The sequence below is a fragment of the Bradyrhizobium sp. SRL28 genome, assembly GCF_018596315.1.
In the GTDB taxonomy this organism is placed as follows: Bacteria; Pseudomonadota; Alphaproteobacteria; order Rhizobiales; family Xanthobacteraceae; genus Bradyrhizobium.
In genome coordinates this window covers 1-57,055 of sequence record NZ_JAHEAG010000016.1, presented here as the reverse complement: position 1 = coordinate 57,055, position 57,055 = coordinate 1, and the positions used below count along the sequence as shown (strand labels likewise).

The 57,055-nt window shown below is 62.0% G+C and carries 52 protein-coding genes and 2 pseudogenes (1 of these 54 cut by a window edge); 34 read left to right on the top strand and 20 right to left on the bottom strand.

The window, feature by feature from the left end:
* From KIP88_RS26395 to dhaK, 12 genes are all read left to right on the top strand, one after another.
* Nucleotides 1-519, top strand: the 3' end of a protein-coding gene (locus tag KIP88_RS26395; protein WP_249791042.1) for an ABC transporter substrate-binding protein. Its footprint begins 756 nt before the window's first position; only the last 519 of its 1,275 coding nucleotides appear in the window; its start codon lies beyond the left edge, outside the window; it ends in the stop codon at nt 517-519.
* 89 nt (nt 520-608) lie between these two features.
* On the top strand, nt 609-1,568 hold the full coding sequence (locus tag KIP88_RS26390) for a carbohydrate ABC transporter permease (protein ID WP_214491003.1): 960 nt from the start codon (nt 609-611) through the stop codon (nt 1,566-1,568).
* Nucleotides 1,565-2,518 carry a carbohydrate ABC transporter permease gene (locus KIP88_RS26385; RefSeq protein ID WP_214491002.1) on the top strand — a complete coding sequence of 318 codons (954 nt, stop codon included), beginning with the start codon at nt 1,565-1,567 and terminating at the stop codon, nt 2,516-2,518. Before KIP88_RS26390 ends, KIP88_RS26385 begins: the two co-directional genes overlap by 4 nt.
* Nucleotides 2,515-2,727, top strand: a complete 213-nt coding sequence (locus tag KIP88_RS26380) for a hypothetical protein (RefSeq protein WP_214491001.1) — start codon at nt 2,515-2,517, stop codon at nt 2,725-2,727. Before KIP88_RS26385 ends, KIP88_RS26380 begins: the two co-directional genes overlap by 4 nt.
* A gap of 6 nt (nt 2,728-2,733) precedes the next feature.
* Entirely contained in the window at nt 2,734-3,831 is a 1,098-nt protein-coding gene (locus tag KIP88_RS26375; protein WP_214491000.1) for an ABC transporter ATP-binding protein, read from the top strand.
* Nucleotides 3,824-4,831 carry an ABC transporter ATP-binding protein gene (locus KIP88_RS26370; RefSeq protein ID WP_214490999.1) on the top strand — a complete coding sequence of 336 codons (1,008 nt, stop codon included), beginning with the start codon at nt 3,824-3,826 and terminating at the stop codon, nt 4,829-4,831. Before KIP88_RS26375 ends, KIP88_RS26370 begins: the two co-directional genes overlap by 8 nt.
* A complete protein-coding gene (dhaL, locus tag KIP88_RS26365) occupies nt 4,828-5,442 on the top strand; it encodes a dihydroxyacetone kinase subunit DhaL (protein ID WP_214490998.1) in 615 nt (204 codons plus the stop codon). Before KIP88_RS26370 ends, dhaL begins: the two co-directional genes overlap by 4 nt.
* Entirely contained in the window at nt 5,439-5,840 is a 402-nt protein-coding gene (gene dhaM, locus KIP88_RS26360; protein ID WP_214490997.1) for a dihydroxyacetone kinase phosphoryl donor subunit DhaM, read from the top strand. Before dhaL ends, dhaM begins: the two co-directional genes overlap by 4 nt.
* Entirely contained in the window at nt 5,833-6,147 is a 315-nt protein-coding gene (locus KIP88_RS26355) for an HPr family phosphocarrier protein (RefSeq protein WP_214490996.1), read from the top strand. Before dhaM ends, KIP88_RS26355 begins: the two co-directional genes overlap by 8 nt.
* Nucleotides 6,148-6,152: 5 nt before the next feature.
* Nucleotides 6,153-7,751: a phosphoenolpyruvate--protein phosphotransferase gene (gene ptsP, locus KIP88_RS26350; RefSeq protein WP_214490995.1), complete on the top strand. Its 1,599-nt coding sequence runs from the start codon at nt 6,153-6,155 to the stop codon at nt 7,749-7,751.
* Entirely contained in the window at nt 7,748-8,179 is a 432-nt protein-coding gene (locus KIP88_RS26345) for a hypothetical protein (protein WP_214490994.1), read from the top strand. The genes ptsP and KIP88_RS26345 overlap by 4 nt, the downstream gene beginning before the upstream one ends.
* 41 nt (nt 8,180-8,220) lie before the next feature.
* On the top strand, nt 8,221-9,210 hold the full coding sequence (dhaK, locus tag KIP88_RS26340) for a dihydroxyacetone kinase subunit DhaK (protein WP_214490993.1): 990 nt from the start codon (nt 8,221-8,223) through the stop codon (nt 9,208-9,210).
* Between the two features lie 365 nt (nt 9,211-9,575).
* Here dhaK and KIP88_RS26335 read toward each other — a convergent pair.
* Nucleotides 9,576-10,341 (bottom strand): annotated as a pseudogene (locus tag KIP88_RS26335) (SDR family NAD(P)-dependent oxidoreductase).
* 1,039 nt (nt 10,342-11,380) lie between these two features.
* Here KIP88_RS26335 and KIP88_RS26330 point away from each other — a divergent pair.
* Nucleotides 11,381-12,400 (top strand): transglycosylase SLT domain-containing protein, encoded by a 1,020-nt coding sequence (locus KIP88_RS26330; RefSeq protein WP_249791029.1) that lies wholly within the window; start codon nt 11,381-11,383, stop codon nt 12,398-12,400.
* A gap of 147 nt (nt 12,401-12,547) precedes the next feature.
* On the opposite strand, the gene KIP88_RS26325 is transcribed toward KIP88_RS26330, so the two are convergent.
* Nucleotides 12,548-12,886 carry a zincin-like metallopeptidase domain-containing protein gene (locus tag KIP88_RS26325; protein ID WP_214490990.1) on the bottom strand — a complete coding sequence of 113 codons (339 nt, stop codon included), beginning with the start codon at nt 12,884-12,886 and terminating at the stop codon, nt 12,548-12,550.
* Between the two features lie 375 nt (nt 12,887-13,261).
* On the opposite strand from KIP88_RS26325, the gene KIP88_RS26320 reads away from it, so the two are divergent.
* The gene (locus KIP88_RS26320) at nt 13,262-13,522 is read left to right on the top strand and encodes a hypothetical protein (protein ID WP_214490988.1); all 261 of its coding nucleotides are present in this window, start codon (nt 13,262-13,264) and stop codon (nt 13,520-13,522) included.
* Here the strand turns inward: KIP88_RS26320 and KIP88_RS26315 are convergent.
* Nucleotides 13,515-13,844 (bottom strand): septal ring lytic transglycosylase RlpA family protein, encoded by a 330-nt coding sequence (locus KIP88_RS26315; protein WP_214490986.1) that lies wholly within the window; start codon nt 13,842-13,844, stop codon nt 13,515-13,517. The two genes, KIP88_RS26320 and KIP88_RS26315, sit on opposite strands and share 8 nt — an antisense overlap.
* Nucleotides 13,845-14,266: 422 nt before the next feature.
* Here KIP88_RS26315 and KIP88_RS26310 point away from each other — a divergent pair, with 422 nt between their 5' ends.
* Nucleotides 14,267-17,371 carry a DEAD/DEAH box helicase gene (locus KIP88_RS26310; RefSeq protein WP_214491101.1) on the top strand — a complete coding sequence of 1,035 codons (3,105 nt, stop codon included), beginning with the start codon at nt 14,267-14,269 and terminating at the stop codon, nt 17,369-17,371.
* A gap of 156 nt (nt 17,372-17,527) precedes the next feature.
* On the opposite strand, the gene KIP88_RS26305 is transcribed toward KIP88_RS26310, so the two are convergent.
* A complete protein-coding gene (locus KIP88_RS26305) occupies nt 17,528-18,715 on the bottom strand; it encodes an enoyl-CoA hydratase-related protein (RefSeq protein WP_214490984.1) in 1,188 nt (395 codons plus the stop codon).
* Nucleotides 18,716-18,891: 176 nt separating this feature from the next.
* Between KIP88_RS26305 and KIP88_RS26300 the strand changes: the two genes are divergently transcribed.
* From KIP88_RS26300 to KIP88_RS26275, 6 genes are read left to right on the top strand one after another with little or no spacing between them, the layout of a single operon-like run.
* On the top strand, nt 18,892-20,151 hold the full coding sequence (locus KIP88_RS26300; RefSeq protein WP_214490982.1) for a Rieske 2Fe-2S domain-containing protein: 1,260 nt from the start codon (nt 18,892-18,894) through the stop codon (nt 20,149-20,151).
* Nucleotides 20,151-20,645 carry an aromatic-ring-hydroxylating dioxygenase subunit beta gene (locus KIP88_RS26295; protein ID WP_214490980.1) on the top strand — a complete coding sequence of 165 codons (495 nt, stop codon included), beginning with the start codon at nt 20,151-20,153 and terminating at the stop codon, nt 20,643-20,645. The genes KIP88_RS26300 and KIP88_RS26295 overlap by 1 nt, the downstream gene beginning before the upstream one ends.
* 19 nt (nt 20,646-20,664) lie before the next feature.
* Entirely contained in the window at nt 20,665-21,459 is a 795-nt protein-coding gene (locus tag KIP88_RS26290) for an enoyl-CoA hydratase/isomerase family protein (protein WP_214490979.1), read from the top strand.
* 3 nt (nt 21,460-21,462) lie between these two features.
* Nucleotides 21,463-22,221 carry an SDR family NAD(P)-dependent oxidoreductase gene (locus tag KIP88_RS26285; protein WP_214490977.1) on the top strand — a complete coding sequence of 253 codons (759 nt, stop codon included), beginning with the start codon at nt 21,463-21,465 and terminating at the stop codon, nt 22,219-22,221.
* Entirely contained in the window at nt 22,187-23,161 is a 975-nt protein-coding gene (locus tag KIP88_RS26280) for an alpha/beta hydrolase (protein ID WP_249791028.1), read from the top strand. The genes KIP88_RS26285 and KIP88_RS26280 overlap by 35 nt, the downstream gene beginning before the upstream one ends.
* A complete protein-coding gene (locus KIP88_RS26275) occupies nt 23,158-24,351 on the top strand; it encodes an acyl-CoA dehydrogenase family protein (RefSeq protein ID WP_214490975.1) in 1,194 nt (397 codons plus the stop codon). The genes KIP88_RS26280 and KIP88_RS26275 overlap by 4 nt, the downstream gene beginning before the upstream one ends.
* A 171-nt stretch (nt 24,352-24,522) precedes the next feature.
* Here KIP88_RS26275 and KIP88_RS26270 read toward each other — a convergent pair whose 3' ends face one another.
* Genes KIP88_RS26270 through KIP88_RS26240 form a run of 7 tightly spaced genes read right to left on the bottom strand, consistent with a single transcriptional unit; the run spans nt 24,523 to nt 32,533 of the window.
* The gene (locus tag KIP88_RS26270; protein ID WP_214490974.1) at nt 24,523-25,683 is read right to left on the bottom strand and encodes an ABC transporter substrate-binding protein; all 1,161 of its coding nucleotides are present in this window, start codon (nt 25,681-25,683) and stop codon (nt 24,523-24,525) included.
* A gap of 31 nt (nt 25,684-25,714) precedes the next feature.
* Nucleotides 25,715-26,761, bottom strand: coding sequence for a branched-chain amino acid ABC transporter permease (locus KIP88_RS26265; RefSeq protein ID WP_214490972.1), 1,047 nt, complete (start codon nt 26,759-26,761; stop codon nt 25,715-25,717).
* A 1-nt stretch (nt 26,762) separates the two neighbouring features.
* Nucleotides 26,763-27,635 (bottom strand): branched-chain amino acid ABC transporter permease, encoded by an 873-nt coding sequence (locus KIP88_RS26260; protein WP_214490970.1) that lies wholly within the window; start codon nt 27,633-27,635, stop codon nt 26,763-26,765.
* Nucleotides 27,635-29,572, bottom strand: a complete 1,938-nt coding sequence (locus KIP88_RS26255; RefSeq protein ID WP_249791027.1) for a long-chain fatty acid--CoA ligase — start codon at nt 29,570-29,572, stop codon at nt 27,635-27,637. The genes KIP88_RS26260 and KIP88_RS26255 overlap by 1 nt, the downstream gene beginning before the upstream one ends.
* Nucleotides 29,569-30,363: an ABC transporter ATP-binding protein gene (locus KIP88_RS26250; protein ID WP_214490969.1), complete on the bottom strand. Its 795-nt coding sequence runs from the start codon at nt 30,361-30,363 to the stop codon at nt 29,569-29,571. The genes KIP88_RS26255 and KIP88_RS26250 overlap by 4 nt, the downstream gene beginning before the upstream one ends.
* Entirely contained in the window at nt 30,360-31,214 is an 855-nt protein-coding gene (locus KIP88_RS26245) for an ABC transporter ATP-binding protein (RefSeq protein WP_374226517.1), read from the bottom strand. The genes KIP88_RS26250 and KIP88_RS26245 overlap by 4 nt, the downstream gene beginning before the upstream one ends.
* A gap of 5 nt (nt 31,215-31,219) precedes the next feature.
* Nucleotides 31,220-32,533 carry an NAD(P)/FAD-dependent oxidoreductase gene (locus KIP88_RS26240; protein ID WP_214490966.1) on the bottom strand — a complete coding sequence of 438 codons (1,314 nt, stop codon included), beginning with the start codon at nt 32,531-32,533 and terminating at the stop codon, nt 31,220-31,222.
* 242 nt (nt 32,534-32,775) lie between these two features.
* Here KIP88_RS26240 and KIP88_RS26235 point away from each other — a divergent pair, with 242 nt between their 5' ends.
* The gene (locus KIP88_RS26235; protein ID WP_214490958.1) at nt 32,776-33,411 is read left to right on the top strand and encodes a TetR/AcrR family transcriptional regulator; all 636 of its coding nucleotides are present in this window, start codon (nt 32,776-32,778) and stop codon (nt 33,409-33,411) included.
* 61 nt (nt 33,412-33,472) lie between these two features.
* Here KIP88_RS26235 and KIP88_RS26230 read toward each other — a convergent pair whose 3' ends face one another.
* A complete protein-coding gene (locus tag KIP88_RS26230) occupies nt 33,473-34,612 on the bottom strand; it encodes an acyl-CoA dehydrogenase family protein (protein WP_214490956.1) in 1,140 nt (379 codons plus the stop codon).
* Between the two features lie 83 nt (nt 34,613-34,695).
* On the opposite strand from KIP88_RS26230, the gene KIP88_RS26225 reads away from it, so the two are divergent.
* The 7 genes from KIP88_RS26225 (at nt 34,696) to KIP88_RS26195 (ending at nt 42,598) form a co-directional block, all read left to right on the top strand.
* Nucleotides 34,696-35,562, top strand: coding sequence for a FadR/GntR family transcriptional regulator (locus tag KIP88_RS26225; RefSeq protein WP_214490954.1), 867 nt, complete (start codon nt 34,696-34,698; stop codon nt 35,560-35,562).
* Between the two features lie 50 nt (nt 35,563-35,612).
* Entirely contained in the window at nt 35,613-36,422 is an 810-nt protein-coding gene (locus tag KIP88_RS26220; protein WP_308163642.1) for an enoyl-CoA hydratase-related protein, read from the top strand.
* Nucleotides 36,423-36,466: 44 nt separating this feature from the next.
* Nucleotides 36,467-38,668, top strand: coding sequence for an acyl-CoA dehydrogenase (locus tag KIP88_RS26215; RefSeq protein ID WP_249791026.1), 2,202 nt, complete (start codon nt 36,467-36,469; stop codon nt 38,666-38,668).
* A gap of 12 nt (nt 38,669-38,680) precedes the next feature.
* A complete protein-coding gene (locus KIP88_RS26210; RefSeq protein WP_214490951.1) occupies nt 38,681-39,886 on the top strand; it encodes a CaiB/BaiF CoA-transferase family protein in 1,206 nt (401 codons plus the stop codon).
* A 62-nt stretch (nt 39,887-39,948) separates the two neighbouring features.
* A complete protein-coding gene (locus KIP88_RS26205; protein WP_214490950.1) occupies nt 39,949-40,917 on the top strand; it encodes a tripartite tricarboxylate transporter substrate binding protein in 969 nt (322 codons plus the stop codon).
* An 871-nt stretch (nt 40,918-41,788) separates the two neighbouring features.
* On the top strand, nt 41,789-42,052 hold the full coding sequence (locus KIP88_RS26200) for an antibiotic biosynthesis monooxygenase (RefSeq protein WP_214490948.1): 264 nt from the start codon (nt 41,789-41,791) through the stop codon (nt 42,050-42,052).
* Nucleotides 42,053-42,289: 237 nt separating this feature from the next.
* Complete coding sequence (locus KIP88_RS26195; protein WP_214490942.1) at nt 42,290-42,598, top strand: hypothetical protein; 309 nt, start codon at nt 42,290-42,292, stop codon at nt 42,596-42,598.
* Here the strand turns inward: KIP88_RS26195 and KIP88_RS26190 are convergent.
* Nucleotides 42,595-43,220: pseudogene (locus KIP88_RS26190) on the bottom strand (tyrosine-type recombinase/integrase). The gene KIP88_RS26195 and the pseudogene KIP88_RS26190 sit on opposite strands and share 4 nt — an antisense overlap.
* Before the next feature lie 195 nt (nt 43,221-43,415).
* Here KIP88_RS26190 and KIP88_RS26185 point away from each other — a divergent pair.
* The 3 genes from KIP88_RS26185 to pdxA all read left to right on the top strand — a co-directional run bounded on the left by KIP88_RS26185 (nt 43,416) and on the right by pdxA (nt 47,205).
* Nucleotides 43,416-44,777 (top strand): IS1182 family transposase, encoded by a 1,362-nt coding sequence (locus tag KIP88_RS26185; protein WP_214490941.1) that lies wholly within the window; start codon nt 43,416-43,418, stop codon nt 44,775-44,777.
* A 167-nt stretch (nt 44,778-44,944) separates the two neighbouring features.
* Nucleotides 44,945-46,195: a four-carbon acid sugar kinase family protein gene (locus tag KIP88_RS26180; protein WP_214490939.1), complete on the top strand. Its 1,251-nt coding sequence runs from the start codon at nt 44,945-44,947 to the stop codon at nt 46,193-46,195.
* Nucleotides 46,192-47,205, top strand: a complete 1,014-nt coding sequence (gene pdxA / locus KIP88_RS26175; RefSeq protein ID WP_214490938.1) for a 4-hydroxythreonine-4-phosphate dehydrogenase PdxA — start codon at nt 46,192-46,194, stop codon at nt 47,203-47,205. The genes KIP88_RS26180 and pdxA overlap by 4 nt, the downstream gene beginning before the upstream one ends.
* 1,621 nt (nt 47,206-48,826) lie before the next feature.
* Here the strand turns inward: pdxA and KIP88_RS26170 are convergent.
* The 6 genes from KIP88_RS26170 to KIP88_RS26145 all read right to left on the bottom strand — a co-directional run bounded on the left by KIP88_RS26170 (nt 48,827) and on the right by KIP88_RS26145 (nt 53,577).
* Nucleotides 48,827-49,669, bottom strand: a complete 843-nt coding sequence (locus tag KIP88_RS26170; protein WP_214490936.1) for a hypothetical protein — start codon at nt 49,667-49,669, stop codon at nt 48,827-48,829.
* A gap of 26 nt (nt 49,670-49,695) precedes the next feature.
* Nucleotides 49,696-50,757: a hypothetical protein gene (locus KIP88_RS26165; RefSeq protein ID WP_214490934.1), complete on the bottom strand. Its 1,062-nt coding sequence runs from the start codon at nt 50,755-50,757 to the stop codon at nt 49,696-49,698.
* A 409-nt stretch (nt 50,758-51,166) separates the two neighbouring features.
* A complete protein-coding gene (locus tag KIP88_RS26160; RefSeq protein WP_214490932.1) occupies nt 51,167-51,988 on the bottom strand; it encodes a DUF2182 domain-containing protein in 822 nt (273 codons plus the stop codon).
* A gap of 52 nt (nt 51,989-52,040) precedes the next feature.
* Entirely contained in the window at nt 52,041-52,670 is a 630-nt protein-coding gene (locus KIP88_RS26155) for a DUF1326 domain-containing protein (RefSeq protein WP_214490926.1), read from the bottom strand.
* A 286-nt stretch (nt 52,671-52,956) separates the two neighbouring features.
* Nucleotides 52,957-53,181, bottom strand: coding sequence for a hypothetical protein (locus tag KIP88_RS26150; protein WP_214490924.1), 225 nt, complete (start codon nt 53,179-53,181; stop codon nt 52,957-52,959).
* A gap of 15 nt (nt 53,182-53,196) precedes the next feature.
* Entirely contained in the window at nt 53,197-53,577 is a 381-nt protein-coding gene (locus KIP88_RS26145; protein WP_308163641.1) for a hypothetical protein, read from the bottom strand.
* 772 nt (nt 53,578-54,349) lie between these two features.
* Here KIP88_RS26145 and KIP88_RS26140 point away from each other — a divergent pair.
* Together KIP88_RS26140 and KIP88_RS26135 are read left to right on the top strand one after the other, a co-directional pair.
* Nucleotides 54,350-54,775: a hypothetical protein gene (locus tag KIP88_RS26140; protein ID WP_214490922.1), complete on the top strand. Its 426-nt coding sequence runs from the start codon at nt 54,350-54,352 to the stop codon at nt 54,773-54,775.
* 488 nt (nt 54,776-55,263) lie between these two features.
* The gene (locus KIP88_RS26135; protein ID WP_214490919.1) at nt 55,264-55,638 is read left to right on the top strand and encodes a hypothetical protein; all 375 of its coding nucleotides are present in this window, start codon (nt 55,264-55,266) and stop codon (nt 55,636-55,638) included.
* An 84-nt stretch (nt 55,639-55,722) separates the two neighbouring features.
* Here the strand turns inward: KIP88_RS26135 and KIP88_RS26130 are convergent.
* The coding region (locus tag KIP88_RS26130; protein WP_214490918.1) for a polysaccharide deacetylase family protein at nt 55,723-57,055 on the bottom strand (1,333 nt) is incomplete at its 5' end.

The following is a 57,055-nucleotide window of genomic DNA, read 5'->3' as shown; positions in this document are numbered from 1 at the left end:
TCGGAAGGTCTTGATGCCTTCAAGTCCGGTCAGGTGGCGCTGCAGATGAACTTCTTCGCCTTCTTCCCCGGCCTCTACAAGGATCCGAACGTCGGCGGCGACAAGATCGGCTTCTTCTCCAATCCCGCCGCCACCACCCAGGCCACGCAGCTCGGCGGGCAGGGCATCTCCGTGGTTTCCTATTCCAAGAACCAGGGCGAAGCGCTGCAATACATCAAATGGTTCTCCGGCGCCGATGTGCAGAAGAAGTGGTGGGCGCTGGGCGGCTATTCCTGCGCCAAATCCGTGCTGAATGACCCGAGCTTCCCGGACAGCGCGCCGTTCGCCAAGGAGTTCCTGAAGTCGATGAGCATGGTGGTCGACTTCTGGGCCGAGCCATCCTACGCCCAGCTCCTGCAAGCCGAGCAGAAGCGCGTTCATGACTACGTGGTCGCCGACAAGGGGACCGCGCAGGAAGCGCTCGACGGGTTGGTGAAAGACTGGAAAGCCATCTTCAAGGAAGAGGGCAAGAAGTTCTAGGATAGCGGCCTGGAGCGCGGCTCGCTCGCGCTCCAGGCAATACCAGGACTCGCTTCCGAAGCCGCGGCGCATCAGGACCACCCGACGCCATGAATGATTTGAGTGCCTCATCGCGGATCACCTACGGCGCTGTGCCCGTGCAGCCCGCCGTGGTGCGCCGTATCCGGGGCTTGTCGGACAAGGCGCTCGCGTGGCTCTTCATCACCCCGACCATGGTGCTACTGCTGGCGATCAACATCTTCCCGCTGGTCTGGACGATCTATCTGTCCTTCACCAACTATCGGGCCAACCGGGCCAATGCCCCGGTGAAGTGGCTGGGGATCGATTGGTACCAGACGATCCTGACCGATCCGGACATCTGGGCGGCGATGCAGGTGACGGCGCATTTCGTGTTCTGGACCGTCGTCATCGAGACCGTGCTCGGATTTGGCCTCGCCTTCCTGATCGACAAGAAATTCCGCGGCCACGGCGTCTGGACGACGATCATCCTGCTGCCAATGATGCTTTCGCCGGCCGTCGTTGGCAATTTCTGGACGTTCCTCTATCAGCCGCAAATCGGCCTCTTCAACTATGTGGTCGCCTTCCTCACCGGCCGCCCCGCATCGTCGTTCCAGATGCTGGGTGATGTGACGTTGAGCCCCTGGGCGATCGTCATCGTCGACGCCTGGATGTGGACCCCTTATGTGATGCTGATCTGCCTTGCTGGCCTGCGATCGATTCCGGACTACATCTATGAGGCGGCGGAGGTCGACCGCGCATCAAAATGGCGGCAATTCTGGTCGATCACACTGCCGATGGCGTTGCCGTTCATCATGCTCGCCGTGCTGTTCCGCGGCATAGAGAACTTCAAGATGTTCGACATGGTCAACCTGCTTACCGGCGGCGGGCCGGGGTCGACGACGGAAGTTGCCTCGATCACGCTCAAGCGCGCGGCGTTCGAGAGCTGGCGGACGGGCTATTCCTCGGCCTTTGCGATCATTCTGTTCGTGACGGTGTTTGGCCTGGCCAACATCTATGTCAAGGCACTGAACCGGGTGAAGAGCCGATGAGCATCGCCAACACAGCTCATTCCGTCGTTGAACCATTGCCCGGCACCCGGCGACTCGCGGGTTCGCTCGTGGTTCTCTACGCCGTGATCACCATGATTCCGCTGGTCTGGATCGTTCTCACCTCATTCAAGTCGCCGGACGATGCGATCTCCTATCCACCCAAGGTCGTCTTCACGCCGTCGCTCGAAGGTTTCTGCAATCTCTTCACTACGCGCTCGCGCCAGACGCCGGAATTCATCCGCACGCTTGGACCGCCTCAGGGGCTTTGCGATGAAATTGCGCGCGGCCGCAACATGGTGGTCGCCGGTCCGTCGAATTATGTGCCGCGTTTTGTCAATTCGCTGATCATCGCCTTTGGCTCGACCGTGCTCGCGGTCGCCCTGGGCACATTGTCGGCCTACGGGTTCTCGCGGTTCCGCGTGCCCTTGAAGGACGATTTGCTGTTCTTCATCCTGTCGACACGAATGATGCCGCCGATCGCGGTCGCGATCCCGATCTATCTGATGTACCGCGCCATCGGACTGTCGGACACAAGGCTCGGCATGATCCTGCTCTACACCTCGGTGAACGTCTCGCTCGCGGTTTGGCTGCTGAAAGGTTTCATAGACGAGATCCCGCGCGAGTACGAGGAAGCGGCCATGATCGACGGCTATACCCGCTTTCAGGCCTTCGTGAAGGTGGTGCTGCCGCAGGCAACAACCGGAATCGCGGCAACCGCGATCTTCTGCCTGATCTTCGCCTGGAACGAATACGCCTTCGCGGTGCTTTTGACCTCCGGAAATGCGCAGACGGCGCCACCTTTCATTCCGATCATCATCGGGGAAGGCGGGCAGGACTGGCCTGCAGTCGCCGCCGGCACAACGTTGTTTCTGGTGCCGATTGTCGTTTTCACAGTGCTTCTGCGCAAGCATCTGCTGCGCGGCATCACCTTTGGAGCGGTTCGCAAATGAGCCTCGATGCACACACCCGTATGCCGGGTCGCAGCTTCGCGGACAGAATTCTGCGGCGCGGTCCGCTGGAGGCCATCGCGACGACGATCATCGCCGCGGGCGTCGTCATGCTTATGCAGCCGTTTTTCCTGACGCTGTATTCTTGGTCGTTCGCGACCACGCTTTTCGGCACAGTGATGTTCATCATTGTCTCGAAGGTCAGGGAGTAGGGCGCGATGGCACAAATCAGGGTCGAAGCGCTCGACAAATCCTTCGGGAATTTCCATGCCGTCAAGGAAGCCAGCTTCACGGTGGAGGACGGCGAGTTCCTCTGTCTGCTGGGTCCTTCTGGCTGCGGCAAGACGACGACGCTCCGCATGATTGCAGGACTGGAATTGCCGACGGCCGGCACCATTCGGCTTGACGGTGAGGACGTTACGATGAACCGCGCATCGGCCCGCGATATTGCTTTCGTGTTCCAGCTCTTCGCCCTCTATCCGCATATGAATGTCCGGCGCAATATCGGTTTCCCCCTGAAATGCGAGGGCATCGGCGCGGCGGAAGCCGACCAGCGAGTTGTGGAGGCCGCACGCATCCTGCGCATTTCACATCTTCTCGACAGGCCGGTGTCGGGTCTTGCCGGCGGCGATCGGCAGCGCGTCGCGCTTGGACGCGCGATCGTGCGCAAGCCGAAATGCTTCCTGATGGACGAGCCGCTGGGAGCGCTCGATACTGAGATGCGCGAGGCGATGATCCGTGAACTGCGTGCACTGCACGACCGGCTTGGAGCGACCACGGTCTATGTCACGCACGATCAGCTCGAGGCCATGGCGATGGCCGATATGATCGCCGTGATGAACAACGGTGTCGTCGAGCAGGTCGCGAGCCCGCGCGACATCTATGATCGGCCTGCCTCACTGTTCGTTGCAGATTTCATTGGCTCGCCGCCGATGAACTTCCTGCCGTTCCGCGGCAGCCTGGAAACCGGCGTGCAGGAGATCCGGCTTGGCGAGCGCGAGGTTGCCATTCCCACGGCGCGCGAGGGGCTGCCGGAAAGCGATCTCGTTCTCGGGGTCAGGCCCGAGCATGTGCGTTTCGCCGATCGCGGCGCGGTGCGGGGCGAGATCTATGGGACCGAGTATCTCGGCACGACGCAGATCGTCACCGTGACGACGCGCTATGGCGCACTCAAGGCCCGGTCGCCCGCCAGCGTGTCGTTTCGGACCGGAGAGAATGTCGGGCTCGACTTCCGGCCCGATACGCTGTCGATCTTCGACAAGGCGTCCGGCCGGGCGATTCGCACCGTATTGCATGAGGGAGGCGTGCATGGCTGAGGTTGAGATCAGGGCGGTCTCCAAGGCGTTCAAGAAGACGCAGGCCGTCAGCGATCTGTCGCTGACCGTCGGCGACGGCGAGTTCGTCGCTCTGCTCGGGCCGACAGGCGCCGGCAAGACGACGACATTGCGGCTGATCGCCGGACTGGAGATGCCCGACCGCGGTTCGATCCGGATCGGCGGACGCGACGTGACTGGTGACGCGCCGGCCGACCGCGACGTCGCTTTCGTGTTCCAGCAGTATTCGTTGTATCCGCATTTGACCGTGTTCGAGAACATGGCTTTTGCGCTACGCGCGCCGATCCGCCGCGTACCGGAGGCAGAGATCCGCGCGAAGGTGCGCGAAGTCGCGTGCCTTCTCCACATCGAAACCAAGCTGGACAACAAGGCAACGCAGTTGTCGGGCGGACAGATGCAGCGGGTTGCGATCGGCCGGGCCCTGGTGCGCTCGCCCGCGATCTATCTGATGGACGAGCCGCTCTCATCGCTGGATGCCAAGCTGCGCGGTGAAATGCGGCTTGAACTCAAGCGTATCCAGACCGATCTCGGCGCGACCATCCTCTATGTCACCCATGATCAGACAGAAGCGATGACCATGGCTTCGCGCATCGGTGTCATCGAGGGCGGGCGGCTGCTGCAGATCGGTACGCCGCGCGAGATCTACGAGAACCCGATCAACGCTCATGTCGCCGCGCGGCTTGGCCAGCCGGCGATCAACCTGCTGCCGGCGACTCTCTTTGCCGGTGCGCCGCGCGGGGCCATGACCATTGGCGCGCGCACCGAGCACCTGACAATCGCGCGCGGCGGCGGTGACGTACAAGCGACCGTCAAGCGGATCGAGCATCTCGGCGACCAGAGCCATCTCCATCTCGACCTTGGCGGCCAACCCGTCGTGACGTTGTCCGACCCTGAAGCCAGGCTCGGACCCGGGGATATCGTGTCGCTTCGTCTCAACAAGCCGCTGTTCTTCGATGCGGATGGCGGGAGGGTCGCGGCATGAGTCTCGACCGGGCAGCGAGGGAAAGACTGGTGCGGGCGCTCGCAGCGTCGATGATCGAACACGCCGAAGAACTGACCAGCCTGGACCAGGCAATCGGCGACGGCGATCACGGATTGAACATGAAGCGGGGTTTTGAGGCCGTGCTCGCGACGCTGCCCGGCCTCGCCGACAAATCGTTGCCGGAGATGCTGAAGGCGATTGGAATGACGCTGGTCATGAAGGTCGGTGGCGCTTCCGGGCCACTGGTCGGCACCTTCTTCATGGAGCTTGGCAAGGCGCTTCCGGAGCAGCCGACGCGCGCCGATCTCGTCGCGGCGGCGGATAAGGCGATCGGCGCGGTCAAGCTCCGCGGGCGTTCGGAAGCGGGGCAGAAGACATTGCTGGACGTTCTGGTGCCCGCGCAAGCCGTATTTGCGAGTGGGGGTGACGCCAGGGCGATTGCGGCCGAGGCGGCGCAAGCCGCCGATCGCACGACACCGATGCTTGCAACCCGCGGCCGGGCATCCTTCCTCGGCGAAAGATCCATCGGTCATATGGACCCGGGGTCTCGCTCGGCGTCCCTCCTGATTGGCGCAGCCGTTGCGGCGCTGGAATTCGAGGCAGTTTCATGAGCAATTCAAGTTCCGGCAATGTCGGCATCGTCATCGTTTCGCATTCCTCCAAAATTGCGGAGGGCGCAGCCGATATGGTGCGCCAGATGGTAGGCAACGCTGTGCCGCTTGCCTGGACCGGCGGCGATACCGATGGCGGGCTCGGCACGAATGTCGCCGGTATTCTGGAGGCAATCGAGGCGGCCTGGTCGCCAGCGGGCGTAGCTATCCTGGTCGATCTCGGCGGGGCAGAGACGAATTCGGAGATGGCGCTGGAGATGCTGGCTGAAGATCGACGTGCGCGCGTCGTTGTCTGCAATGCGCCGGTGGTTGAAGGTGCTGTGATCGCAGCGACCGAATCCTCGGGCGGTTCGTCACTTGCCGCCGTCAAACGTAGCGCGGAGGAATTCTATGCATGATGTCAACGCCAGTCGGGCGGCTAACGCCTTCGCGCCGCTGACGGCCTCGGCGGTTCTCGTCAACGCCGTCGGTCTTCATGCGCGGCCGTCGGTCAAGCTCACGCAGTGCGCGAAAAGCTTCGTAGCGAAGATCGAGTTTGCGCTTGCGCCGGACGGACCCTGGACCGATGCGAAGAGTCCGGTGAAGGTGATGCGCGTGAAGGCACCGCAGGGAGCGACGCTGCATTTCCGCGTCGCCGGCCCCGATGGCAAGGCAGCGCTTGCTGCCGTGCTCGCGCTGGTGCATGACGGTTTCGGCGAGGCCTGATCGCGGTGGCAGAGATTCATCTCATCGGCCGTGCTGCCTCGCCGGGTCTCGCGATCGGACCGGTTACCATGCTGACTGCGGTTGTGACCAGGCGAACGGCGAGCGACGATCCCGCGCAGGAGGCGGCGGCACTGCGGGCGGCGATTGAAGGCGCGAGGGCGGAGCTCGCCGAGCAGATCAAGACGATTCAGGGCGAGGTGGCCGACATTCTGGAATTCCAGGTCGCCATGCTTGAAGATGATGCGCTGGCGGTTGCGGCATATGAGGTCATCTCGGTGGGGATCACTGCCGACCATGCCTGGCGCTTGGCACTCGACGTGGAGATCGCCGGCTACCGCGCTGCTGAAGACGAATATTTCCGTGCCCGTGCCGCCGATATCGTCGACATCCGCGACCGCGTGCTCGCGCATCTGAGCGGCGTGGACACGGTCGCCAGGATTACCGGTGGTTCGATCGTTGCGGCTGACGACATCACGCCTTCCGCTTTTCTTGCCGCTGACTGGTCGCACGGGGGCGCCATCGCGCTGGCTGCGGGCTCACCTTCCTCACATGTCGCGATGTTGGCGCGGGCGCGCGGGGCGCCCATGGTGGTTGGGCTCGGCCCACTTTCGTGGAACGGGCAGCCACCGGCGTTGGCGCTGGTCGATGGCGACGCAGGAAGCGTGATCTTCGATCCTGAGCCGGAGACGCGTCGCCTGTTCGAGCAGCGCATGGTGGCTGCGAACACAGCGCTGGCCGCCGCAGAGGCCGCGAGCCTTGCGCCTGCCTATACGGCCGATGGCCGGCGGATCGCGGTTCTGCTCAACATCGCCGCCCCTGAAGACCTTGCGGGCCTCGATCCCGCGATTTGCGACGGCATCGGTCTCGTGCGCACGGAATTCCTGTTCGAGGCGTCTCACGGCCTGCCGGACGAGGACACGCAATATGCAGTCTACCGGCGCATTCTTGAGTGGGTCCAGGGAAGGCCGGTGACGATCCGCACCCTCGATGCCGGCGGCGACAAGCCGATCCCCGGCTTGACGGTTGACGGCGAGAGCAATCCGTTTCTCGGCCTTCGCGGCATCCGCCTCTCGCTGGCGCGGCCGGAGGTGTTCCGCGTGCAACTGCGGGCGCTGGCACGTGCGGCCGTGCACGGCGTGTTGAAAGTAATGCTGCCGATGATCGCGGTTCCCTCGGAACTCGATCGCGCCGGTGTCATGCTTGACGAGGAGGTCGCAGCACTCAGGGCGAAGGGGATCGCCTGCGCCCGGCCGCCGCTCGGCATCATGATCGAGGTTCCGGCAGCGGCGCTCTGCGCCGAGGATTTCGGCGCCGCGTTCTATTCGATCGGATCGAACGACCTGACCCAGTACACGATGGCCGCGGCGCGCGATATCGGCGCGGTCGCCGACCTCAACGATGCGGGTAATCCGGCGGTGCTGGCCCTGATCGCCCGCACCGTCGAGGCCGCCGGCAAGCGCGGTGTCGAGGTCTCGCTCTGCGGCGACGCTGCCGCCGACACCCGCCTGACGACGGCGCTGCTTGCGACCGGCTTGCGGACCCTCTCGGTGGCGCCGTTGACCGTAGCGCGGCTCAAGACCGCGATCGCAAAGGTAGGTTCATGACGGACGAAGCAGACGAAGACACGCGTGCGCCGGGCGACAGCAATGTTGCTGACTACAAGGTCATCCTGCGGCGGGTGCTCGACAACCGGCCGTCCGGGACCCGGCTCAAGCTTGCGGCGGCGCTGGGCAAGAACCGCTCCTTCGTCACCCAGATCACCAATCCGGCCTATCTGGTGCCGATTCCGGCGAAGCACGTCGCGATCATCTTCGAAGTCTGCCATCTGTCCGGCGCCGAGCGCGCGGCATTTCTGGAGGCCTATGGACGCGCGCATCCCGGCCGGCTGCGCCCATCCCATCGTGAAGCGCGCACGCGCACCATCGCGGTGACGGTGCCGGACCTCGGCGACGACAAGAAGAATCGTGCGCTCGAACAACTCGTCATCGATTTTGCGGCGCAGCTCGCACGCTACGCCGAGACCGTCGGCTGACGGATTGATCGAAACCGCAAGTGAACCATCGGGAGGCGTTTATGAAAAAGCTGATCAACGGCACCGATACGGTACTCGAAGAAAGTCTTGACGGCTTTGCGGCCGCGCACGCGGATATCCTGCTGCTTTGTGCCGACCGCAAATTTGTGCGCCGCCGAACATTGAAGTCCGGCAAGGTCGCCCTGATTTCGGGCGGCGGTTCGGGGCATGAGCCGTTGCACGCCGGCTATGTCGGCCGCGGCATGCTCGATGCCGCTTGTCCCGGCCAGGTCTTCACCTCGCCGACGCCGGACCAGATGGTCGAGGCGGCGGAAGCCGTCGACACCGGCGCAGGCGTCCTCCTCATCGTCAAGAACTACGAGGGCGATGTGATGAATTTCACCATGGCCGCCGAGATGGCCGGGCGGGAGGTTGCGAGCGTGGTGACGAACGACGACGTGGCGGTCGAGAAATCGACCTACACGACCGGTCGCCGCGGTGTCGCGGGTACGCTGATCGTGGAAAAGATGGTCGGCGCGGCGGCCGAGAACGGAATGCCGCTTGCTGCTCTCAAGGCTCTCGGCGACGACGTTAACCGACGCACCCGCTCGATGGGCGTGGCGCTGCTGCCGTGCACCGTGCCGGCGGCGGGACGGCCGAATTTCACGCTGGCCGACGACGAAATGGAAATGGGTGTTGGGATTCATGGCGAGCCTGGCCGGCGCCGAGTACGGCTGGCTCCCGCCGATGCGATTGCCGAGGAACTCGTTGGCGCGATCCTCAAGGACCTTGCGCCAAAACCCGGGAGCGAAGTGCTGCTTCTCGTCAACGGATTCGGCGCAACGCCGCTGATCGAGCTTTATTTGATGGTCAACAGCGCCAAGCGAATTCTGGAAGGTGCGGGGATCACGGCAGCGCGGTTCCTGACCGGATCCTACGTCACATCCCTCGACATGGCTGGCGTGTCGATCACCGTGTCCGTGCTCGATGGCCAGGCAAAGGAATTGTGGGATGCTCCGGTCCACACGGCGGCGCTGCGCTGGGGCACATGATCACCTCTCGCGGCTTAGTTTTTCTTTGCAGCCGAAGACTGTCGGCCCCGTTCTACCCTTGGCCAGTCTCGGCAAGAGGCCGCTCCACATTGGCCTTGAGCGCGATCGATCCAATAAGGGCAAACGTGCCGCCAAGGCGGCACGTTTGCCGAGAAAACCTTGATCGACGACAATGGGGAGCAAGGTTCGATAAGAATAGCCCGATCGGAAGGTCGGCTCATGGCGCTAAGCGGCCGTTCACGAGCATGTCCGCTCCCGGCGACGGAACGGAAGTGAAATTTCGGGACCTTCAGGTCTGTTGATGGACCCAAAGCGGACTTAAACCAGCCTAGGGTTGTCTCCGGCTGTGGGCGTGGCGCGTTAACCTAAATGCGTCGCGTGAAGGCACCGTCAACCACCAGATTTACGCCGGTGACGTAGCTCGCCGCCGGGCTCGCCGTGAACGCGACGACGTTTGCGATTTCTTCGGGCCGCGCCATCCGCCCCATTGGAATCATCTTAACTGCGTTTTGGAAGCGCTCGGGTTCGTGCTTCTTGATCCGATCCCAGGCACCGCCATCAAAAACGTCGAACCGGGGCTGACGACATTGGCGCGGATACCTTTGGGCGCGACGGTGCGGGCGAGTGACTTCATATAGAAATGCAGTGCGGCTTTGACGGAACCATAAGAGACTTTTGTATAAACATTTAGCTCTGAATCCTCGACTCCTCCGATCGAGCCGATAGCGATAATGCTCCCCGAGTTTGATCGCTCAAGGTGCGGCATGGCCGCCTCAACTGCCGTCACGGTGTGCATGAGATCGACGTCGAAGGCTGCCTGGAGGCTTCGATACTGAGGCCGAAAGATAGCGCACTGGCATTTGCCACTAAAATATCGATACCGCCAAACGTCGCCGCCGCGTCTTCAACCCAGCTCCGAAGTGCTGCTGGGTCTTTAACGTCTAGGGATCGGCCCCAAGCCTTCACTCCTTTGGATTCTAATGCCTTGACCGTTTCCTCAACGGCGTCTCCGCTGCGTGCACAAATTGCTACGTCGGCTCCTTCCAAAGCAAGACGCTCGGCGATGGCACGCCCAATGCCCCGAGCCGAGCCTGTTACCAATGCTCTTTTGCCAGCGAGCTGCAGGTCCATTTCATAGGCTCCTCTGATTCGACATCCGCTGGAAGCGCGAAGCGTGTGAAGTATGCTTGCTGTCGCGTAACGCGGCAAGACCGGGTTGACATGACGATCGTTTGAACCTGCCGAACCGCAAGTCCACTGAGAGACATGCCTGCTTGCAGGGACGAAGTCTGCGTTTGAGGAAAACCGGAGGTCACTCGCGGCGGGGCAAATCGACGCGATTGACCATTCGGCGACATTTGTGTCTTTCCAACCGCCCACCTTGAGCTGCTACGATGCGGTCTTTTGGCAAGGGATACACGAGAGGTCCATGAAGCGGCGGCAAGAGGCCTGACGAAATACGAACTCGTGATCAATGCAAAAGGTTGCCAAGCCGCTAGGCCTCACCGTGCCGCCGACATTGGCCGCCCGTGCCGATAAGGTTATCGAATGAAGGCGGTGAATGTCGCTCGATGGCAGATATTGTTGCAAAAGTCGAAAATCGAGCGACCCGGAAAATCTCGCGAAAGGTGATTTTCAGAGTGCTGTAACGTTGCGAAGCGCCATCACGCTCCTACGCAGCTCGTCGTTTTTCCGAAGAACGACGTGGTCCGTTCCCAGTTGCGCACTCAGACTTCTGAGTTTGACCTTGGCCGTGTAAAAACTCAAAAACCGAAACGCAGCGAAGAATGATATTTTTCCAGTCCAACCTCCAAGTTTAATCCGCTTGCGCCTTGAGCGACTAAAGCGGGCTTGGACGAATAACTTCTTCTATCGCGATTGAGCGTCTTCTCGTTTTCACACAGCCAAGATCCAAAGGCGAAGTGGCGGGTTACTCGATGACTTCATCCGCGAGTGCGAGCATCGTGGGCGGGATGTCGAGGCCAATAGCCTTGGCAGTTGCGAGCGGCGATAAGGATGTCGCATTTAGGCAACAGCTCCAGTAAATGTGACCCATCCCAATCTTGTCCGTCGCCTCGCTTGGGACATTCCACTAAAAACGGACTCGCCTTGGACTACGGGAACATGCGTGCAGCGTTCTTTCGGGGACCGTGCCGCGGAGTTGGGGGCAATGAAAGCCTTGCAGGCCACCTGCATCGTGAGTGCCATAACATTCACAGGAATGATCCATCAGGTCGGCGGAAACACGCCAAACGCGACTGTACCGGACGCAATTACGGAGGCGGCTGCGAGCACCCGGACGCCGGGTAGCCCTGAGCTCTCCGCCGTCGTGGCGGAAGCGTCAGGCGGAGGCGGAACAGCGCCCGGCGCGTTGCCCGGGGCGGTTTCCGGACCGCCGTTGGTGGCCCAAGCCGAAATCGGCGACGACTCTTTCGAGGCAAAATGGATTGCCTTGGGCCGCTATGATGCCGGCCAACCGGTGCCGACACCCGCGATGCCCGGCGATGCTCCCAAGCCGGCACCGGTGACGCAGGATTTCCGGTATCTCATCCATTACGTCTGGTCCGAACTGCCGCCTGCAGAGAAGCCGGCGGCGATCGTTTTAAGTTCATTCAAGGAGACCCCGGTCGGAACGCCGCTCGAGGAGATTAAGCGCGCCTCCGACGCTTTCGGTCTCGATTCCAATTTCATGAAAGCGGTTGCCAAGATCGAGTCCGGTTTCGACCCCAAGCAACGCACCGGGTCGTATATCGGCCTGTTCCAACTGAGCGAGTATGAGTTCAGCAAATTCGGCTCCGGGCAGATTCGTGATCCCCGCGACAATGCCGTTGCGGCGGCCTACAAGGTCATCACCGAAGGTATCCTGTTCGAGTGGGTGACGCACCGGAAGCCAACCTTGAGCGATCTTTACCTGATCCACCAACAGGGCTGGGAAGGCGCAGCCGAGCACATCAGCCAACCTGATCGCACCGCCTGGAAATCCATGTGTGCCACCAGCGAAGGCAGGGAGAAGGGCGAAAAATGGTGCAAACGCGCGATCTGGCGGAATACTCTTCCGGCCGTCAAACGCGCGTGGAAATCGGTCGATAAGTTGACATCGGGAGCGTTCGTCGGAATGTGGCGCGACCGGGTTGCTGAATTCTACTCGAAATACATGGCCACGGTCGCCGCCGACCGCGCGAACAAGTAAAAGCAACTTATTACTTGGGTCTGCTCGCACAGATCCTTTTTCGAGATCTTGCCGACTGGAGTCTTCGGCAAAGCGGCCCGGATCTCGAGCGCCTGCACCACCTCATGCTTGCCGAGCGGCACCCGCGAGATGAGTGCATCAGCGCGTTCAGGCGGCGCTGCGCTCTTCGGCGCTGCAGCGCTTCAGATACATCGCGGCTTCGGACGCCTTGGCGGATGCGGCGAACAGCGCCCGCTGATCGCCCTTCAGGAGCGTGAGCCACTGCGCAAGGTACTGCGCGTGGTCGGGCCGCGTTTCCTGCGTGATCCGAAGCTCCGCGCACAGGAACGCGGTGCCGATCTCGGCGACGAGCTCCTCGGCGGCATAGGCCTGATCGCCAAAGCGCTTGCCGAACTCGCGGTCAAGGCGGTGTTTCGCGCCGGTCCAGTGCGTCAGCTCGTGTACGAGCGTCGCGTAGCAGGAGGTGAGGGCAATCGTCTCGGACATGAGCGAGCGAGTACGCGCGACCTGGTACGATGTCGTTCGTGCCCAAGGCGTTAGTGAGAGGGATGCGGAAACGATACGCGGCGCGTTCCTCTATGAGGGATTTTCGCGCTAAGGCGGCAGGCCGAGAGAAAGCCCCGTACAGCGGCCTGTTTGCTTCGCATGGTTCGGTAGCGGTCACCCGGAAATATCGCACCACTGCCGGGCGGCAAACGGATTTCGCTGGCCTCAAGATGACCGCAACCCGTCCAAAGGCCCCAATTATTCAAGGGTCGCGCGATACCGGGACTTGAGCCAGCGCTGCACTGCGGAAAGACTTCTTCTTGCTCCTGCGTTACGCTTGTGATCGCCTTTATCCGGGGGCGCGAGGAGTCGATCATGACGTTTACGATCCACGCTTCCAAAGACGGACACCTGGTGCAGACGCTGCGACTGAAACCGCAGGCAGCAGTGTCAAAGGCTCGCAGCCTGAACAAGGCGGGTTGGGAGGTGCATATAACCAGCGCGCAAGGCGCTAGCTTCAGTCCGCCAATGTTCGGTGAACTCTTGCAGTCCAGAGACGATGCAAGCCTCGCACCAGACCGCGCAACGCTTGTGGCTTTGTCAGACGACACAACCGAATCCGCGATGCTCAGTTGAGCGAAACTTTTTCAATGCCAGCCATCCCGAGCGCATGCGCCGCGCCTGTGGATAGGTCGATACAGCGGCCCCTGATGAACGGGCCGCGATCATTGATGCGGACTGTGACACTGCGTCCGCTTCTCTGTGAGGTGACTGTAACTTGCGAGCCGAATGGTTTGCTGCGATGAGCGGCGGTCATCGCGCTCGGGTTCATGCGCTCGCCGGATGCGGTCCGTCCGCCGCTATATCCGTAATGAGAGGCAATGCAGGTCTCGGCCAAAGCCGATGTCGAAATACACACAAGCACTATCGCAACGCAAACGCGTAAGAGGCGGTCCATCGATTCAAACTCCCGGTCCCGCCCGAATCGAGAACTATGCTGAAGCCGCTAAGTTCCGCGGCATGTCGCCGCAAACTGCGCGCTCTGTCATTTGTGCAGCAACGGACACTAGGCGACGCTGAATCCGCCTCATGTTTTCCGCGTACGCATTTGACAGGTTCGGCGGTCGACTTTAGACGGCACTTAGCGCGCGAGGGGTCGTTACCCGCATGGGCCGAGACTTTCCTCAAAGGCTCGGGCTCCAGCATGGAGCTAGAGCCCGGTCCGGAGGACGCGCTCATCGTCGTGCTTAGGTGCTCCCGGAATGAGATTGTAAATTTGTGAAGAAAGCCAAGAAAACCAAGAAAGCCCGCGTCGCTCCCGCGTTGAAGAAGGCTGGCAGTCTTCCGGGTGCTGCGATCTCCTCTTCTTCGCCGCTCGGCATGTTGGCGCTTCATCTCCTCCAGCAATGGAGGAAGAGCGGCCGCGACGGCGTCGTATTCCTTGCCGGAGACGAGAACAGGGCGGAACGGCTCGCCAGCATTGTCCATTCACTCGACCGGTCGTCCGGCGTTCTGGTGTTTCCGAGACTGAACAACCTCCCGTTCGATGGACTTGAGCCGTCTCGCGAGATCGCCGGCAGACGGAGCTCGGTGTTGCGGCGTCTCGCCAAGTCGAAGAAACCCGTCTTCCTGGTGTCGACGGCGGAAGCGATCATGGAGCGCCTGCCGTTACCGGAAAGTTTGAGTCGCCTGAGCGTAGTTCTTAAGGTGGGTGCTAAGTATGCCGAGCAGGATCTGCAAACCCGTCTCGAGGCTCTGGGCTATGATCTCGAGGAAGAGGCGGAATTTCCGGGTACGGCGCTCTTTCACGGCAAGACGTTCGAGATCTTTCCAGCCGGCGCCCTCAATCCGTTCCGCATCGAGCACTCAGACGAAGCGATCCGCAAGATTGTCGCTGTAGACCCGGAAGAGCATGACGTCATGTTCGAGGTCAAGGAACTGCTCGTCGATCCGATGTTCGAGCGCCTTGCCTTGGAGGGCAAGCGGGGACAGCGCGCCACGCTGCCCGACTACTGCGGCCGGGCGCGATGGATCGCGGACGCAGGAATCCCTGGCCACGCCGATGGCTGGCTGAGCACAATCGAAGAGGCGGCCGGTCAGAAGGAAGTAGAGCGCGAGTATCTGGGGCGAGGGGAATGGAGGAAGCTGGCCAAGCGCATGAGCATGTTGCCTCGCAAGGCCGGCTTCGCGCCGACCCCCGATTTCTCGAAGATGGCGGCGCCCAGAAAAGCACTCCGCGCCTTTGTCGCAGGCACGCAACGCGCCAGGTCGCGGCTGCTCCTTGTTGCCGCGGTTGAGGACGACCTGCGCGCGATGGAGCGCATGAGCGGGATCAAGGCCGAGCGATTTGCCGGCTGGGACGAGATGAAGGAAGGGCGTAGCCGCGAGGGCGCGCTTCTTGCCGACTTCGATGCCGGCTTCGTCGAGGCTGGGCGCAAATCTCTCGTCGTCGTGACGGCGTCGGATGTGCTCGGCAGCAGAGCCCACCACCCGCAGCCGATGGCCAGAGCCTGGACCCCGGCTTTCGAACATCCGGAAGTGCCGGAGCCGGGCGGGGTCGTGATTCATCTTCAGCGCGGGCTGGCGGTGCTGGAGGGCTTGCAGACCTTCGACATGGGGAAAGGGGTGGCCCGCGAGATGGTCAGGCTCGAATTCGCGGGTGACGACGCCGTTCTCGTTCCCCCCGCCGATCTCGCCCTTGTCTGGCCCTACGCTGGAGAAGTCGGCAAGCTGACGCTCGACAAGGCGGACGGAAGCACTTGGTGGGGGAGACGCGGCGAGGCCGAGCGGGAAATCCAGAACGCGGCCAAGGATCTTGCGAAACATATCGCCAAGCGCCGCTGCCGGCGCGCTCCCAGGCTGGTCGCTCCGGGGCCGGCCTACGAGAGATTCGTCACGCGTTTCCCTTATTTCACGACGCCCGACCAGGCCAAGGCCATTCAGGACGTCCTGCACGATCTCGCGTCCGGTCATCCCATGGATCGGGTCATCTGTGGCGATGTCGGCTTCGGCAAGACCGAGGTCGCCTTGCGCGCTGCCGCGACCGTCGCCCTGTCGGGGAAACAGGTCGCCATCGCCGTGCCGACAACCGTTCTGGCCAGGCAGCACGTCGCGACCTTCCGCAAACGGTTCGGTCCACTCGGCATCGACGTCGGAAACCTGTCGCGGGCGACGTCGGCTGCGGAAGCGAGGCAGACGAAGGAGGGGCTGCGCCGCGGGAAACTGAAGGTTGTGGTCGGCACGCAAGCCCTTGTTTCGAAGGACGTGAAATTCGGCGACCTTGGGCTCGTCATCATCGACGAAGAACAGCATTTCGGGGCTGCGGAGAAGGTCAAACTATCTAGCCTGACGAAAGGCGTTCACACGCTTTGGATGAGCGCCACGCCCATACCGCGCACCCTAGCGGCAGGGCTCGCGGGCTTTAGAGACCTTAGCGTGATCGCGACGCCGCCCGTTCATCGGCTGCCGATCGTCACGAAGGTTGCTCCCCTGTCGGACGCCGCGATCGCCGCAGCATTGCTGCGCGAGCAGAGGCGCCGCGGTCAGAGTTTCCTTATTTGTCCCCGCATTCAGGATCTCGAGCCGATGTTGGCTCGGGTGCAGGCAGCGGCGCCGGATCTTCGTATCGTCTGTCTTCACGGCAGATTGCCCGCCGACGAGATTGACGATCGCATGATGAGTTTTGTCGAAGCGGAGGCCGACGTTCTCCTCGCGACCAATATCGTGGAGAGTGGCCTCGACATTCCCCGTGCAAACACCATGGTCGTCTGCTGGCCGGAAAAGTTCGGTCTGGCTCAGCTCCATCAGCTCCGAGGTCGGGTCGGACGGGGCGGCACGCGCGCTTTTGCTTATCTGCTGTCCGAGTCGAGCTCAGGACACTCCGAAAAGCGTCTTGCCGTTCTGGAAGAGTTCAGTAAACCCGGCGCGGGTTTCGCCATCAGCGAGCGCGATTTCGACCTCAGAGGAGCGGGAGACCTTTTCTCGGAGCGCCAGTCCGGCCATGTGCAGGTTTTCGGACCGGTACTTTACAGCCACCTCCTGAAGCAGGCTTCGGAGAAGACCGACGACAGAGCAGGCGATCTCTGGGTTCCCGACCTGAATCTGCCGATCGAGGAGATGCTGCCGACAAGCTACGTGCAATCAAAAAACATGCGCCTCGAAATCTACGGCCGCGTCGCCAGGTGTCAACGCGAGGACGATCTGGACGATCTGGAGGAAGAAACGGCGCGGCGCTTCGGCCCGCTACCGGCTGGAGCGCGCGATTTCTTCGCGGTGGCGAGGCTGAGGCTCGATTGCAAGCGGCGGGGTATCGTGAGGCTGGACGCCGGACCCGAGGCCGTTGCTGCCACGTTCCTTCCCGGCCGCCTGCGCAAAGTGAAATCGAAATCGCTGCAGCGCGATGGGGATCGCGTTGTGTATGCGAGCAAACAAGATGAGAAACCATTTGAACGGATCGAGGAGTTTATTGGGATTTTGGACGAGTAAGAACGGCTCGCCGGACGCGATTGAGTTCGGTGCTGGAGAGGTCAGCTTGTGGCGCAAAGCGGCCGCACGCTTATGGCGCCGATTGTCGAGGGGTTACTCAGAGAGCCGAGCATGAAATCGCCGCAGCGAGAATAGAACGCGTCCGTTTCGCTCCATTCAACCGCCGCGGAATTGTGGTTGGCGTTTGGCGGCGAAGGCGGCAATTCCCTCCCGAGCGTCATCCGTGCCGCTGGCGGCAATGATCGATTCCTTTTCGGCATCGAGTTGATCCGAAAGGCCGGTCTCGAATGATTGTCTTAGCATGCGACGCACGGCGCCGAAAGCGCGTGTCGGACCTGCGGCGAGTTTGGCGGCGAGGGCAACTGCTTCGCCTTCCACGGCGTCGCTCGGTGCCAAGCGCGAAACCAGACCGAATTCAAGCGCCTCCTGCGCGGTGAGGCGACGGTTGAGCAGGAAGAGCTCCTGCGCACGTCGCATTCCGACCATGCGCGGCAGGAACCAGGTGTTGCCGCCATCTGCGGTCAGGCCCAGCGCCCCATACCCCAGCGCGAACCGCGCATCGTCGGCCGCGACGACGATGTCGGCGACATACAACAGGCCCAACCCGCCGCCGCCTGCGCCACCGCGCACCGCGGCGACAACAGGTGCGTCGATGCTGGTCAGCCGCTCGATCGCGAGATGATAGCTGTCGATCATGCGGCGTAGCCGGTTCGGCAATTGCTCGCGTGCGGTGCCGGCAAAGAGTCCAAGATCGCCGCCGACAGTAAAGTTCGGCCCATTGCCCGCGATCAGGACCGCGCGGACGTCAGACCGTTCGGCGATTTGCGTCGCAGCCTCGGCGAGGTCGGCGGCCATGCGCTCGTCGATCGCGTTGCCCTTGTCCGGACGGTTCAGGCGCAAGGTTGCGACGCCCGCTTCGAAACTGAGCAGCACCGTTCGTAACGGTCCGGCGGCATCGTGCCAGCGTGCGGTATCGGTGAACTGCTCGAGCGACTTGATGCGCCCCTGGTCGATCCCGATCAGATGCGCGAAGGCTGCGTCGAGCGCGGCACCGCCTTGCTTGCCGCGGCCGCGATAGCGACCGGTAACGAGCAGGCGGCCATCGGCGAGATCGAGAAACCGTTCCGGTTCGGCGCGCGCTTCGAAATGCCGGGCGATGGCGCCCCAGCCATTGCGCCGCATCGCTGCGGGGCCGTCGTGATCGCCGCCGGTACCGAACGGCATGCCCTCGGCGATATGGCCGGTGAATTCCGGGTGCAGCAGTACGTCGAGTTGCGCGCGGTCGCCGGCGGCGAGGGCGGCATAGAGCGCACGGGCGAGGTCGGTGGGGCTGACTTCTTCCATCCCGATGATCCTCCTAGCAAATTCGCTGTTTTGGCGGCTGAATGGGAAAATTCCCTTGATGCTGCCAAGCGCTGGTGCTATTATCCAAACGGTCAGCCGGATTATTTTTAGACTAAGCCGCAGGTCTCCGCAAGAGAGCCGGTCCAGCCACGAAAGATACAAAGGGAGATGCAGCGATGAACGTCGTGCCGCGCGCGTCACAGTGGGACGAATTGATCCGGCCGGACCGGGTGCACGGCTCGCTCTACAGCGATCCCGCAATCTTCGAGGCCGAGCTGCAGAACATCTGGTATCGCACCTGGGTCTATGTCGGGCACGAGAGCGAGGTGCCGAACGCGAACGACTACGTCGTCAAATCGATCGGGCCGCAATCGGTCATCATGACCCGCGACGAGCAGGGCAAGGTCAATCTCTTGCTCAATCGCTGCTCGCATCGCGGCAACCAGGTCTGCTCCTACGACAAGGGCAATGCGCGCTCCTTCACGTGCCCGTTCCATTCCTGGACCTTTGCCAATGACGGCCGGCTGGTCGGATACGCCTTCCCGGACGGCTACGAAGGCCAAGACAAGTCAAAGCTTGCGCTCGGCCGGGTGGCGCGGGTGCAGTCCTATCGCGGTTTCGTGTTCGGCTCGTTCGCAGCCGAAGGCCCGACGTTGGAGGAGCATCTCGGCGGCGCTGCTGAAACCATCGATCGCCTGGTTCGCTTCTCGCCGGAGGGCGAGGTCGAGGTCACCGCCGGCTTCCTCAAGCACCGCGTCAAGGCCAACTGGAAATTCATCCTGGAGAACGAATGCGACGGCTATCACCCGGCCTTCGTTCATTCCTCGATCTTCGGCGTCGCTGACAGCGCGATCGGCAAGCTCTATGGCGGCGCATCGACCGCGGTGACGCGAGACTATGGCAATGGCCATACCGAAATCGATCTGCGGCCCGAGTTCCGCAAGCGCGACGCGCCGATGAGTTGGTTCGGCACCACGGAAGAGCGGCTGCCGGATTACACGGCGCGGATGAAGGCCGCCCATGGTGACCAGAAGGCGCGCGAGATCATGATCGATGGCACGCCGCATGTGATGATCTTCCCGAACCTGTTCATCGCCGAAATCCAGATGTTCGTGATCCAGCCGCTCGCGGTCGACGACAGCGTGCAGCATGTCACCGCGTTGCAGTTCAAGGGCGCGCCCGACATGAACCGGCGTCTGCGCCAGCAGACCATGGGCTCGGTCGGCCCGGCCGGATTGTTGCTGGCGGATGATTCAGAGATGTACGAGCGCTGCCACCGCGGTGTGCTGGCGCGTAACCCCGAATGGATTTTCCTCGGCCGCGGCGAGAAACGCGAGCGTCAGGACGGCCTCGGTTTCAAGATCGGACACGTCACCGACGAAATCCCGTCGCGCGGCATCTGGCGGCACTATCACAGCCTGATGGAGGCGGTGTGATGCTATCGCGCGAAAGCAGCGCCACGCTGATATCAGCCGTCACGGCCTTCATCTACAAGGAGGCGAGGCTGCAGGACGAGCACGCGTATGAGGCCTGGGAGGCGCTCTGGACCGACGACGGTGTCTATTGGGTGCCGGCCAATGGTGACGACATCGATCCCGAAAAGGAAATGTCGATCATCTACGACAACCGTTCGCGCATTTCGCTGCGCATCAAGCAATTGCTGACGGGAAAACGCCACACCCAGACGCCGCAATCGCGGCTGCGGCGGCTGGTGTCCAATATCGAGCTGCTGGACCAGCAGCCCGGCGGCGATATCTCGGTCGCCAGCAACAGCATGGTATTCGAATCCAGCCTGCGCGACGACACCATCTGGGCCGCGCGCAATGAATACCGGCTGCGCTATGTCGATGGCGAGCTGAAAATGGCGTACAAGAAGGTGATCCTGGTCAACAACGAGAAAGCGCTGTTCACGCTCTCGTTCCTTATCTAGCCGGCCAAAGGAATTTGCCATGATCGATAAGGGGCCTGTGCTGCTGGACATTGCCGACGGCATTGCGCGGCTGCGACTCAATCGCCCCGACGCCGCCAACGGCATGAGCGCCGAGCTTCTGAGCGCGCTGTGCGACGCCATCATGGTCTGCCACGGCCAGCCGAACCTGCGCGTGCTGCTGCTGAGCGGCGAGGGTACGAATTTCTGCGCGGGCGGTGACGTCCGTGCGTTTGCATCGAAGGGCGAGAAGCTGCCTGATTATATCAGGCAGGCGACGGCCTATCTGCAGAACGCGGTGACGGGGCTGCTGCGGCTGGAAGCGCCGGTGATTACCTCGGTGCAGGGATTTGCCGCAGGCGGCGGCGGTTTTGGCCTCGTCTGTGCGTCCGATATCGTGATCGCCGGTGAATCGGCAAAATTCCTCGCGGGCGCGACACGCGTTGCGATGGCCCCTGATGCTGGGGTCACCGTCACGCTGTCGCGGCTGGTCGGCTTGCGCCGCGCGATGTCGATCCTGCTCACAAATCCGGTGATATCAGCGCCCGAGGCGCTCTCGATGGGTATCGTTACCAAGGTGGTTCCGGATGCGGAGCTGGCCGAGGCATCGATGGCGATGGCGCGGGAACTGGCTGAAGGTGCGCCGAAGGCGCTGGCGGCGACCAAGCGTCTGGTCTGGGCCGGGACCGGCACCAGCATCGAGCAGTGCCTGTCGGAAGAAGCGCGCACCGTGTCCGAATTGTCTGGCATGGCGGACGCACGGGAAGGGCTCGCCGCCGTGATCGAGCGGCGCAAACCCGTGTTTACGGGACGCTAGCCGGTGCCGACGCCCGGCACCCGGCCTTTTGGACGACTCGACGGCCGCCGCGCCTTCGTCTCGGGTGGGGCGCAGGGCATTGGCGCGGCGATCGTGCGAAGCTTTGCCGATTCCGGCGCGCATGTCGTGATCGCTGATCTCGATCTCGCCAAAGCATCAGATCTCGCTGGGCAGGTCGGGGCGACCGCGGCCCGCCTCGATGTCGGCGACACCGGAATGGTGCAAGCGATCATGTCGCAGCATGGACCGTTCGATATCGTCGTCAACAATGCCGGCGTCGATCAGCATGCGTTCTTCACCGACACCACGCCGGAAGATTGGACAAAGCTGCTCGCGGTCAACCTGGTGTCGGCCTTTGCATGCACCCACGCCGCGCTTCCTGCGATGCAGGCAGCCGGTTTCGGGCGCATCATCAACGTCACCTCGGAAGCCGCGCGCCTGGGTTCGAAGGGCGGCGCGGTCTATTCCGCCGCCAAGGGTGGCGTGATCGCCTTCACCAAGAGCATTGCCCGCGAGAACGCCCGCTTTGGAATTACCGCCAATTCCATCGCGCCGGGGCCTATCCGAACACCGATGCTGGAAGCGGCCGTCGCCAAGGGCGGCGACAAGATTTTGCGCGCCATGACCGATGCCACGCTGCTACGGCGGCTCGGGGAGCCCGAAGAAATCGCCGCCGCCGTCTTGTTCCTGGCGTCCGATCAGGCGGCTTATATCACCGGAGAAACACTTGGCGTATCCGGCGGCATGGGATTGGGCGGCTGATATGGCGCGCGCAGGCGACGACATCGCAACAGCACCGATCGATCTTGCGATCGCGCGCATTCGGGCGGTCTATCGCAGCTGGAATCGCGATACGTCAGTGGCCCAGATGCGTAGCGATTGGGATGCGGCCTTCGGGGGCAGCACCGCCGCCGTGATATGCGAACCCGTCTCCGCTGGTGGCGTCGCTGGCGAATGGATTTCAACGGCCGGTGCGCCAGGGGACAAGGCCATTCTGTATTTCCATGGCGGCGGCTTTCGCATCGGTTCGGTTGCCTCACACCGTGACCTGATAGCGCAGATCGCGCTCGCCAGCGGCTGCCGCGTGCTTGCCGTCAACTACCGTCTCGCACCGGAGCATCGTTTCCCGGCTGCGCTGGACGATGCGCTCGCGGCCTATGGCTGGATGCTCGATCGCGGCCTGAAATCGGATAACATTGCCTTCGCCGGAGATTCCGCCGGTGGCAATCTCGTGCTGTCAGCCATGCTGGCCCTGCGCGAACGCGGGTTTCCGCTGCCGGTAACGGCGGTGCTGATGTCGCCATGGACCGATCTGGCGGCGACCGGCGCGAGTTATGTCAGCCGGGCGGAAGCCGACCCGATCCATCAGCGGTCGATGATCCTGGCATTGGCGAAGAGTTATCTGGGCGGGCAGGGCGATCCCTACGATCCGCTGGTATCACCGCTCTATGCCGACCTCGCAGGCTTGCCACCGCTATTCATTCAGGTCGGCGATCGCGAAACCGTGCTGGACGATTCCGTCATGTTTGCCGACCTGGCGCGCGCCGCCGGCGTCGATGTTAGTCTGGAGGTCTGGGACGGCATGATCCATGTCTTCCAGATGTTCGGCGCGGAGCTTCCCGAGGCGCGTCAGGCCATCGCATCGATCGCGCAATTTCTCAACCGGCACCTTCACATCAAGGCCGAGAGGGCATCATCATGAACGTCAGGCCTGCCGATCCTCGCAGTCACGCCGACAGCGAGTTCCATTTCTCGGAGCAACCGCAGCTGCCCGAGGAATTGCGGATGCTGCGCGAACAGGTCCGCCGCTTTGTCGAGAAGGAAGTCGTGCCGCATGGCGAGGCGTGGGAGCGCGACGGCAAGATACCGCGCGAGATCTACCGCCGCATGGGCGCGCTCGGCTTCCTAGGCATGCGCCACGCGGCGGAGTATGGCGGCACCGACATGGGGCCGCTGGCTTCGATGGTGTGGGCCGAGGAACTAGGGCGTTCGACCTTCGGCGGCTTCACCTCGTCGGTGCTGGTTCATACCGACATGTCGGCGGTCCATATCACCCTGCGCGGCACGCCCGAGCAGAAGCAAAAGTATCTTCCCGCGATCATTCGCGGCGAGACGATCTGCTCGATCGCGGTGACCGAGCCCGATGCCGGCTCCGATGTCGCCGGGCTGAAGACGCGGGCCCGCCGCGACGGCGATTCCTGGGTGATCAACGGTTCGAAGATGTTCATCACCAATGCTGTCTATGGCGACATCCTGATCGTTGCCGCGCGGACCGAACCCACCGCCAAAGGCAGCCGCGGCATTTCGCTGTTTATCATCGAGCGGACGACGCCCGGTATCTCGGTCACAAAGCTCGACAAGCACGGTTGGCTTTGCTCCGACACCGCCGAAATCGCCTTCCAGGATGTGCGAATCCCCGCCGAGAATCTGCTCGGCGAGGAGAACCGCGGCTTCTACGGCATCATGGAAACCTTCGAGAACGAGCGGATCTGCATCGGCGGCATCTGCGCCGGCGAATCCGCCAAGGCGATCGAGCTCACGACCAACTACGTGAAAAGCCGCCAGGCGTTCGGCGGACCGCTGTGGAACCAGCAGGCGGTACGGCTCAAGCTCGCCTCACTGGCAACCAAGGCCGCCGCCGCCCGGGCGCTCGCCTATCATGCGGCGGAGCTTGTCGAGGCTGGAATACCTTGCCCGCGCGAAGTGTCGATGGTCAAAGCGCTGTCACCGGAAGTGTTGCACGAGGTCGTGCATGGCTGCCTGCAACTGCACGGCGGCTCAGGCTTCATGCGCGGCACCCCGATCGAGCGAATGGTGCGCGATGCAAGGGTGCTGACCATCGGTGGCGGCGTCACCGAGGTCATGCTTGAGGAAGTGGCCAAGCGGATGTGAGGCCCCTGTTTCTTCACCTCTCCCGCTTGCGGGGAGGTCGACGCGCGAAGCGCGGCGGGTGGGGGCTCTCTCCATAATACGACTCGCGGCGGCACCCCCACCCCAAACCTCCCCCGCAAGCGGGAGAGGGAGCCACTGCCGTTGTTGCGGAGGTATGATCGGGCTCGACCCTCAATTCACCGGCTTGAAGCTCAGTGTCGAGAACTCAGACTGCATGATCTGCAGCTTCTGGTTCGAGAAGCGGACGCCGGGCCCAAAACTGATCGGCGCCATGATGCCGGTTTCGACGTTTTTGGTCTTCTCCAGCTCGGCGATGGTGCAGGCCCAGGTCGGCTGCTTGCCGCAGCGCTCGATCGCGGAAATCAAGACCTTGGCGGCGGCATAACCGGTCATGGAGTAGCGGTTGATGCCTTTCATCTCGGCTTCGGGCAGCAATCCCTTGGCCTTTTCGAGGAAGGCCTTGCCGGCTGCGCCTGCGAACGGCTCGACATAGTCGACCGCGTAGATGCCGTCGCCGGCCGGGCCCATCAGCTTCAGCACCGGCTCGACCCGTCCGGGCCAGAAGATGCCGACCACCGGCTTGATGTTGAGCTTCTCCAACTCCTTCATCATCGCGATGTTCTCGCCGATGATGCCACCGGCCAAGAAGACCTCGGCGCCGGATTCCTTCAGCTGCAGCATGTCGGACGAGAAGTCCTGCTGGCCCTTCTTGTAATTGCCGCTGTAGACCACGTTCAGCTTCCTGGCCTTGACCACAGTGTCGAAGCCGTCGCGGACGGTGACGCCGTAATCGTCGTCCTGGGTGATCAGGCCCCATTTCTTGCCGGGATTCTTCTCGGCAAGAAAATTGACGAGGTGGATGATGCCTTCCTCGTAGGACTGCCCGACCACGAACACGTTCTTGCGCGGCGGCTCCCACAGGAATTTGACCGGAGCCACGTCGATCACGGTGGGAATGCCGGCTTTCTCCAGCAGCGGCATCACGGCGATGGACTGACCCGAGCCGGAGATGCCGAGCATCGCAAAGGCCTTGTCGACGTCGGTCACCTTCTTGACGCCCTGGATGGTGCGGGCGGTGACGTAGCCGTCGTCTTCCAGCACATATTTGATCTTGCGGCCGTTGATGCCGCCGGCGGCATTGGCCTCCGCAATCGCGATCTTGTGGCCGATCGATGCGGCGACGCCGAGCAGCGCCGGTGGACCGGTCAGGGGTTCGACGTCACCGATCACGATTTCGGTGTCCGTGATACCGGGGTCTGCGGCCAGCGCGAGGCTGGTCGAGAGAAATGCGCCTGCGAGCAACAGCGACGCGGTCGCCAGATATTTGATCATTGTTTCCTCCTCCTGTTCGATTGCTTTTTAGTTAGTACCGAAGCGGCCAATTCACCCACATTCGCCGGATGTCGTGCCAGGCGCCGACCAGGCCGCGCGGCTGGAAGCGCAGGAACAGGATGATGACAAGGCCGTAGAGCATGCTCTTCAGTTCCTGCGCGCCGGTCGTGAAGACAGCGTCGATCTGGGCGCTGAACAGGCTGAAGACGAACCGCGTCGCTTCCGGCAGCAGCACGATCAGGATGGTGCCGAGCACGGCGCCGAGCGCGGAGCCCAGCCCGCCGACGATCAGGATCGCCAGCGCCTCGATCGAGAGCAGGAACGGAAAGCCTTCGACGCTGACGAAAGACAGGTAGATTCCGTACAGCGCGCCGGCGAGGCCGGTGATGAAGGCCGAGGTAACGAAGGCGAACAGCTTGTAGGCGTGCAGATTGATACCCATGACGCGGGCGGCAGTGTCGTTGTCGCGGATCGCGACAAAGGCGCGGCCGGCGCGGCTGCGGCGGATGTTGAGCGTGGCAAACAGCGTCAGAACGGCAAAGCCGAGGCAGAGATAGGTAAAGGCGGCGTCGCTGTCGAAGCTGAAGCCGAAAATCTCCGGGCGTTGCACCGAAATGCCGCGGGCGCCGTTGGTCAGCCACCGTGCTTCCAGGATCACGGTGTTGATGATGAAGGAGAACGCCAGCGTGGTGATCGCGAGGTAAAGCCCCTTCAGCCGCAGCGAGGGCGCGCCGACGATGAGGCTGGCGAGTGCCGGCACCACGCCCGCGCCGAGGAATCCGACCAGCGGGTGCATCTGATATTTGGAAACCAGCACGGCATAGGCGTAGGCACCGGTGACGAGGAAGCCGACATGGCCGAGCGAAATCAGGCCGGTGTAGCCGGTCAGGATGTTCAGCCCCAGCGTGCCAACCACCGTGATCAGGATGATCATCAGGAACGACAACGCATAGGAGTTCAGCACGAAGGGCGCTGCGATCAGGCCCGCGACCAGCACCGCCGACCACAGCCACACCGGCGGCGAATCGACGAGGGTAACGAGTTCGCCGTAGGTTTGCTTGAAATCGCCGGTGCGCATCCTAGACCCTCTCAATGTCGCGTTCGCCGAAGATGCCGAACGGGCGGATCATCAGCACCACGATGATCATCGCAAAGCCCGCGACTTCCTTCATGCCGGAGCCGAGATAGCCGCCCGCGAGATTCTCGGTGATGCCGATCAGGAGGCCGCCGACACCGGATCCAAGCACAGCGTCGAGGCCGCCGAGGATGGTGGCCGGAAACGCCTTCAGCCCGAGCTGGAACATCGCCGGCGACAGGTCGTAGGACAGGGCAAAGAACACGCCGCCGATCCCGGCGATCACGGAGGAGGCGGCCCAGGCGAGGGCATGAACCCGGGTGGCGCTGATGCCCATCAGGAGTGCGGTACGGTCGTCGGCGGCGACGGCACGCATGGCGACGCCGATCTTGCTGTAGCGGAAGAACGCCCAGATCGCCGCCAGCAGCACCAGAAGTGTGACGATAACCGCAATCTGACCCGTCCGGACGCCGATCGGGCCGACTCGCACGATGCTGCGGCCGAAGCCCACGTCGAGGCCGTGCGGGTAGGCGTCCCAGATGAAGTTGATCGACGAGCGCAGGATCACGGCAAGGCCAATGGTCACCATCACGGTGGCGAACACCGGCTCGCCCAGCATCGGCCGCATCACCACGCGCTCGATGATCAGGCCGAGCACGACGGCGGCAAGGATGGCGCCGAGCGCTACCACGACCACGTTGCCGCTGACCGTGGTCGAGATGGTCCAGGCGATATAGGCCGTGATCATGGTCATTTCGCCCTGCGCGAAATTGACCAGGCCGGTGGATTTGTAGATCACCGCAAAGCCCATCGCGATCAGGCCATAGATGGCGCCGATCGCAAGGCCGGATATCAGCAGCTGCATGAAATACTGCATCAGACCTCCGCCTGGTAGATGATGGCGAGTTCGCGCGCGAACTTCTTCTCGATCATGGCGCGTCGGACCTTTTGCGTGGCGGTCAGTTCGCCGTCGTCATGGTCGAGTTCCTTTTCGAGGATGGCGAAGCGGCGGATGTTCTCGACGCGGGCAAAGCGCTTGTTGGTCTCGCCAACGATGCGCTCGACGAGGTCATGCACTTCGGGCAGTTGCGACAGCGACTTGTAATTGGTGTAGGGCAGCGCCTTGTCGCGGGCCCAGCGGCCGACATTGTCGAAATCGACCTGGATGATGGCGCCGAGATATTTCATGGCCTCGCCGACCACGATCGCTTCCTTGATGAACTCCGAGTCCTTGAGCGCGTTCTCGATCTCGGAGGGGGCGATGTTCTTGCCGCCGGCGGTGATGATGATCGCCTTCTTGCGGTCAACCACGGTGATCTCGCCATTGTCCATGATTTCGACGATGTCGCCGGTGCGCAGCCAGCCACCCGGTTCGAGCGTGGCCGTCGATGCCTTGTCGTCGAGGAAATATCCCTTGAAGACACCGGGGTTCTTCAGCAGGATTTCCCCGTCGTTATCCAGCTTCCAATCGGTATGAACGAGCGGCAGGCCACAGCCACCGAGGCGGTGATGGCTATCGGTCTGGATGAAGGCGACGCCACCGCTTTCGGTCAGGCCGTAGCCTTGCGACACCGGGCGGCCGATGATGTCGAAGAAGCGCAGCGTCTCCGGCGAAATCGAGGCGCCGGCGCAGAGGCGGTGACGGCTGCGGGCAAGCCCGAGATGGCGCTGGATGTTGCTGAACAGGAAAATGTAGAGCAGTCCGTAAGCGATCTGGTCGAGCCAGGTGTCGCTGCCGTTCTGCCGCCGGTCCGACAATTTGCGGCCGAGTGCGAAACAGGCCTTCGCGAATCGCTGCCGTAGCTTGCCGCTCTCGCCGAGTCTGAACAGGAAATTCTGCTGCAGCTTCTCGTAGATGCGGGGAACGCCGACGAAAAAGGTCGGCGCGATCTCCCGGATGTTGAGGGCAACGGTATCGATCGACTCCGCGAAGCTCACGGTGCCGCCGAGTACGAGCTGCATCACTTCGGAATAACAGCGCTCGGCGACGTGGCAGAGCGGCAGGTAACAGACCGATTCAAACGGCTTGTCGGCAATATCGACCGCCTCGGCATAGATATACGACGCATAGATCAGGTTGCGATGCGTCAGCATGGCGCCCTTGGGCGGACCGGTGGTGCCTGACGTGTAGACGAGGATGCAGACATCGTCGGGCGAGGCCCGCGCAATCAGCCGGTCGAGCCTGTCATTGGCTTCGGGGTGTTCGAGTGCGTAGCGCTTGCCGAGTTCGGAGAGTTTTTCGAACGACATCAGTTGCGACTGGCCGTAATGCCGCAGGCCCTTCATGTCGACGCAGACGATGGCCTCCAGCGCCGGCAGGCCGTCATTATTGGCGATGGCGTCAAGGACTTTGTCGGTTTGTTCCTGGTCGCCTGTGATAACGACGCGTGCGCCGGAGTGCCGGACAATATATTGCAGCTCGACCCAGGGGTTGGTCGGGTAGATGCCCACGGCCACCGCGCCGATCATCTGGGTGCCGAGATCGGCGTAAAACCACTCCGGCGTATCCTCGCCCGCGATGGCGACGCGGTCGCCGGGCTTTAGCCCGAGCGATAGCAGGCCGAGCGCGACGGAACGCGCGGTCTCGTAATAGTGGCTCCAGGAATAACGGTTCCAGATGCCAAAATCTTTTTCACGCAGCGCGAGTTTGTCGCCATGCAGTTCGGCGCGTTTTTGCAGCAGTTGCGGAATGGTGATGGCGCCGTTCTGCAGCGTGGACTGCAATGACGTGGTGTCGGGGGCGGACGTGCTCTTGGCGGAACCCGCCTGCACAGTCGGATGCGTTGTTCGCATCGTGTCGAGGGTGGACATCATGCACCCACTTTCGCAAGCGCTTCCGCGCGGTGGCCACCGAGATAGGCTTCCGTGACGGCAGGATCGCGCCGCACTTCGGCGGGCGTGCCTTCGGCGATCTTGCGGCCGAAATTCAGCACATGGACGCGGTCGGAAATGTCCATCACGATCCGCATCTCGTGCTCGATCATCAACACGGTGATGCCAAGATCGTCGCGGATATCGAGTACGAAGCGGGCGATGTCCTCGGTCTCTTCCTGGTTCATGCCCGATACCATTTCGTCGAGCAGCAGCAGCTTCGGCTCGCAAGCCAACGCCCGCGCCAGTTCGACGCGCTTCTGCTGGCCGTAGGACAGCGTGCCGACGATGGCATCGCGGATGTGTTCAATCTCGAGGAATTCGATGATGTGCTCGACCCGCTGCCGGGCCTCGATCTCCTCGCGGCGGGTGCGGCCGAAGAAGATCACGGCATCCAGCACGTTGGAGCGCAGATGGGTGTGCCGGCCGGTCAGGATGTTCTCGACCACGGTGCCGTGCTTGAACAGCGCGAGGTTCTGAAACGTCCGCCCGATGCCGATCGCGGCGAATCGCGATGGCGAGACGGTCGCAAGATCGACTCCGTCGAACAGGATACGGCCGCCGCTTGGCCGCAGCACGCCGGAGATCATGTTGAACAGCGTGGTCTTGCCGGCGCCGTTCGGGCCGATCACGCTGCAGATTTCGCCTGCGGTTGCATCTAGGCTGACATCGGCAACCGCCTGCAGGCCACCAAAGCGCTTGCTGAGGTTTTGGACACTGAGCAGGGCGGTCACGACAGCCACCGTTTGCGCCGCTTGTAATGCTTGACGTCGCGCAGGCTCTTGCGTCCCGAATTGGAGACGCCGAGATAGAATTCCTGCACGTCTTCGTTCGACGCCAGCTTCTGCGCTGTGCCGTCGAGCACGACCCGCCCGGTTTCCAGGATGTAGGCGTAGTCGGCGATATCGAGCGCGCGCTGTGCGTTCTGCTCGACCAGCAGCACCGTCATCTTCATCTCGTCGCGTAGCTTTGCGATCACCTCATAGATGCGGTCGATGATGAGGGGCGCCAGACCCAGGGATGGTTCGTCGAGCGCCAGCAACACGGGATCAGTCATCAGCGCGCGCCCGATGGCGAGCATCTGCTGCTCGCCGCCGGACATGTAGCCTGCGATCTGGTCGCGCCGTTCGAACAGGCGCGGGAACAGCGCGAACACCTTGTCGCGACGGTCGCGCGCCTCGGCGGCGGTCTTGGTGTAGCCGCCCATCTGCAGGTTTTCGTCGATGGTCAGCGCCGGAAACACGCGGCGTCCTTCCGGCACCTGCACGATGCCACGCCGAACCAACTCGTCGGGCGCGAGACGATGCACTTCCTCGTTGCGGAAGCGGATGGCGCCGTTCTCGATTACGCCTTCCTCGGTGTAGAGAATCCCTGACATCGCCTTCAGTAACGTAGATTTGCCGGCGCCGTTGGAGCCGAGCAGGGCGACGATGCCGCCTTCGGGAACCGCAATGCTGACGTCGCGGATCGCCTCGATGGCGTTGTCATAGACGATGCGGATGTTGCGGAATTCGAGCAGGCATGCGGGATCAGGTGCGGCCTGCGCGCTGCCGATACTCGCCTTCGTCGGGATCGTCGTCGGCATCGCGCTCATACCCGGCTCGATTGCGGCATGCGCGGCCGCTGCGCCAGGATCGCATCGGTGACGATTTTCGCGGCTTCGGCGCAGGCTTGCGTGCCTCCGTTGCCATATTGCTTGACGGCATCGCCGACGCACCACAGGCCGTCAATGCCGGTCTCGCGCGGCAGGTCGTAACCGGCGCAGCTGCGCTGGGCCGGCCAGTCGTCGCGCATGACGCGGATTGAGAGGATTTTGGCTTGCGCAAAATTCGGGAATTGTTCGCGCAAATCCGTGAGCGCCAATTCGACCTCGGCGTCAGAATCGAAATCGCCAAGCGCCGGGATCGGCACGGCATAGGCGACATAGAGATGCCAGCCCGGTGGCGCCAGTTCAGGGCAGGTCGCCGTGAGGTTGGCCATGTTGCACAGCCGCCGCGTCTTGCCGAAGGTGACGATGCCGGGATGGGAGATCAGCGGCTCCTTGCTCGCGATATTGATGACGATGTTGGCGGCCGGCTTGAGCCCGCTGCGCACCTGCTCGACGTAGGCGGGCGGGAAGGCGGCTTCACCGCCGAGCGCCACGGTGGTCTTGGGGCCGGCATTGCTGATGACGAGATCAGTCTCGATTCGCACCCGTTGACCGTCGCGTACAACCGTGACGCCGTCGACGTGGCCATCGGTCGTATGAATCTGCACCGCCGGGGTCGACACCCAGATGTCGCCATTGCGCTTGATGGCGGTCGCGAGCGCATTCCAGACGCCGATCGTGCCTTGCGGGCAGAAGCCAAAACGCTTGAAGGCGCCCTTGCTGGTGAAATAGGTCAGGAAGGCGCGCGCCGGCAGCTCATTGGCGTTGCAGGCGAAGATCGCGGCGCAGAGGTTGCGGAAGATCGCGTGCACCGAGGCATTGCTGGTGTAGGTCTTGAGCCAGTCCTCGGTCGATTGCCGTCCGTCGGGAAGGTTGCCGGAGCGGGCGTCGGCGAATTTTTCCAGGATGCGGGAGGCCTGCTTTGTGAGTTGCCCGAGCAGCAGCGACCAGCCGCCGCGGCCGACATCGATCAGCTTGCCGTCGATGAAGAAGGAACTGGCAGGTTCCGGGGTGCGGATATCGAGCGGCGCGCCGACGGTATTGAACGTCTCCTCGAACACCCCGCCGAGTTCGATCGCGATGGCACCGATATTGACCGTAAAGCCGTCGATCTGCTCGGTCGAGGCGCGTCCACCGATCCGCACCTTGTCGTCGACGACGATTGTATGAAGCCCGGCATGGGAAAGGCGAGCCGCGGCGCAAAGCCCGCCGGCACCGGCCCCGATCACGACAGCATCCGCTCTAATAACCGTCATTCCACCTCCCAAAGCGCGCTGCACGGTTGATCCGGGCTGTCCTTGATCTAGATCATTGTATTATAATCCGGCTGGCCGTTCAAATAATTTTTTGCGATAAGGACGATCGGGTCGATCGGCCGCAGGCCCGGACAGAACCGGCGCCCGGGCGACCCGTCGATACCTGAAAAAGGACGGCTGAATCAGCTAAGCATGTCCTTGGGAATGCGAGCTAAAGCTGAAATGGAAGCGGGCAATATCCGATGGCGCGAACACGCTCTGAGAATTACGACGGCATCCATCTCGGCATATTGACCAATGCCGCCCGGTTGTTTTCGGCGCAGGGCTATATGCGCGCCTCGATCGCCGACCTCGCGGACGCCTGCAAGCTGTCGCGCGGCGCGCTCTATCATTATTTCGACTCCAAGGAAGCGATCCTGTTCGCAATCCTGGACGCCCATATCCGGGAAATGATCGAGCACGTCGAAACGGCGGTGGCGGCCGGCGGGCCGACGCTGACGCAGTTTCAAAACGTCATTCGCGCGATCGTCGAGGTCAACGCCAAATCGCCGCATGAGCAGCGCGTGCTGATTCACGACCTGTCGTTCCTGAACGAGGATGAGCAGCAGGCCATCAAGGATCTTGAACTTCAGCTGGTCGATGTCGTCACCGACCTTCTTGTCAGACTCGACGCCGAGGGTCGAATCGTCAAGCGCACCAAGAAGATTTACACGATGATCCTGTTCGGCATCATCAACTTCACCTACACTTGGTACGATCCCAAGGGCGCGATCGGCCCGCAGGAATTCGCCGATATGGCCGTCGAACTGTTCCTGCACGGCTTCGCGCCGGGTGAGGCCGCGAAATCTGCGATCACCAACAGGCGTGCGAACGTCTAGGCTGGGCCGCAGATCGTCAGCAGTTGTCCCGTTATGGCCAGAGATCGCAATTCTGATTTCGTTATCGAAGCAACTCGCGGGCAATGACCACGCGCTGGATCTGATTGGTGCCTTCGAAGATCTGGGTCAGCTTGGCGTCGCGCATCATGCGCTCGACCGGATAGTCCATGGTGTAGCCGTAGCCACCGAAGATCTGGACGGCGTCCGTTGTCACCTTCATGGCCATGTCGCTGCCGACGCATTTGGCCATGCTGGCGAGCACGTTGAGGCGTTTCCAGTCGCCGGCATCGCCAGCTCGGGCGCATTCATAGACGAGGGCGCGCGCCGCCTCGATCTGCATGGCCATGTCCGCCAGCATGAACTGCACGCCCTGGAACTCCGAGATCGCCTTCTTGAACTGCTTGCGTTCCTTGGCGTAGGCAACGCACGCGTCGAGCGCGCCCTGCGCCAACCCGACGGATTGGGCGCCGATGGTCGGTCGGTTGAGGTCGAGCGCGCGCATCGACGCCCGGAAACCCTTGCCTTCCTCACCGACCAAATTCTCCGCAGGCACGCGGACATTGTCGAAGAAGATCGGCGTGTTCGGCGCACCACGGAAGCCCATCTTGCGCTCGTGGCGTCCGAACGCGATGCCTGACATTGTCTTCGGTTCGACGATAAAGGCGCTGATCCCGTCGGCGCCCGGGGAGTCGCTGGTCCGCGCCATCACCACGATGTAATCGGCGACGACGCCGTAGCTGCACCATTGCTTGCGGCCGTTGAGGACGTAGCTGTCGCCGTCCTTCCGCGCCCGCGTGTTGATCGCGGTGACGTCGGAGCCGGCTTGAGGCTCTGATATTGCGATCGCTGTGACGACGCCGCCCTTGGCGATGATCGGCAGGTATTTGGCCCGCTGCTCCTCGGAGCCGAAGTGAAGCAGCGGCATGATGAACATGGTGTTGAGTGCGGCGATCGAGGCGCAAGCCGGCGAGACCCTGGAAATCTCCTCCCGGGCCAGGCAGGCCATGGTCAGGTTGCCGTTCGGGCCGCCGTAGCGTTCTGGCACCCAGAGCTGCATCAGCCCCATCTCGCCGAACAGCTTCACGAGCTCGAGCGGGAAGCGGTCGGTCTCGTCGATCTCGGCCGCGATCGGTGCGACGTGCCTTGCGACCATTTTCCGCACGGTGTCGCGGAACGCGATCTGCTCCTCGGTGAAGCTCATGTTGATCCCTGGGTCATCTTTTCTTGCCGGAAGCCGAAAAAGGGACTTCCATTGAATGGGTGATCCATTTAATAATTCACCGCATGAGCACCAAGTCAAGCCCTCGCGCACCCGCCCGTCCCAGGTCTTCGTCGCCTAACCGGCGCGACCGGGTTCCGGATCACCGCGCGGCTGGAACGCCGGCCGCGCCGACATTCCGCCCCATCCACACGCGGCGCGCGTTCGAGGAAATCTGCGAGCGGATCCGCGAGCAGCTCGCGCTCGGCATCCTGAAGCCGGGCGACAAGCTGCCGCCCGAACGCGATCTGGCCCAGCAGCTCGGCGTCAGCCGCAATGTCCTGCGCGAGGCCTTGCGCAGCCTCGAAATGGCCGGCGTGCTTCGGCTGCAGAAGGGCGTCAAGGGCGGAGCCTTCATTCAGGAGGGTGATACCAGCCGCATGAACGGCGTCATGCGCGACATGTTGAGTCTCGGCACGATTTCCGTCCGGGAATTGTCGGAAGCGCGCGTCCACGTTCTCGATCTCGTGGTGCGGCTGGCCTGTGCCAATGCGCGAAAGGCCGATCTCGATGCTCTCGAGGCCAATATTCGGCGCACCGAGGATGCGACGCGGGAGGGGCGATTGCTGGACCGCGTCGAATGCTCGCGCGAATTCTACAAACTGCTCGCTGCGTCGACCGGAAACAAAGTGATCGCCATGATCATGGATTCGGTCACGGAAATTCACATGCGCTTCGTCTATGCCAAGGTCTCGTCGAGCGGCGTCGCAATGGCGCGGCTGGCGGAAAAGCGGCGCCAGTTCCTGGCGGCGCTGGGTGAGCGAAACGTTGCGACGGCGACGCGCCTGATGCGTAGCCATCTGGAATCCGTGCAACGGATGCTGGAACAGGATCCCGGCGCGATGTCGCTTCACGTCGCGCTGGCGGAGGTGCAGCCCGGAATGCGCAGATAGCAGAGGGTGGCTCGATCCACGCTCGAACAAACATAACAACGGAGGAAAATGTGTCCCACTACGCCAGATATGAATGCCTGAAGGTCGAGGTTGTGGATAAGGTCGCGACCGTGACCTTGAACCGGCCGCAAGCACGCAACGCCATCAATCAGAAGCTGATCCGCGAACTGCGGACCATCTGGGACGATTTGGCGGACGATCACGCCGTCAACGTCGTGGTGCTGACCGGCGCGGGCGACTTCTTTAGCGTCGGTGGCGACGTCAAGGCAATGTCGGAGCGGCCGGGCGGCGACGTCCTCGAAGAGGGCGAAATCCACGACCCCATGATCAGCCGCCGTGCCGTGACGCGTCAGCTCGAACTCGATAAGCCGATCATCGCGGCGATCAACGGCGACGCCATCGGCCTCGCCGCGACCCACGCGCTGCTTTGCGACATCACGGTGATGGCGGAGGACGCGCGCATCGGCGACACGCACGTCTCGCGCGTTGGGCTGGTCGCCGGCGACGGCGGCACCGTGATCTGGCCGCTGCTGATCGGCATCAACAAGGCCAAGGAGTATCTGATGCGTGGTACCCTTCTGAAAGGCAAGGAGGCCGAGCGGATCGGGCTGGTCAATCATGTCGTGCCGCGCGCGGAGGTTCTGAATAAGGCGCGTGAAATCGCGACTGAGCTCGCCAACGGTCCGACCTGGGCCATCCGCTGGACGAAGCTGTCGATCAACCAGATCGTCAAGGATCGCGTGAATATGATGCTCGAGGCCTCGATGGCGCTCGAGCAGGTGACGTTCGCGACCGCCGACCACAAGGAGGCGACCATGTCATTCAAGGAGAAGCGCAAGCCGAAATTCGGTCAGGCATAGTTCTCATGGATGCGAGCGGGCTTTCGAGCGACGATACCGCCGCGATGATTCGGGATTCCCTGCGCGGGTTTCTCGAGGCGCATTGGGCCGCAGGCGGCGGCGAGGAACGGCCGTCCCCGGACGATATTTCTGTGATTTGGCGCAAGCTCGTCGGGCAGGGGGTGGCTGCGCTCGGTTGTGGCCGTGACGAAGGCGGCCTTCGCGAAATCCTGGTGGTGATGGCGGAACTTGGCCGAGCCGCATGTCCGGCGCCGATGTGGCCCACCGCGCTGGCCAACCTTGCGCTCTCAGGCTCGCGGGCCGACGCAGCGGTGGATCTGCTGGAACGGCTGCACGCTGGCACGGCGGTGGCCGCATTCTGCTTCGGCGCTTGCGATCCGGATGCAGGCGCTGGCTCGATCCGGATTGACGGTTCGCGCGGAACAGGCGTGCTTCGATTTGTGGAGGCAGCGGCCAGCACCACGCACCTTCTGGCGGCCGTTGACGAGTCGCATATTGCTCTCGTTCAACTGGATGCTTCCGGCATCGTCCTCGCGCCGACGCGCGCGATGGGCGCCTGGGGGCTCTGTGAGGTGCGGCTGAATTCGGCGCCGCTGACGCTTCTTCCGCTCGAAAGTGCAAGTCTCGACGAAATCAGCCTCAAGGCCCAGGTAGCATTGTTGGGGCGCGCGCATGGCGCGGCCCGGCGGGCGTTCGAGTTGGCCGTGGACTATGCCAAGGAGCGTCACCAGTTCGGGCAACCGATCGCAAAGTTCCAGGCGATCCAACACAAGCTCGCGAATGGCTTGATCGCGCTCGAAGGTGTCCGCCTCGTCCTTGATCATGCGGCCAGGCTCCACGACATTGGCGACTGCGACTGGCGCTATTTCGCCGATTGCGCGGTTGCCTTCGGCGGCGACGCGCTGCGGCGCGTGTCGCTCGAGACCCAGCATATTTTCGGTGCCATCGGCTATGCCGAAGAGCACGAGGCCGCGCAACATTTCAAGCGCGTGCACCTGGACACGGTCGCGCTCGGTGGGGCGCCCGATGCGCGGCGGCGGCTGGCTGCGCATTTGCTGGATCGCGGCGGCGCGCCGTTGCCGCAGTACGATCTCGGGCCGGCCGGCAACGAGCTGCGCGAACAGGTGCGGCGCTGGCTCGATCAGAACTGGTCGGGGGACAGGAAAGCCAGGTTCGACGAACAGCCATTTGAAAAGCGCGAGTTCGACGCCGACTTCGCGTGCGATATCGGCAAGACCGGATGGATCGGCCTCGGCTGGCCGAAGCAATTCGGCGGGCAGGCGCGTTCTCCGTTGGAGCAGATCGCATTCATGGAGACGATGGAGCAGGGCGAGGCACCGCGGATCGGCGCGTCGATCCAGGCCAACGCCCTGATGATGTTCGGTACGCCGGCGCAGCAGCAAAAATATCTGCCGGAAATCCTGCGGGGCGAGGCCATGCACGGCATGGGCTACAGCGAGCCGCAGGCCGGCTCCGATCTCGCGGCGCTGCGCACCAGCGCGGTGCGGGATGGCGAGCACTGGGTCATTAACGGCCAGAAGATCTGGACCACGACCTGGTGGGGCAAGTACATGTTTCTTGCGGCCCGGACCGACAGGGACGCCAAGCCGCCGCACGCCGGCATCAGCATGTTCATCGTGCCGATGAATGCGCCGGGCATTACGATCCGGCCGGCAAGCACGATGTATGACGGCACGTTTGCCAACATCTTCTACGACGACGTTCGCATCCCCCTGGAAAACATCGTCGGCGAGGTCAATGGCGGCTGGAAAGTTCTGACGGGCGCGCTCGCCTTCGAGCGCGGTCTAGTCGGCGGTGGCATCGTGCTGAAGGTGGCTCACGCCTTTGAACAGCTGCGCCGGCATGTGATGACGGCCGAGGGCGATAGGCCACCGCCCGGCCAAGATCCGGTCGTGCGCGACAAGATCGCGACGCTGGCCTGCGAAATCGAGGTGGGCCGGCAACTGATGATGTGTTGCGCCGAACTCGCGGCCGACGGCGTGACGCCGCCGGAATATGGCGCGATCAGCAAGGTCTACTCCGGCGAACTGATGGAACGCTTCGGCGAAGCGGCGCTCGATATTCTCGGCATGCGCGCCGCCGTTTCCGAGCAGATGCCGGGTGCGATCGACAATGGCCGGTTCGAGCAGAACCTGCGGCATTCGCTGATGTGGGTGATCAGCATCGGAACCAACGAGATACAGCGCAGCCTGATCGCCCAGCGCGGGCTCGGGTTGCCGAGATAGGAGGCAGGCAACATGCAGGACCAAACATCGACATCGCCGCTCCAGGGTGTGCGGGTGCTGGATTTTTCCACAATGCTGGCTGGGCCCTATTGTGCACGGCTGCTGGCGGACGTCGGCGCCGAAGTGATCAAAATCGAGCCACCGGAAGGCGACGAGATGCGCCTGCGCGCGCCGGTGCGTGACGGCCACAGTGCCTATTTCGGCCAGCTCAATGCCGGCAAGCGCAGTATCGCGCTCGACCTGAAATCGCCGGAAGCGATCAAGCTCGTGCATCGCATGGTCGAAAACACCGACATCCTGGTCGAGAATTTTCGACCCGGTGTGATGGAGCGGCTGGGTCTCGGATATGAGGCGTTGCAAAAGATCAATCCGAGACTGATTTACTGCTCGATCTCCGGCTACGGCCAGACCGGTCCACAGGCCGAGCGCGCCGCCTATGCGATGATCGTCCATGCCGAGAGCGGCTTCGATCGCGCGTTGATGCGGTATGCCGGTGACCGCGACCGGCCGGCCGCAGGGGCGGTGTTCGTCGCCGACATTCTCGGCGGCATTTTCGGCTTCTCTGCAATTCAGACGGCAATGGTGCAGCGCGCGCGCACCGGCGAAGGGCAGCGCGTCGATGTCGCCCTGATGGACTGCATGCTGAACCTTTTGGTGTACGAGCTGCAGGAAGCGCAATTCTCCAGGCCGATGCCGCGGCCGACTTACGGGCCCGTGTGCGCCAGCGACGGCGACATCCTGATCGCGCCGGTGTCGGCGCGCAACTTCGCAGCACTTCGCGACCTGACCGGCCTGCCGGAGCTTTCATCCGATCCGCGGTTCGCATCGGTGCCGGCGCGCGGCGCGAACTGGACCGCGATGATGCAGGTCATCGAAAAATGGACCGTGCAACGCACGATGGACGAATGCCTTGCCATGCTCGAACGCGCCGGCATTCCGAGCGCGCGCTTTCGTGACCCGGCCGAGGCGCTGGGCGATCCCGATCTTGCCGATCGCGGCACATTCGCGCCGATCGCCGACGCCGCCGGCGAATTCAAGGGCGTCAACGCCCCGTGGCGGATGTCGGGCGCGCGTAGCGCGATCGGGCGGGAAATTCCCTCGATCGGATCCCACCGCGATGATGTTCTCACGCGCCTGCTCGAACTCTCCCCCGATGAGATTGCAACTGTAGCCGCCTCCGGCGCATTCGGGAAGCTTGCGGTGACGGCAACGAAATGACGCCCGGTCCGGGAGCGATCGGTTCGAGAGATCAGGAACAACGGCTTGTAAGGAGTATCGACGTGAAGCGATCTGATTTTCTGGCTTTTGCATTCGGGGTCATGATGCTTGCTGGACCAGCGGCGGCAGACAACTATCCATCGCGGCCGATCCGGCTCATCGTGCCATATCCCGCCGGCGGCTCGACGGACATCATGGCGCGCGCGCTACAGGAACCGATGGCGAAGATTCTCGGCCAACCGCTCATCATCGACAATCGCGGCGGCGCAGCGGGCACAACCGGCGCCAATGAAGCCGCACGCGCGGATGCGGATGGCTACACGCTGCTATTTGCGAACAACGGCCCGATCTCAATTGCTCCGTTGTTGCAAAAAGGGGTCGATTTCGATCCGCTGAAGAGCTTTGCGCCGGTCTCGCTAGTCTCCAAGGCGCCGTTGGTCTTGGTTGCGAACGAAAAGGTGCCGGTGAGCGATGTCGCCGGCCTGATCGCTTACGCCAAGGCGCAGAGTAAGCCCATGCTGTATGCGACGGCTGGGCCCGGTTCGCTCGGACATCTGAGTACGGAGCGCTTCCTCAATCAGGCCGGGTTGCAAATGGTCCACGTTCCCTATCGTGGCCAGGCGCCGACCACGCTCGCGATCTTCACAAGCGAGGTCGATATTTTGCTCACCACCACGTCCGACACGCTGAATGAGCATATCCGCTCCGGCAAGGTCAGGCTGATCGGTGTTTCGTCGCCTGGAACCTCTTCGGTTGCCCCGGGTGCCGCGCCCATCGGCAATGTTCTAAAAGGGTATTCGGTCGAAACGTGGTTCGGGCTTCTTGCTCCGGCCGGCACACCGCCTCAGATCATCGACAAGCTCAACGCCGCAATCAGTGCGACGCTGGCTGCGCCGCAGTTGCGCGATCGCTTCCTGGGCTATGGCGTGGAAGCCACGGCCAGTACCCCCGCCGAACTATCGGCCATCATTGCGGCGGAGATTCCCTCGTGGCGCAGGGTAATTGAGGAGCGCAATGTCAAGACCGAGTAATTGTCAGCGGATCCTGATGAGCCGCTTGCCGGTATTCTCGCCGCGATAAAGCCTCCCGATCGCGCCAGGCGCGTGTTCGATGCCTTGCAGTATGTCTTCGGAATAGCGCAAGTCTGCTTCAGCGAAGCGACGGCGGCCTGCAGTTTTTTGGCTGGATAGATCAATGTTCCCGTCAATTGCCGAATGACCGCTGTTGGCGCGAAGCGCGCATTCGTTGCAAGCAATCATGAACGCGTCACGAATGGCACGATGGCGAGAAGTTCATCTCGCCGCCCGATCAAAAGAAAAAGGCCGGCGGGCATTACGCCGCCGACCTTGTCTTGCAACTGCCGGCTCGCAGGTCCGGTTCCGTTGCTTTGCATTCCGTCTTGCTGGATCGATTGGTAGCGCCGGGGCGCCGTCTGACGCCATTGCACGCAGGTATGGTTCGTCCGTACCGAGGTAGGCTTCCACTACGCAATTGGAATGGAGCCGGCTATCAGTTGGTTTAGGGCGCGTGTGCGATCGTACTCTTCAGCCCGCAATTACGCGCGCTTCCTTCGTCATGGCGGGGCATAGCCGTTTGTAGGACGGCGTCGCTTCCGCTCGCCTATGCCCGGCCGTTCAAGTCTTTCTTACTTGAGGGAAGCCAAGATTGCTTAAGGGAAGCCAAGACGTGGATGCCCGGCACAAGGCCGGGTATGGCGACGTTCGGTATAAGGCGCCATTTCATTGATTTCTTTTTGAGTTAGACTCAAACGTCGTTCATTGCGCCAAATTATAAACAATAAGGCAGCAGGCCACCAATTAGACGCCAGGTGCAAAAGAGCGTACCGTCTTCATCGGCGATTGGCGCAGCCGTTCGCTGGAAAACAATATGCGGGAGGGACCGATGGCTTCGATGATTATCCATCACAGTGTCCGTGACTACGCAGCATGGCGTCCGGGCTATGACGCCCACGAATCGAGCAGGGTCGCGGCTGGAATCACTGACGCCCGCGTCTACCGCAACGCGGAAGACCCCAACGACATTGTAATCGTAGCCAATGTGGCGGACCTGGCCAAAGCGCGCGCCTGGACGGGGAGTGATGATTTGAAGACTGCGATGCAAAAGGCCGGTGTGCTGGGAGCGCCCACAATTCATTTGATCGGTTGATACACTCGTCAGGCCTTGTCGAGATCGGTTAACTTTGGTTGACGATGCCTGATGCCTGCATTCAGCCTTCTCTAACGTCCGGAAACCGCTCCTAGCTGCGGCCGAATCCCTGCGCCTCGAACGGTTAACCCTCGGCAAACACCTTGTACGTCGTTCAGGTTGTTACGTGGGCCGCCGCCAAGTTGCCTCATTAGATCGGAGAATTTGCACCGGCACTATCCTGGCCGGAGAAGCATCATGCTGAGAATGGTGTTGCTGGGCCTCCTCATCCCATTGGGTGTAGGCGTACTGGCGGCAATGGAACTCAGAACTCCACCGCGCACTGCAGCAGCGGTCGTTCAGCCCCTTGCCGAGACAACCGTAGGCATTTCCGATTCACATGGTGCGTTGGCGAAGGCTGATCGGCTTGAAACTTATGCGAACAGCGAGACGCCGGCGCAGCCTACTCTGGTCAACGAACGCATTCCTCCTTCGGAAGCCACCACCATCGGGTCTTCGAAGGCCCCGAGGATTATCAACCGCCATCGGCACGATCCCAAATCCTAGAGCTCGATCTGCTCGGCGATGTGTAGAGCATCGTCTACTTCAATCCCGAGATAACGGACGGTGCTCTCCAGCTTTGTATGGCCGAGGAGGAGCTGGACAGCACGAAGGTTGCCGGTCTTGCGATAGATTTGAGTGACCTTCGTCCGCCGCATCGAATGGGTACCATAGAAGATTGTTTCCAAACGATGCTATCAACCCAGCGATGCACCAGCCGGGCATATTGTCGGGTGGATAGGTGAGGGCGTGCATGAAGTCGGCTTGGAAAGAGATATCGAGTGCCGGTCGCTCGGAGGGTTCGTAACCAAACTTCAAGGGAGGCCTTCGTCTGATCCGTAATTTCGAATTGCACTGGTCGGCCCGTTTTCTTTTGAACGACTGTCGCTCGATCCCGGATCCTCGTACCCGAACATACTTCGTCGACACGAAGTTTGACTAAATCGCAGGCGCGAAGTTTGCTATCTATCGCCAAATTAAAGAGTGCAAGGTCGCGCCACATGCGTGCGATCTCGAGCCGAACGCGAATGGACCAAACGTGTTTGGGTTGGAGGGGCTTTTTCTGGCCGACGAGCAATCCCTTATTCCAAGGTCGTGAATGGTCCAGGCCGACAGGGCGAACAAGCATGGCGGATCCTCCGCCAACCCGCCCGCCGCGTCGCTCAGTGGCGAGCGTAACATGATAGCGATAAAGTACGTCCTGATCTCTATCGAGTGACCATTCTTGACGGACCGCTATTGGCGGATTGTGTTGAAAAACTCGACTGTTGAAGCCGAAGGAGATCACTGATTCATTCCTCTTACCGGATGGAGATTTGAATCGATGATGGGTCCTCGGCAGGTCGAACCGGCGGCACTGTTTTACGAGTTCTCACTTGAGCGACATGTTCCGGCGGGCCACTTGCTGAGGTCGATTGATCGCTTTGTCGATTTGTCAGAGGTTCGGGGCCATCTGGCGCCTTTTTATAGCTCGACCGGCCGGCCTTCGATTGATCCCGAACTGCTGGTTCGGATGTTGCTGGTTGGCTACTGCTACGGCATTCGCTCCGAACGGCGGTTGTGCGAGGAGGTACACCTGAACCTCGCCTACCGCTGGTTCTGCCGACTCGGCCTCGATGGCGAGGTGCCGGACCACTCGACCTTCTCCAAGAATAGGCATGGCCGCTTCCGCGATTGCGATCTGTTGCGCAAGCTGTTCGAGACCGTGGTCCGACGCTGCATGGCAGAGAGGCTGGTTGATGGTACGGCCTTTGCTGTCGATGCCAGCCTGATTGCTGCCGATGCCAACAAGCAGCGCTCTGCTGCCGGATCTGATGATGTCGACTGGAAGGCCGTTGCGAGGACGCGCCGATCCGTCCGGGAATATCTCGATACCCTGGATGAGGCTGCCTGGGGCGCAGCCAGCGAGACGGTACCGAATTTCATCTCCAGGTCGGATCCGGCCGCCCAATGGACCGGCGCTCACAAAGGGCATGCCTTCTTTGCCTACGCCGACAACTACCTGATCGACCTGAAGGCGGCGATTATCGTCGATGTTGAGGCGACGCGAGCTATCCGGCAGGCCGAGGTCGGTGCGGCACGCACAATGATTGAACGGACCGAAGATTGCCTCGGGCTCTGTCCCGAGCGTCTGGCCGCCGACAGTGCTTACGGCTCAGCCGAGATGCAGGGGTGGCTGGTCAACGAGCGCGCGATCGAGCCGCACATTCCGGTGTTCGACAAGTCGGCCCGCGACGATGGGACGTTCTCGCGGGAAGACTTCGCCCACAATCAGGAAGCCGATCTTTACGTCTGTCCAGCCGGCAAGGCGCTGACCTCTACCGGAACTCTGGTGAACGATGGGGCAACACTGCTCTATCGCGCCAGCAAATATGACTGCGATGCCTGCGAACTCAAGTCGCGTTGTTGCCCGAAGATGCCCGCCCGCAAGGTCCCGCGTTCAATTTACGAGAACGCCCGAGACGTCGCGCGCGATATCGCCAAGACAGAGGCCTACGTGACGTCGCGGCGTGAACGGAAGAAGATCGAGATGCTGTTCGCACATCTCAAGCGCATTCTGCGCCTCGACCGACTCAGGCTGAGAGGTCCGTTTGGTGCTCAAGACGAGTTCCTCCTCGCTGCCACCGTCCAGAACCTCCGAAAGCTGGCAAAGCTGATCCCGCTGCCCGCCCCGATGCCGGCCTGAGAGCAAACAAACTCACGCACGCCCTGTTTCCTGCCAACGTCCCCAAACAGTTGCCCCGCAGACTTCTTCAACACAATCGGCGCAGAGCGGGCATTGACACTTGTTTCACCACGGCCATTTCCTTGCGATCTGCACAAAGATTGAGATATTCGAGTATTGTTCTTCAAATGACCCGTCGTTGGTTGGTTCTCGCGGACGATCTCACTGGGGCTGCCGACTGCGCCATCGCTCTCGGCCGGCGCGGGCTGGCGGCAGTCGTGATTTGGGGTCACATAAGAAGCGCCCGAAGTCGTCAGGAGCCCATTCTAGCCTACGACACCGCAAGTCGGGGTCTTTCGGCCTATGCCGCCGCCGCCCGTCATAGAGATGTGCTGGCGAGCCAGCCAGGGTCGGGACGCCTTCTCTTCAAGAAGATTGACTCTACCTTGCGGGGACAGCCTGCAGCGGAGATTGCGGCGACACTTGAATGTCTGGGATCACGATCGGGTTCGGCATTTGGAGTGCTTGCAGCCGCCTTTCCGGCGACCGGTCGCACGACGAGGGGCGGTCGCATCCTGGTCAATGGTCGTACGCTTGAGGAAACAGACCTCTGGCGACGCGACCATACTTATCCCAGTGCCGATCTTGTTGACGTTCTCGCGACCGCGGGCGTTCGCAGCGAGAAGGTCACACTTGCCGCCGTCCGTAATGGCGAACTGAAAACCATTCTGGCCAGCTTAGCCAACGTAGGCGATGTTATCGCTATTTGCGACGCGGAAACCGAGCACGACCTGCACCTGATCGCAGAGGCGGGCCTGTATGCGTCGCCAGCGAGCGTCTTCATCGGCAGTGCAGGTCTGGCGCATGCGCTCGCTCGCCTCGACGTCGCCGAGAGCGTTGAGCCATTGCGCATTCCGACCAGCAAATTCGGTACATTGACCGTCGTCGGCTCGCTCGCCGACGCTTCGAGGTCTGCCGCGCTTCGTTTGAACGCAACCGGAACTGTGGTTCACTTCCCGATCGAGCCGGAAACATTGCGTAATAATAATGCCGACCGTGCCAAAATCGCTACAAACGTCAAGGAATGTCTCGCCGAAGGCGGCGATGTCCTCGTCGAGATCTTGATGAATGAGTTTCCCGACATGTCGCTTGGCCCCGAGCTCGTCACGAGCCTGGCCGAGACTCTTGAAATTGCGGTACCCGTCATCGGTGCTTTTGCCGCGACAGGCGGCGAAACCGCGGCGGCACTCCTGTCGCGGTTCGGTGTCAACGGTATCCGTCTCGCTGAAGAGATCGAGCCTGGCGTGGCGCTCGGGCTGACTATTGGCTCATTGTCGGTCCCGATCTCCACCAAAGCGGGTGCATTTGGAGACGAGCACAGCCTTATCCGGATTAATGAGCGCCTTCGCGCCGTTCGAACCAGAGGAAGCTTAATATGATCCGTCCGACGATTGCGATCACCATGGGAGATCCTGCCGGGATCGGGCCCGAAGTGATTATGAAGGCGTTGGCAAATCCGGAAACACGCGCGATCTGCAATGCGCTGGTGGTCGGTGACGCCAACCGCTTGCGTAAGGCTGGCAAAATAATCGGCGAACGGCTTGAAATCGCTGCGTTGCGCGAAGCCGACGATGCAGATTTCGATTCGGGCCTCGTGCAATGCCTAGATTTGAACCTCGTGCCGGACGACTTGCCGTTTGGCAAGATGTCTGCAGCTGCGGGAGAGGCAGCTTATCGCTTTATCGAAAAAGCCGTTCAGGTAGTACAAGCAGGATCCGCACAGGCCATCTGTACGGCGCCGCTTTCCAAGGAGGCGCTGCATGCGGCTGGACATAAATATCCGGGCCACACCGAACTGCTGGCGCATCTCACGGGTACGCCGGAGGTCTCAATGATGCTCGTGTCACCCAGGCTTCGGGTCATTCATGTCACCACCCATATCGGTCTGTTGGATGCAATCGAGAAGATCGAGCCCGGCCTCGTCGAAAGGGTCATCGTCCGTGGGCATGAGGTGTTGGTTCGCGCCGGCCTCACCAATCCAAAGATCGGCGTTTGCGCCATCAACCCGCATGCCGGAGAAAACGGGCTATTCGGCCGAGGTGAGGAGGCAACGAAAATCACGCCCGCCATTGAGGCCTGTCAACGCCGAGGTTGGGATGTGCGAGGCCCGTTACCTGCGGACACACTTTTTTTCCTGGCTGGCCGCGGCGATTACGACATGGTCGTTGCGATGTATCATGATCAGGGCCATGGCCCGATCAAGGTGCTGGGGCTGGAGGCCGGCGTGAACATCACGGTCGGCTTGCCGGTGATCCGCACCTCGGTCGATCATGGTACGGCCTTCGATATTGCGGGCAAGGGCGTTGCTGACGAGCGCAGTCTGATTGAGGCGTTGCGGCAGGCCGCCGAGCTTGCGCCGAAACGCGATTCAGCGGCCAGTAAGGTTTGAATCATTCATTTGTGCGGGCTTCGCCGGGATCTAAGGCCAGCCATTGAATCGCCCAGCGCAAGTATGAGATTTTTGATCAGCGCAGGGATCGCAGGCCCGGATCCTGCTGCTCCTACAGTGCGACTGCCTGAAGACCGCTTTTGGCGGATATTGTTGCAAAAGTCTTTTTGGGAGACGTACGAAATTTTTTAGAGCCGCTGATGCGTTTTACGAGCGGCGACGTGAGGGACCATATCGTTTCATCCAAAATCGACCAGGGATCTCCGTAGTAGCGTTGAAAAGCAACACAGCGGCGGAGAAGTCCAAAGATCAACTTTCGTGAGATTTTCCGGGTCGCTCGATTTCGACTTTTGCGACAATATCTGCCAACACCGGTTTGGCCCTCCGCCGATCACTTCCGGTCTACCTCGATGAGCAGACATTCTCGGAGTCCGTCGGCATGTTTCAAAGGGGCCACAAACGGAAGCAACTGGTTGCGTAAACGTGGTCCGCTTCGCGTCCAGTGTCCGACCATCGCTTTACGGGATCTGTTCTGATCCTCTCCATCTGTTGCTCGATCACGTCCATGTGGGACGCTGGATCAAAAGCGAACCGTACATGGTCCAAACCGACACCGAGATTAATCGGGCAGGGCGCCCGAGTCGGTGAATCATAAGTTAATTTTTCGGCAAATTTCGTCGCTCGGGGAGCTCGCGACTCAGCCTAAGACACCTCATCGCACGAAAAGGCGGGTATTTGCAGATGCCAAATTCGAATGACGTCGCCAGCAACGAGACGTGTTGGGAGCGCGCCCTGTCCCTGCTTGTCGTGGGTGCCAGCATGTTGGGCGGAAGCGCTGTGTTGCTCATACAGGCGCTACCGCCAATACTTCACGGGATTCCATAGAGGCGGAAACGGGTTCTGAGTGACACACGAGCCAAGTTGAGCTGCGAAGGAGTGTCGAATGAAACGTCCAATATGAAGATTTGCCTGAGACATAAGCTATTTGGGTCGGAGCGCTACACCCGCTCGATCCAACTATGCCGGTGACCCAGCGCTTTCTCGTCAGCCTCAGGCTGGAGTTTTCTCCGTCGTATACGCCGCAAGCTATTTTGGGGCTGAGTATCACGAAACCAAGCCCTGACAGGCGTTTCCATCTGTTCCGGCGCCCGTTACCATCGGTGTCAAAAAAGACGACCGGTGGAAGGGAGCGATGGAATTTGGTTTGCTCCATAAGTTTCAGAAATCTCAGGACACGAGCGAAGCAGGAGCCTTCGCAATCCCTCGCGCTAGTCGACGCCGCCGAGCAGTGGGGCTCGACGCCATGTGGCTTGCGGAGCTGCCGACCTAGTTCAGCCCAGGCTGGGCTTGAAGAGTACCTATAGGCGCGAAATGCACCCCGGGCTCTGCCCATCTCTGCAAGTTATTGAAGTTGCTAACATCTTCTCCGCCCTCCGAGCGCACCACCGAAATCGTTGATATTTCTTGGATTTCGATGCAATCCGATGCAGTCATTTCACAACGAAATTTGGCGATGCATCCTGTCCAGGGGCGCGTAATTTTGTCCGTGGAACAGCCCTTTTGAGCGTTCCGGGTTCGTTGATCTTTCTCTAATTGGAATCGGCCCGGATCGGACGCTGCTTCAACGCTTCCACAACCACCTGAAATAGACAAACAGCATCGCGCCGGCGACCACGGCGCCGCCGGGCCTGAGCGCGAGCGTGAGCATCACCGCCAGCAGGATCACCATCGCCGTGACGTACCACGGCTGTCTCTTTTTGGGTGCCGTCGCTGCTCCCGCCGGGGGAGCCGCCTGCGGGCCGGCAGCGCGCGGTGTGCCCCATGGCGATGGGGGAACGTTGGGCGGGCGGGACAGGCCGGGCGTTGCGGCGCGCGCTTGTGCGGCCCGCTTCTTTTCTTCCTGTCGCGCCAGCGCAACCAACACCGGGTCCGGCGCTGGCGGCAGCTGCTCTGCGGGATTCCATTGCCGGCCGGGCGGCGTCTGGCCGGCAGCCGCGGCCTTGCGGAATGCGGCGCGGGTCGGGTGCCGTTCGGAGCGGGTGGGCGCGTACTGCGCGGCGAGGCGCTGCGCTCGCTGCAGCAAGGGCGTGCCACTCCCTGGATCGACCATCATGGCGAAATGGCCGAAGCCGAGCAGCGACCGGATCACGTCCTTGCCGGGGCCGAAGTGCTTGCCATCAGGCCCGTGGCGCTCGACCTGCTGCAGCACGGCGCGGTAACGGCGCAGCAGGTCGCGCGGCACGGTCACGGCCTCATTCACGGTGAGCCCGGTGACCTCCTGGCGCGTCGACCTGCGCATCACGCGCGTCTTGTCCGGATGGACCTTGAACCCTTCGGCCTCGACAATGCCGTGCACGGCCTTGAGCAAGGTGCCGATCTTTTTCACCGCTTCGCCGGAGCAAGAGAAGGTCAGATCGTCGGCATAGCGGCTATAGACAAAGCCGAGCGTGCGGGCGAGCCCCATGAGGCGTCGATCGAGCCTGCGGCAGATCAGGTTTCGGACAGCGCGATGCGCGGAGCCTCGCTCCGCAGTTCCTCGCTGAGCTTCAGCGCCTGGCGCGAACCGGGCACCCAGACGCGGTCGTTATAGACGCGGCTGCGACGGTACATCGCGGTCGCCAGCTCGAACTGCCGTGCCGTTGCAGCGAACAGCGGACCGTCGTCGGTGAGATCGGCATATTTGAACAGGCGCCGCAGCACCTGAACATAGGGCGGGCGTGGACTCATCGCGCGCACGGCCGCGAGCAGCGTCTTGCGCGCCGCGCTGTCGGCGAGCGCGTGGTGGGCAAGAGCGATGAGGAACTGATTGCCGAAGCCCGGATGTGCTGAACTCGCCGCCAGCAAGGCCTGCAGCAGCCCCGCGCCGTCGCCGTTCGTCAGCGCCATCTCGATGTCGCGTGTCGCCGCAGTGTCCGTGGTTCGCGGTAACGACAGGCGCGGCGGCGGTCGCCGCGCGCCCATCAGTTCGCTGGCGAGGGCATAGGCCGCGTAGTCGCGTGGCACCAAGCTGACATTGACGTCGGCGCAGCTGCGTAGCAGATCGACGGCGTTCGCACGGCCGCAGCGCGCCAGCGCATACACGAGGCTGTAACTTGCATTCGCCGCGCCGATCTTCTCTGCGATGGCGGCGAGTTGAGGATAGGCAGGGGCCAGCCGGATCACGCCGAGGCGCCAGAACAGGCGGTCGCGTTCCTTGTCGGGCCACGCACTACGCGCACAGATCGCGAGCTTTTTGAGTAGCTCCGTGTCGCGTCCGTCGGCAGCGGCACCTGTGTCGAGAACCGTCAGCGGTGGTGCGTCACCGTCGACGCGGCGATAACCGTCGTTGATCTTGGACACCACGACGCTGTCAAACAGCTTTTCGGCGTTCGAGCGGGTAACCGGAGACGAAGTCTTCGTTCCATCCCTTAGCGACGTGCCGCGACGGCCATATCTAAAATTGACGAGATAGCGTGCGTCGACGTCGCGTTCGAGATCGACCAGATCGACTTCATAGAGTTTGTCTGAACGGCCCTCCTTCATCCAGAGGCGAACGGAACGGACGACTTGCATGGACGACTCTGGAATGGCGGGCGGCCAACATGGCAAGCCGGGCGTGCCGCGTCAATGGCGGTTGGTGCAACGGAATATAGCGATGCTGCAGGTTGCAAGCTGCGGAATGGCGACGCCGTTGGCCCATCGGCGATTTGCATTGCGCCGATATTGGCGGAAAAGCCAACATCGAGCGCGCCTCACTCAAGCGAGCCGATCCGTGGGGCGCACCAGCCCGAAAAGCACCCATAGCCGCACACCGCACTTAACGTCTTTACCCATCTGAATAACGTATTGAAATTGCAAACATCATCTCCGTCCTCCGAGCGCACCAAAGCATAAGCCATTGATACAAAAAAACGTTTTCGCGGTCGTTCTATTCCCGCGTTGTTACCCGCAGCGAATTCTGGAATGCTCTTCCACTAGCTCGTCACTGCGGCAAGGACACCAGCAGCCAAGCGCCCGCGGCCACACATGCAATGCCGGCAGCACGCGCGATCCATCGTCCGACCGGCGTAAGTTTCTCCAAAAGGACAAGCAGCGCCAAAAGCGCAATCCAAAGCACGTTCATCGCCCCGCCTACGAACAAGAGCGCCATCAAAACCCAGCAGCAGCCGACACAATAGCCTCCGTGTCGAAGCCCCAGCAGCAGGCAGCCTCGCAGGTGGTTCTGAAAGCCGCCGTGGCGCATCAGGAACAGAAACGGCGACTGGCATTGGGCGAGACAAACGTCCTTGAGCGGTGTCCATTGATAGACCCCCGCCGCGATCAGTACGATTGCGCCGAGAAGGTTGCTGGCGATCGCCATCTGGGAATCCAGCAACGCTGTCCGCTCGATCACCCATTGGAGAAAGGTGGCTGCCAGCGAAAAGCCGCTCCAGGCGAGGAGATAACCGGCCGCAAACCAGCCGGTCGCGGCGAACGGCTTGCCCTGCGCTTTCCACTGTCGACCCACCCGGGCGTACATGAGGATCATGGGCGCTGCCGAGGGCGCCATCATTCCGACCATCATCACCGCCCACATCAGGAACACATACGCGAACTCGATCGCTCGCCATGGCTCGTTGGCCGGCAACATGATTCCGATCCCGGCCGGGATCATGCGGAGCCCGGTCATGTCCATGCCGCCCATGTCCATGTCGTTGGCGAGCCAGAGCACATAGCTCCATGCCAGCGCGACAATGATGCCGATCGCACCGCCGACGATCCAGCGATCGCGCCGAAGCACGGTTTCCAGGGTGCTGTCGGTCATTTGCGATTGACGTTGCCGGCCTTGTCGCAAGGCGCCGGTATCAGGAGTTGCATCAGGCCTGGTTCGACCAGCGGATCGGCGCATAGAGGCCGTTCTTGCCGGAATTATCCCAGCGCATGCCATGATCGCTAAACGTATTGCCGGGAGCGCCGACGGCCATCACCATGTTGTCGGGGCTGACCGGATGGCCGATGTTCGCCCACATCTCGCCGCTCGGATGCATGGTCGGCAAAGGATCGACGGACATGTGCAGAATGCCCGGGATTTCCGCGGACCGCGTCTTGCCGTCGATTCGGAATGTGATCGGGACCTTGCGCACCCCGAGGTTCTTGGTGATCAGCGGTGTGAACGCGGCCATCGGACCACCGGCGGCGCCGGTGAAGATCGCAGCTAGCGCCTCGGTCTGCGCATCGTCGGCGCGCTGATCGATATAGGCGGCCACCGACCAATCTCCGTCTGCCATCACTCCAGGTGCGTGGAGGATAACCAGGACATTGAGTCCATCGAGCGCGATGTCGCCATAGCGGCCGCTGTCGACGTGGAAGATCAGCGGTACGTTGCAGAAGCCCTCGGTCGGTCGCGCGGTCAACGGCGGAGCCGACGATACGAGGCAGGGACACACGATGCTGCAACTGCAATTCTCGAAATAGTCACCGGAAAGGTGCCATTGGACGTCCGCCATCGCTCTCTCCCGCTAGGCCGAACCCGATAGGTTGCTTTCGAATGAACTACGTGTAGTTGAAAATTACGCTGCGCGGGGAAGTACCGCAAGCCGATTCCACTATCGAAATACGCCGAGGAAAGGCGAGGTGGACGTTCTTCGGATTTCAAAGATGCGCAGCCGCACTCGGCGAAGCGGGAACGATTTCCATCTTTGAAATCACTCAGTTTTTTCTGACGTTGCTGCGCAGGACACGCCGTTCTCGTCGACTCCGGTATTTGGGAGCGCGCATAAATGGTCGCGCTGATCAGGTCCAGACCTGAAGGCGGCTGGTGAAACTCTGCAGCGTAAACAGTCCCTGGGCGGTGGCCAGGGCTGCAGAAGGGATGTCGTTTTCGCGGCTTGCGATGGTGCGTAAAAATAGCTGAGCAAGCGGGGGCAGCGAAGCAAGCTGATAGGTCTTCGCCAGCGGAGCCTTGTTATCGGGCGAAATAGATGTTTCCTCGCCTATCCTCTCTCCATAGAGTCTCACGCGTCCCGTACCCGCTCACGGTTGCTTGTTCGGGGAACGAGTTGCGAGCGGGACTTGAAAGGTCCTGAATCGCGTGAGTTCAGGAAAGCTGTCCGCGGCGCTGGCAGAGACTAGCCCGACGATCGCGGCCGCAACTTCCTTGCTGATCAGCCGATTGATCGCAGTGGTTTGACCTTTGCTCAGTTGGACTTCGAGCGCGCCCGCCGCCGCCATCGCTGTCCTGACGCGGCTGATAGACGACTCGGAATATCTATCGTCGATCGCAATTGTCTTGCCGGCCAGGTCGGAAACCGACTTGACGTCGGGACCCGCCACGAGGACGGCCACGAGCGCGTCCAGCGACGCATCCAATGTCGGGACAGACATTCCCTCTGCGACCGCAGCGGCGGCCGCCACCTGCTCCTCCGTCGTTCGGGTCCGCGGAACGTCGGTCGTTGTCTGCGGATCGGCGGTAATTGAGCGTGTCGCTTGGGAAGCGCGAGGCGCTTCGGAAGCGCGAGCAGCTTGGGAAGCGCGAGGCGCTTGGGAAGCGACGGCATTGCCCGTCGTCTGCTGGTTCGCTTGCGGAGAAGGAATCGGTATGGGAACGGTAGCAGCTTTTGCCGCGATCTTGATTGGCTTGGGTGTCGGACAGGCGACGTGGTCCGCGTGCGATCGGGGCGGGCTGTCGTCGCGCCAGGCGATGTCGGACACTGGTTTCGCTCTGACAGAGTCGCTGTCATATGATGCAGATTCAATCGGCACATGAACCGCGGTCAGGCAGGCCAATGGATTCAGGCCAACGCATGAAGGCTGTGCTGATTGTTGGCTACTGCAACCGACCAACGTAGTAGCCAGCGCGCAAATAAAAAGCGTCCTCAATCGATCCTCCAAAAGAGGTTGAGTGCGGCCCGCAATTCTTGCGGCTTGAATGACGTTGCGCTGGAATGTCGATCAATGATGCAAAACTGTTAAACGCGCATTAAGCGTAGGCCGCGCGCGGCCTGATGCGCCGGCATGGTTAATGCGTGGGTCAGTGCGGCTTCCGGTGAAAGCGCCTCGACGCCATCTCAGCGCTCGTATTCACACGTTCGCCTTCTCGTTGCTTCCTTCGATGCAGGATTCCGCCACGAATCGGTCGCTATGTTCACGCGATGGGGGTTGTTCATCGAGTGATGGAGAATGGCCTATGGCGAGTATCGAACGACTTCACAGAACTGCGCCGCTGGATTTAGCCAAGCTTGAAGAAGACGTCGTCGGGAACCTTCCCGCGATCAGGGCGGCGCCATCGGGAACGATGCCAGACTATGTCGAGCATGAAGAGGGCGTCACGCGCGTCGGCGCGCTCACTGCCGAGGCTGTGGTACGCGACTATGAAGCCGCCGCAAGGGAAATCGAAGCCATGGGAGCAGAGCTGATCAGCGCGGCGAAGAAATGCGAGGCGATGACCGCCGAAGTGCATAACGCCATTGCGTTCATGCGCGATACCGCAGCCTCGTATCGAGAGGAAGCCAAAAAGATCTTCAAGCGCATCGAAGAATGCGCGATCTTTACCGAGCAGGTTCGGAAGACCTGCGAGAGCGTTAAACTCAAGATGATCGAAAGCAAAGTATAGCGGCCGTGGGATATCCGGAACATCGATCGGGTCTGTTTTTCTAATAGCGTGTGTGAATTGCGGTACAGGCTGGCGCCGCGAATCAGCTTAGTTTGTAGTCTTCTCCCTAGACTTACACCCGCCGCAAATGGCGGGTCCTCTTTTGCGGTATCCCGACAGTCAGAATAGCCTCACAGCGGTCCTGTGGTGGCTGGTCAGGCAGGTCCGCACTCGTTTGTAACAGCTTCGTATAGTTGGTGATCCGATACCCTCCAAGCGCACCACAACGTTGCAGTTCGGGTCCAATACAATCGGTTCTGCGAGGTGTTCGCGTGTCCGCAATGCCACGGTGCGCGAATCGTTTGCCGCAGGGGTGCGGGTTGTTGCCCCTACTGTCGCACCGTTCGCGTAAACTGAGCGCGCCCGCCGGCTGTTGATTCCCGCCGGCTTCGCCGCCGTGCGGCGCTTCCAGGAAGTTCGACACTACCAAGACCACCCGGAGCATCTTCATGCTGTTTCTGAGCTACGCCTATCGATTCCTCTCCAACTTCGTGTTTCTGGCCCTGGTCTATTTCGCTCTGAATTTCCTCGAAAAGTACCAGCACCGGGTGCTCGTCGCGGTTCTCGTGCTGGTCTATGCGGGCATGCATGCGGCGTCGGCGCTGCGCTCGTTTCACTTCTTTCAGCGCATCGAACGGCTGGAACTGGAGGCGCGCCGTCTGGTGGCGGCGCTGGGCGAGGGGCCGAATTCGACCTCGACGCGCAAGCAGATCATCACCGAGGTCGGTGGGCTGCGCCATGCCGGCGAGATCAAGGCCTATATCGACCTGCTGTTCCTCGCCATCGTCATCCTGCTCTGCATCGCCAAGATCGTGACGAACTGAGCCCTTGCCCCGATTGCGAGCTCAGGAAAACGCTTCAAAATAAATTAGGTGGCGGTCCTGATCCATTCGATCAGAACCCGCCGATCAGCGCTTCTTCAAACCGGCGACCCGAACCGATCGCCCATTCCTTTTGGCTTGTGCCGCCGGCTTGGGCGCGGTCGCGCCGGCGCTTTGCGGCGACGGCTCCGCGTGTCCGGTGGGTGCCGGCGGCTGGGCCGCGGTTGTGTGGCCGTGGCGGCGGGATTTGCCGGCGAGCTTTGCCGAGGAGACTTCCGTTGAACGCGCCTGCGCAGTCGATGCCGCCCGGCGCGCGGACGCGGCCAGCAGGGTCATGCTCGCTGATTCCGGAATTTTGAAAATGCTTCGGGCCGGAACCGGCAGCGCGGCCAGCGTTCCGGCTGGCGGCAACGTCGTTTGCCGCGGCCACAGCGCGACCTGTGGCAGGGGCACGCTGCGCCCGCGCCGCATGGCGCGTACGCCAAGATCGGTCGTGTGCCAATCGAGATCGGACAAGGCCGGGACGGGGAGTGTAGGGCCGGCTAAAGCGAATTTCGGGACCTTCGGCCAGCGCGATGTCGCCACCGTCTCCGAGGGCGGATGCAACAGCCATTGCTGCGGCTCGGTCGGCGTTGCCGGCCGATCGGGCGTCGCCGGCACCACATGGACGATGCGATAGCCGCGCGCCTTCATTTCGCGCAAAATCCTCGGCAGTGCCGTGACCGTGCGCGGCTGAATGTCGTGCAGCAACAGGATGCCTTTGCCCTTTCGCTCCAGCCGCTGCATCGCGAGCTCATAGACGCGATTGGCGGAGACGTCGCGCCAGTCGTCGGCCGGGAAATCGGCACTCCAGAGCTGAAGCCCCTTGGACGCGGCGAACTCCTCGATCTCGTCGGTGCGTCGAAGACCGGGAATGCGCAGGAATGGCGCTGGCGCGGTGCCGTCGCCGAGCGCCGCTGTCACCGACGCGATGCCCCGTTCGATCTCCTGTTTGGAGCGGTCGAACGGCAGGCGATCCATGCCGCCCGGATGATTTTGGGTGTGGGTGGCCACCGTGTGGCCGGCATCGCGCACCTTGCGCACGCCTTGCGGATTGGCGTGGGCCTGGCTTCCGACCAGGAAGAAGGTCGCCTTGGCGCAATGCGCGGCGAGAATGTCGAGGATCTCGTTGCTGTATTTCGGCAGCGGACCGTCATCGAAGGTCAGCACTACCTCACGATCTGCGAGCGGCAGCGTCTTGGCATATTGCATGGTACCGATGATGGGATGGGCGCGCGGGTCGACCACGATCGTGCGCGATGTTCCGATGGCGTCGGGATGGCCTGGGCAATCGGCGGCCGACGCAGCCTGCGCGGCAATTGAAGTTAGCAGGCCCACGCACAAGGCGGTCCAAGGACGCCGCCGAAGCTCCCCAACTACG

Coding starts and splice junctions, on each gene's coding strand:
- KIP88_RS26390 (WP_214491003.1), top strand. CDS start 609: ATGAATGATTTGAGTGCCTCATCGCGGATCACCTACGGCGCTGTGCCC.
- KIP88_RS26385 (WP_214491002.1), top strand. CDS start 1,565: ATGAGCATCGCCAACACAGCTCATTCCGTCGTTGAACCATTGCCCGGC.
- KIP88_RS26380 (WP_214491001.1), top strand. CDS start 2,515: ATGAGCCTCGATGCACACACCCGTATGCCGGGTCGCAGCTTCGCGGAC.
- KIP88_RS26375 (WP_214491000.1), top strand. CDS start 2,734: ATGGCACAAATCAGGGTCGAAGCGCTCGACAAATCCTTCGGGAATTTC.
- KIP88_RS26370 (WP_214490999.1), top strand. CDS start 3,824: ATGGCTGAGGTTGAGATCAGGGCGGTCTCCAAGGCGTTCAAGAAGACG.
- dhaL (WP_214490998.1), top strand. CDS start 4,828: ATGAGTCTCGACCGGGCAGCGAGGGAAAGACTGGTGCGGGCGCTCGCA.
- dhaM (WP_214490997.1), top strand. CDS start 5,439: ATGAGCAATTCAAGTTCCGGCAATGTCGGCATCGTCATCGTTTCGCAT.
- KIP88_RS26355 (WP_214490996.1), top strand. CDS start 5,833: ATGCATGATGTCAACGCCAGTCGGGCGGCTAACGCCTTCGCGCCGCTG.
- KIP88_RS26345 (WP_214490994.1), top strand. CDS start 7,748: ATGACGGACGAAGCAGACGAAGACACGCGTGCGCCGGGCGACAGCAAT.
- dhaK (WP_214490993.1), top strand. CDS start 8,221: ATGAAAAAGCTGATCAACGGCACCGATACGGTACTCGAAGAAAGTCTT.
- KIP88_RS26330 (WP_249791029.1), top strand. CDS start 11,381: ATGAAAGCCTTGCAGGCCACCTGCATCGTGAGTGCCATAACATTCACA.
- KIP88_RS26325 (WP_214490990.1), bottom strand. CDS start 12,886: ATGTCCGAGACGATTGCCCTCACCTCCTGCTACGCGACGCTCGTACAC.
- KIP88_RS26320 (WP_214490988.1), top strand. CDS start 13,262: ATGACGTTTACGATCCACGCTTCCAAAGACGGACACCTGGTGCAGACG.
- KIP88_RS26315 (WP_214490986.1), bottom strand. CDS start 13,844: ATGGACCGCCTCTTACGCGTTTGCGTTGCGATAGTGCTTGTGTGTATT.
- KIP88_RS26310 (WP_214491101.1), top strand. CDS start 14,267: ATGTTGGCGCTTCATCTCCTCCAGCAATGGAGGAAGAGCGGCCGCGAC.
- KIP88_RS26305 (WP_214490984.1), bottom strand. CDS start 18,715: ATGGAAGAAGTCAGCCCCACCGACCTCGCCCGTGCGCTCTATGCCGCC.
- KIP88_RS26300 (WP_214490982.1), top strand. CDS start 18,892: ATGAACGTCGTGCCGCGCGCGTCACAGTGGGACGAATTGATCCGGCCG.
- KIP88_RS26295 (WP_214490980.1), top strand. CDS start 20,151: ATGCTATCGCGCGAAAGCAGCGCCACGCTGATATCAGCCGTCACGGCC.
- KIP88_RS26290 (WP_214490979.1), top strand. CDS start 20,665: ATGATCGATAAGGGGCCTGTGCTGCTGGACATTGCCGACGGCATTGCG.
- KIP88_RS26275 (WP_214490975.1), top strand. CDS start 23,158: ATGAACGTCAGGCCTGCCGATCCTCGCAGTCACGCCGACAGCGAGTTC.
- KIP88_RS26270 (WP_214490974.1), bottom strand. CDS start 25,683: ATGATCAAATATCTGGCGACCGCGTCGCTGTTGCTCGCAGGCGCATTT.
- KIP88_RS26265 (WP_214490972.1), bottom strand. CDS start 26,761: ATGCGCACCGGCGATTTCAAGCAAACCTACGGCGAACTCGTTACCCTC.
- KIP88_RS26260 (WP_214490970.1), bottom strand. CDS start 27,635: ATGCAGTATTTCATGCAGCTGCTGATATCCGGCCTTGCGATCGGCGCC.
- KIP88_RS26255 (WP_249791027.1), bottom strand. CDS start 29,572: ATGATGTCCACCCTCGACACGATGCGAACAACGCATCCGACTGTGCAG.
- KIP88_RS26245 (WP_374226517.1), bottom strand. CDS start 31,214: ATGCCGACGACGATCCCGACGAAGGCGAGTATCGGCAGCGCGCAGGCC.
- KIP88_RS26240 (WP_214490966.1), bottom strand. CDS start 32,533: ATGACGGTTATTAGAGCGGATGCTGTCGTGATCGGGGCCGGTGCCGGC.
- KIP88_RS26235 (WP_214490958.1), top strand. CDS start 32,776: ATGGCGCGAACACGCTCTGAGAATTACGACGGCATCCATCTCGGCATA.
- KIP88_RS26230 (WP_214490956.1), bottom strand. CDS start 34,612: ATGAGCTTCACCGAGGAGCAGATCGCGTTCCGCGACACCGTGCGGAAA.
- KIP88_RS26225 (WP_214490954.1), top strand. CDS start 34,696: ATGAGCACCAAGTCAAGCCCTCGCGCACCCGCCCGTCCCAGGTCTTCG.
- KIP88_RS26215 (WP_249791026.1), top strand. CDS start 36,467: ATGATTCGGGATTCCCTGCGCGGGTTTCTCGAGGCGCATTGGGCCGCA.
- KIP88_RS26210 (WP_214490951.1), top strand. CDS start 38,681: ATGCAGGACCAAACATCGACATCGCCGCTCCAGGGTGTGCGGGTGCTG.
- KIP88_RS26200 (WP_214490948.1), top strand. CDS start 41,789: ATGGCTTCGATGATTATCCATCACAGTGTCCGTGACTACGCAGCATGG.
- KIP88_RS26195 (WP_214490942.1), top strand. CDS start 42,290: ATGCTGAGAATGGTGTTGCTGGGCCTCCTCATCCCATTGGGTGTAGGC.
- KIP88_RS26185 (WP_214490941.1), top strand. CDS start 43,416: ATGATGGGTCCTCGGCAGGTCGAACCGGCGGCACTGTTTTACGAGTTC.
- KIP88_RS26180 (WP_214490939.1), top strand. CDS start 44,945: ATGACCCGTCGTTGGTTGGTTCTCGCGGACGATCTCACTGGGGCTGCC.
- pdxA (WP_214490938.1), top strand. CDS start 46,192: ATGATCCGTCCGACGATTGCGATCACCATGGGAGATCCTGCCGGGATC.
- KIP88_RS26170 (WP_214490936.1), bottom strand. CDS start 49,669: ATGGGGCTCGCCCGCACGCTCGGCTTTGTCTATAGCCGCTATGCCGAC.
- KIP88_RS26165 (WP_214490934.1), bottom strand. CDS start 50,757: ATGCAAGTCGTCCGTTCCGTTCGCCTCTGGATGAAGGAGGGCCGTTCA.
- KIP88_RS26160 (WP_214490932.1), bottom strand. CDS start 51,988: ATGACCGACAGCACCCTGGAAACCGTGCTTCGGCGCGATCGCTGGATC.
- KIP88_RS26155 (WP_214490926.1), bottom strand. CDS start 52,670: ATGGCGGACGTCCAATGGCACCTTTCCGGTGACTATTTCGAGAATTGC.
- KIP88_RS26140 (WP_214490922.1), top strand. CDS start 54,350: ATGGCGAGTATCGAACGACTTCACAGAACTGCGCCGCTGGATTTAGCC.
- KIP88_RS26135 (WP_214490919.1), top strand. CDS start 55,264: ATGCTGTTTCTGAGCTACGCCTATCGATTCCTCTCCAACTTCGTGTTT.